The organism is Achromobacter aegrifaciens (genome assembly GCF_902859735.1).
In the GTDB taxonomy this organism is placed as follows: Bacteria; Pseudomonadota; Gammaproteobacteria; order Burkholderiales; family Burkholderiaceae_B; genus Achromobacter; species Achromobacter aegrifaciens.
On sequence record NZ_CADIJY010000004.1, the window covers coordinates 1 to 54572 of the forward strand.

Sequence of the window (54572 nt, forward strand, 5' to 3'; positions counted from 1 at the left end):
CGAACACAAAGGCATCCTGGACGCCACGCTGGCGCGCGATGCGGACCGCGCCTGTGAACTGCTGGCCGCCCACATCCGCCTGACCTACGAGGCCGTGGCGCGCCTGCCGCCAGACCTGTTCACGCCCGATTGAAAACCCGCAGGCCGGGCCGCTACGTCGCGCCAGTTCGGTGCTGCGCCAGCACGTCGTGCATGGCCCGCGCGGCGCGCTCCAGCACCGGCACCGCGCGCAGCAGCTCGTCCAGCATGACGCGCGCCGTCGGCGCATGGCAGGCCACGGCCGCCACCACGCGGTCGTCCGCGTCGCGCACCGGCACTGCCACGGCGCTCATGCCGCGCACGAATTCCTCGTTGTCGATGCCAATGCCGCGCGCAGCCAGCCGTTCGAGTTCTTCTTCCAGCCTGGCCGGGTCTGTCAGCGTGCGCGGCGTGTTGCGCGTGAGCGGCAGGCGCGCCAGCACCCGCCCGCGCTCCAGCCGATTCATGGACGCCAGGAACAACTTGCCGCTGGCGGTGCAGTGCATGGGCACGTGGCTGCCCACCGCGAAGAACAGGCGCAGCGGTTCCTCCGTTTCCACTCGTTCCATGTAGATCACGCGATCGCCGTCGGGTGCGGTCAGGTTGCAGGTTTCGCCCAGGGTGCCGACCAGTTGGGCGAGCACGGCGCGGCAGGCGCGCGTGAAGGCCGAGGCGCGCAGAGTTGCCAGGGCCAGGGTCGCTGCCTGCGGTCCCGGCACGAAGCCGTTCTCGGTGGGCGTGGCGGCCACGAAGCCGGCGCGCTGCATGGCCGCCAGCAGGCGCATCAAGGTGGTCTTGGGCATGTCCAGCCGTTGCGCCAGTTGCGCCAGCGTGGGTGGATGCTGGGCGCGCGCCAGGTGATCCAGCACCACCAGCGCCCGCAGCGAACGCGCGGCCTCTTGATGGGTGGCGGCGTCGTCGGCCTGCTGCGCCGATGCTGCACCGCGATTTTGAAACTGAATCTGCATATTCTGTTCCACTTTTCCGCCCCTGCGCCTGTTGTGCTTTGCTCTGCGCGCGCGCTTCCTAGAATCGCCTCAAATGCCGCAGCGCTCAGGCGCCGGCATCGATCCAGTATATAAGTGCGCCCCACAACGACAAGCAGGGTTAACGCGCCGTAGGCTTGGCGCCGCGCCCTGCTGCAGGGAGAGCTTGCGGACATGTCCGATACCGTGGATTACATCGTGGTTGGCGCCGGCTCGGCCGGATGCGTGATGGCCAACCGGCTGAGCGCCAGCGGCGCGCACAGCGTCTGCCTGCTGGAAGCCGGCCCCAAGGACAGCAACCCGTGGATACACATCCCCATCGGCTACGGCAAGACGATGTTCCACAAGGTCTTGAACTGGGGCTACTACACCGACCCCGATCCCGGCATGCTGGACCGGCGCATCTATTGGCCGCGCGGGCGCACGCTGGGCGGCTCCAGCTCCATCAACGGCCTGATCTACATCCGCGGCCAGCGGCAGGACTACGACGCCTGGGCCGCCGCCGGCAATCCCGGCTGGAGCTGGGACGAATGCCTGCCCTACTTCCGCAAGCTCGAGAACAATGACCTCGGCCCCGGCCCCACGCGCGGCACCGAGGGCATGCTCAACGCCACCTCGATCAAGACGGCGCATCCGCTGGTGGAAGCGTTGATAGGCGCCGCGCAAAAGCTGGGCCTGCCGCATGTGCAGGACTTCAATACCGGCGACCAGGAAGGCGTGGGCTACTACCAGCTCACCACACGCAACGGCCGCCGTTGCTCAACCGCCGTGGCCTACCTGCGTCCCGCGCAGGACCGCAGCAATCTGCGCGTGGAAACCGACGCACACGCCATGGCCGTACTGTTCGAAGGCACGCGCGCCTGCGGCGTGCGCTACCGGCGCGACGGCCAGGTGCATACCGTTCGCGCCCGCCGCGAAGTGGTGCTGTGCGCCGGCGCCCTGCAATCGCCGCAGCTGCTGCAGCTGTCCGGCGTCGGACCCGCAGCCCTGCTGCGCCGGTTCGGCATCGGCGTGGTGCGCGACCTGCCGGGCGTGGGCGAAAACCTGCAGGACCATCTGCAGATCCGCCTGATCTACGAGACCACCCGCCCCATCACCACCAACGACCAGTTGCGCAGCCTGACGGGCCGCGCCCGCATGGGCCTGGAATGGCTGCTGTTCCGCGGCGGGCCGCTGGCGGTCGGCATCAACCAGGGCGGCGTGTTCTGCCGGGTAGACCCGGCCAGCCGCACGCCCGACACGCAGTTCCATTTCGCCACGTTGTCGGCGGACATGGCGGGCGGCAAGGTGCATCCGTTCTCGGGCTGCACCTATTCGGTGTGCCAGCTGCGGCCCACGTCGCGCGGCCGGGTCCAGCTGCGCAGCGCGGATCCCTTCGAGGCGCCGTCCATGCAGCCGAACTACCTGTCCACCGAACTGGACCGCCACATGGCCGTGGCGGCGGTGAAGTATGCGCGCAGGCTCGCCGCCACCGAACCGCTGGCAGGCCTGATGAAGCGCGAGTTCCGCCCCGGGCCGGACGTGCGCACGGACGACGAGATTCTGCACTTCTGCCGTGAATACGGCGCCACGATCTTCCACCCGTCCGGCACCGCCAGGATGGGGCCGTCCAGCGACCCGATGGCCGTGGTGGACGAACGCCTGCGCGTACACGGCGTGGCGGGGCTGCGCGTGGTGGACTGCTCGATCATGCCGACGCTGGTGTCGGGCAACACCAACGTCCCCGTGGTGATGCTGGCCGAACGCGCGGCCGAATTCATGTTGCAGGACCTCAGGCAAGCGCAGCCGCAGGCGCTGCGCGTCGCCGCCTGAATCGGAGATGACGGACCCCGGATAGCAGAACCCCAAGGCGCAGGACAACGCAGATTGCCCCACCGCCCCACCAAAGGAGACTAGACATGGCCAAGCAAAACGAAGCCGCGGTGCGCAAAGTCGTCGCCGCGTCGCTGATCGGCGCCACCATCGAGTGGTACGACTTTTTCCTGTACGGCGTCGTCGCGGGCATCGTGTTCAACAAGCTGTACTTCCCTACCGGCGACCCGCTGGTCTCGACCATGCTGGCCTACACCACCTTTGCCGTCGGCTTCGTCACGCGACCGCTGGGCGGGCTGATCTTCGGCCACTTCGGCGACCGCATCGGCAGAAAGAGCATGCTGGTGATGACGCTGATGATCATGGGGATCGCCACCTTCCTGATCGGCCTGGTGCCCACCTACGACAGCATCGGCATCTGGGCGCCGATCCTGTTGCTTTTGCTGCGGGTGTTCCAGGGCATAGGCCTGGGCGGCGAATGGGGCGGCGCGGTGCTTATGGCCTACGAATACGCGCCGCCGGGCAAAAAAGGCTTTTATGCCTCGCTGCCGCAGATCGGCCTGGCCATCGGCCTGTGCCTGGCCTCGGGCACGGTGGCGCTGCTGTCCACCCTGCTGACGGACGCGCAATTCATGGCCTGGGGCTGGCGCATCGCCTTCCTGGCGTCCGCCGCCATGGTGCTGGTGGGCATGTACATCCGCCTGAACATCAAGGAGACGCCCGAGTTCGCGGCGGTCAAGGCCAACAACGCCGAGAGCCGCATTCCGTTCTTCGACATGCTCAAGCGCTATCCGGGCAATGTCTTCAAGGGCATGGGCGCGCGCTACATCGACGGCGTGTTCTTCAATGTATTCGGCGTGTTCTCGATCTCGTACCTGACGCAGACGGTGCAGATCAGCCGGACCGAAGCGCTGATCGGCGTGATGGCCGCAGCCCTGGTGATGTGCTTTTTCATCCCCTTCTTCGGCCGGCTGTCCGACAAAATCGGCCGCACGCGAGTCTACTTCTGGGGATCGCTGATCACCGCCGCGGCATCCTTCCCCGGCTTCTGGCTGATGCTCAATAGCCAGGGCAGCGTGATGCTGATCTGGTTGGCCATCATCATTCCGTTCGGCATCCTGTACGCCGCCGTGTACGGACCGGAAGCAGCGCTGTTCTGCGAGCTGTTCGATGCCAAGGTGCGCTACACGGGAATTTCCTTCGTCTACCAGTTCTCGGGCATCTTCGCCTCGGGCATCACGCCCATCATTGCGACGGCGCTATTGAAGACGGGCGGCGGCCAGCCCTGGCTGATCTGCCTGTACGTGCTGTTCGCTGGGGTCGTGTCGGCGGTGTGCGCGATGCTGATCGGGCGCGGCGCGCAGCCGGCGGAACTGGAGGCGGCGGCAAATGCCATGCCGCGCGGGGGATTGGGCAAGGCCTGAATGTGAAAGCGCCGGCCATATGGGCCGGCGCGTCCCTACCTGAGTTGTGCCTCAGGCCGCTGCTACCGGGCGGCCGTAGAACGGATAGTTGGGATCGTTGTAGCCGTGGCTCGACGCGTGCCCAGGCGTGACCCAGTCGTTGACGACGGCCTCGTCCTCGGCCGTGATCTTCACGTCCAGCGCCGCGTAGTAGTCCTCCATCTGCGCAAGGGTGCGCGGGCCGGCGATGACGGCGGTGATGACGGGATTGCCCAGCACCCAGGCGGTGGCGAAATGCCCCGCCTGCGTGCCGCGGGCGGCGGCGTGCGCCACCAGCTTCTGCGCGATTTCCAGGGACTCTTCGCGGAATTCGGTCGCCAGGATACGGCGGTCGCCGCGTCCGGCCCGGGTGTCGGCCGCGGGCGCCTGGCCCGGCAGGTACTTGCCGGTGAGCACGCCGCGCGCGATCGGGCTGTAGGGCACGACGCCCAGTCCATAGTGCTTGCACGCCGGCAGGATCTCGACTTCGGGGCCGCGGTTGAGCATGTTGTAGTAAGGCTGGCACACGACGGGTTGCGGCACGCCCATTTTTTCGCACAGGCGCATGACCTCGGCGATGCGCCAGCCACGGAAGTTGGACAGGCCGAAGCTGCGCAGCTTGCCGGCGCGGATCAGGTCGCCCAGCGCCCACAGGGCTTCTTCGAGGTTTTCCTCATGGTAGTCGCGGTGCAGGTAGAGGATGTCCATGAAGTCGGTGCCCAGGCGCGTGAGGCTTTCCTCCACGCCGCGCATGAGCCACTGGCGCGAATAGTGGGCCTGGTTGGGGCCTTCACCGACGGCATTGCCGATCTTGCTGGCAAGCACCCAATCGTGGCGCTGGCCTTTCAGGAGCTTGCCGACCACTTCTTCGGAGCGGCCGCCGTTATAGACGTCGGCGGTGTCGATGAAGTTCAACCCATGGTCACGCGCGGACGCGACGATGCGGGCGGCTTCGTCGTCGGGGGTCTGCTCGCCGAACATCATGGTGCCCAGGCAGAGCGGAGAGACGCGGAGATTGCTGCGGCCGAGGCGGCGGTAGTTCATGGTTGGCTTCCTCTCGTTCACGGAAATGGATTAGGCGGGAGCATGCAACGGCAGGCCCGCGCGAGTCAAATTCGCATCTTGGGCATTCTGGGATGGATTGTTGACGTTTGGTGTTGTGAGGCTGGGGTTCTTGAGTCGCCGGCGTCCGGACTGCGGAATTCCGATGCTCGCCCCGGTGGGGCTGCGCTTCGGATCCCTCCGCCCGGCCACCGGCTCAAAGCATCTGCCCATGAATCGGCCTGAAACCAATGCATAAGGCTGCTGTCAGCCGAGGCAGCCCGGAGCCATCCGAAGCGCAGCCCCATTGGGGCGAGCATCGGAATGGCGCAGGGCCGCCTCGGCGGCTAAAGAACCCTGACGCCCGCAAGCTCGAAGCCCTGCCGCTTCGGTTTTGTGAGACAGGGTTCTTGAGTCGCCGGCGTCCGGACTGCGGGATTCCGATGCTCGCCCCGGTGGGGCTGCGCTTCGGATCCCTCCGCCCGGACACCGGCTCACGGCATCTACCCATGAACGGACCTAAGACCAGTGCATTCAGCTGCTGTCAGCCGAGGCGGCCCGGAGCCATCCGAAGCGCAGCCCCACCGGGGCGAGCATCGGAATGGCGCAGGGCAGCCTCGGCGGTTCAGAACCCCGACATCCGCATACTCGAAGCCGCCTACAGCCGCCACATCAAATACCTAGCCAAAAACGATCTAGACCCCAGCGTCCACCGCCTCCAGGATCTTGCCGAACAGCGCGTCGGCGTGGGCCGAGTTCAGCCAGCGCACAATCACCACCATCTGCCGCTCCGGTTCCACCCACGTAAACGAGCTACCCGCCCCCACGCCAAAGAAGCTGGAAGCCGGCACGCTGGGAAACACGCGGCCTTCATGATTCAGCCAGATCAGATAGCCGTAATACGGCGCAATCGCACATGGCGTGCGCATGTCCCTGATCCACTCGCTGGACAGGATGCGACGGCCGTTGGCCATGCCGTCGTTCAGCAGCATCTGACCGATCAGCGCCTGGTCGCGAGCGCTGATGGACATGCCGCCGCCCCAGTGCGAACCGCCCGGCACCGACGGCATGCGCTGGCCGTCGATCTCGACCCAGGCGTTGTCGTAGCCGACCCACTGCCAGTCTTCGCTGGCGCCGATGGGCCGCGTAACCGCCTCGCGGAAGACCTCGGGCAAGGGTTTGCGGAACAGGTGCAGCAGCGCGTACGACAACTGGTTGATGCGCACGTCGTTGTATTCCCAGTACGTGCCGGGACGCTGCAAGGGCCGCGCTTCGCCCTTCTTGCCGTCCGGCGGCACGCCGAAGGTAACGGCGCGATAGCGATCGGCCTGGTCGGATACGCCAAAGCGTTCGCCTTCCCATTCGCTGGTCTGCTGCAGCAGATGACGCCAGGTGATGTCGGCGTTCTGCCCTTCGTCGAAGCCGATGCCGGGCACGCGCTTGCCCACAGGCTCGTCCACGTCCGGCAGCAGGCCGCGGTCATGGGCCACGCCGGCCAGGATTGCCAGGTACAGCTTGGCCACGCTGAAGGTCAGGTCGGCGCGCTCGGGCTCGCCCCAGGACGCGACGGTCTCGCCGCGCACGGTCACCACGCCCGACACCGGGCCGCGGTCGTGGATGGGGCCCAGCAGGCGGTTCCAGGGCGGCGGATCGTTCAGGTGCACGCCAAAGTTGCCCTTGACGCTGCGGTCCCAGGCGGATTCGTGGTCGTTGGCGAACTGGATCGCCTGCTGCATGAGTGTGTTCATCGTTTCCCTCGTTATGTGTGTGTCTCAGGCCGCTACGCTTGCGCGCGAGCCGGCCAGGAATTCCATTGCCGCCTGCACGCCGCCCGCCCTATACGGCACGGCTGCCGCGGCCAGGCCCATTTCCACGCCGGCCAGCGTGCCGCACAGCGTCAGGTCGTTGAAGTGGCCCAAGTGGCCGATGCGGAACACGCGGTCGGTAAGCTTGCCCAGGCCCTGCCCCAGCGACATGTCGAAACGTTCCAGCACCAGCTTGCGGAAGGCGTCGGCGCCATGGCCTTGGGGCATGACCACCGCAGTGAGCGCCGGGCTGTGCGCGGCCGGATCCAGGCTCAGCAGCTCCAGCCCCCACCCGGCCAGAGCCAGGCGCGTGGCCTGGGCATGGCGCTGGTGGCGCGCGAAGACTTGCGGCAAGCCTTCTTCGCGCAGCATGGCCAGGGCTTCGTGCAGGCCGTAAAGCAGGTTGGTCGAAGGCGTGTACGGAAAGTAGCCGCGAGCGTTGGCGGCGAGCATCTCGCGCCAGTCCCAGTACGAGCGCGGCAGCCGCGCCTCGTCGGCCGCGGCCAGGGCGCGTGCGCTGACGGCGTTGAAGGCCAGGCCGGGCGGCAGCATCAGGCCCTTCTGCGAACCGGCCACGGTCACGTCCACGCCCCATTCGTCGTGGCGGTAGTCGATGGAGCCCAGCGACGAAATCGTGTCCACCATCAGCAGCGCCGGATGCGCGGCGCCGTCGATCGCGGCGCGCACGGCCGGGATGTCGCTGGTCACGCCGGTGGAGGTTTCGTTGTGCACCACGCACACGGCCTTGATCTTGCGCCCCTGGTCTTCGGCGAGGCGGGCGGCGATGGCTGCCGCGTCCACCGGGTGGCGCCAATCGCCTTCCAGGAAGTCCACCTCCAGGCCCAGCCGCCCCGCCAGCTTGCGCCACAGGCTGGCGAAATGGCCGGTCTCGACCATCAGCACGCGGTCGCCGGGCGACAGGGTGTTGACCAGCGCGGCCTCCCAGGCGCCGGTGCCGGACGACGGGAAGATCACCACCGGCGACTGCGTCTGGAACACCTGCTTGACGCCTTCCAGCACCGCCAGGCCCAACGCGCCGAACTCGGGTCCGCGATGGTCGATGGTGGGCTGGTCGATCGCGCGCAGCACGCGATCGGGCACGTTGGTGGGCCCCGGAATCTGCAGGAAATGCCGGCCGGACGGATGACTGTTCAGGGTAAGCATGCGTAGTCCCAAAGTGGAATATTTTTGTATACCAACGAAAGGCGCAGGGCAGACAAGCAGGACTTTCCCCGCGCGCGGACTTGCGGCATGCGTCACTCTATCCCATTGTTTTTGCGTTAATAACCTAGGGTATACACCCATCTGGAGATACGGAAAGACAGGTTTATAGTTTCGCAAAACACGGGGAATTTTTGTATACCAATGAGCAGCGTTTCCAGCCTGATGCCTGATTCCGGCGCCGCCAGCCTGGCCGCCGAAACCGCGCCGCCGCCTGCGGCGCGCGGCATGGGCAACGGCCGCACGCTGCCGGCCACGGTGGCCGGGCAACTGCGCGAACGCATCATCCAGGGCGAATTCCCGCCCGGCTCGCGGCTGAACGAGCGCACCCTGTGCGACCTGCTCGGCGTATCCCGCACCCCCTTGCGCGAAGCCTTCCGCGTGCTGGCCGCCGAAGGCCTGGTGCAGATCGAACCGAACCGCGGGGCGCAGGTAGTGGCGCTGTCGGAAGCGAACATCCGCGAAGCCTTCGAGGTCATCGGCGGGCTGGAGGCCATGTCCTGCCGGCTGGCCTGCGAACGGGCCACGGACCAGGAAATCGCCGAGATCCGCGCGCTGACCTACGAAATGATGGCCAGCCACGCGCGCCACGACCTCCCCACCTATTTCCGCACCAATCGCGAAATCCACGAACGCATCAGCCTGGCCGCGCACAACAGCCTGCTCAAGCAGCTGTATGACGCCCAGAACGCGCGCATCCAGAACCTGCGCTTCGTCTCGAACGAGAACCGCCAGAAATGGGATCTGGCGATGCGCGAGCACATCGAGATGGCCGAGGCCCTGGACGCGCGCGACGCGGACCGGCTGGCCGGCATCATGCGCCAGCACTTGCAGCGCAAGTGCGAGGCCGCGTTGAAGACCCTTACCCAGCCGCCCGCGGCGGCGGCCGATTCCGGCTGACCCGCCGCAGGCAGCACATCGGGCCGCGCCGCCCGCGACAAGATGGCAGATAAGCAGTACGTGCAGTGACTTCCACAGGAGCCTCACCATGACTGATTTCCGCATCACCCCCGCAGCATCCGCGCCGACCTGGCGCAGCCCCCTCCCCCTCAAGGCCCTGGCTGCCGCCCTGTTGGCCTGCGCCACGCTGGCGGCCCAGCCAGCGCTGGCCGGCAAGAAGGACGACACCGTGCGCATGGCCTACGACCAGGCGCCGGAAAGCGTGGATCCCTACTACAACAACGTGCGGATCGGCGTCATCATCGCCGCCAACGTCTGGGACACCCTGCTCTACCGCGACCCGGTCACCAACGAGTACAAGGGGCAGCTCGCCAAGAGCTGGAAGCAGGTCGACGACAAGACCATGGAATTCGAGCTGCGTGAAGGCGTCAAATTCCATAACGGCGAAGAGTTCGACGCGGATTCGGTGGTGTACACGCTGAACTACGTGGCGGACCCGAAGAACAAGGCCGTCACGCAGCAGAACGTGGCCTGGATCGACAAGGTCGAGAAGATCGACAAGTACAAGGTGCGCCTGACCACCAAGGAGCCCTTCCCCGGCGCCAAGGAATACCTGTCCACCACCGCCGCCATACATCCGGCCAAGTACTACCAGGAAGTCGGGCCCAAGGGCATGAACGCCAAGCCGGTGGGCTCCGGTCCCTACAAGGTGGTGGACTACCAGCCCGGCAAGTCCATCACGCTGGAGCGCAACGCCGATTACTTCAAGGATTCGCCCAAGGCACAGCCGAAGATCGGCAAGGTGGTGATCCGCTTCATCCCCGACCGCCAGACGCAGATGGCCGAGGTCATCTCGGGCGGCGAGGACCTGATCATGAGCGTGCCCAAGGACCAGGCCGAGCAGCTGGGCGGCATGCCCTCGCTGCAGATGGTCACGGGCGACACCATGCGCATCGTCTTCATGCAGATGAACATCCAGGAAGGCACGCCCGCGCCGCAGCTCAAGGACGAACGCGTGCGGCGCGCCATCATCCACGCCATCGACCGCGAAGCCATGTTGAAGAACATCGTGGGCGAAGGCGGCGGTCTCATCAACACCATCTGCACGCCTTCGCAGACGGGCTGCACCCAGGAAGGCGCGCCGGTCTACAAGTACGATCCCGCCCAGGCCAAGAAACTGCTGGCGGAAGCGGGCTACCCCAACGGCTTCGACATCGACCTGGTGGCGTATCGCGAGCGCAACCAGACCGAAGCCATCATCAACTACCTGCAGGCGGTGGGCATCCGCGCCAAGCTCAACTTCCTGCAGTACGCCGCCATGCGCGACATGATCCGCGCCAACAAGGCCTCGCTCACGCACCAGACCTGGGCGTCCAATCTGGTCAACGACGTGTCCGCGTCCACGCCTGTGTACTTCGCCTTCGGCAACGACGACATCACCCGTGACCCGCAGGTGCGCGACCTGCTCAACAAGGGCGACCACACCATCGAGAGCGGCGCGCGCAAGGCCGCCTACAAGCAGGCGCTGGACCTGATTGCACAGAAGGCCTATGCGGTGCCGCTGTGGACCCTGCCCGCCTACTACGTGACCACCAAGGACCTGAACTTCAAGCCCTATTCGGATGAACTGGTGCGCTTCTGGGACATGAGCTGGAAGTAAGGCGCGGCCCCGCGCCGGCCTGGCATCGCGCCGGGCCGGCGTGAGTCCAACGAAGAGGAAGCCCTATGCTGTATTTCACGATCAGGCGCCTGGGCCTGGCGGTGCTGGTGGCGCTGACGGTCTCGATCCTGGCGTTCCTGCTGCTGCACCTGTCTGGCGACCCGGCGCTGGCGCTGGCCGGCGAAGGCGCGCGCCAGGCCGACATCGACATGATCCGCAAGACCTACGGCCTGGACCGGCCGCTGGCCGTGCAGTACGCGGACTGGCTCTGGCACATCCTGCAGGGCGATTTCGGCACCTCGGTGTATTTCAAGACCGAGGCGGGACCGCTGATCCTCTCCAAGCTCAAGACCACCCTGCTGCTGGGCCTGGGCGCGCTGGCCTTCGCGCTTCTGATCTCGATTCCGCTGGGCGTGCTGGCCGCGCTGTACAAGGGCAGCCTGATCGACCGCATATGCCTGGCCATCGCCGTGCTGGGGCAGGCGCTGCCCAACTTCTTCTTCGCGCTGATCCTGATCATGCTGTTCTCGATATCGCTGCGCATCCTGCCGGTGTCGGGCAGCGGCAGCTGGCAGCATTTCGTGATGCCGGCGATCGCGCTGGGCTATTACGTGGCCCCCGCCTTCATGCGCCTGATCCGCGCCGGCATGATCGAAGTCCTGGCCGCCGACTACATCCGCACCGCGCGCGCCAAGGGCCTGCCGGCACGCAAGATCGTCTTCAAGCACGCGCTGCGCAACGCCATCGTGCCGGTGGTGGCGCTGGCCGCGGTGCAGCTGGGCTACCTGCTGGGCGGCTCGGTCGTCATCGAAACCATCTTCGCGCTGGACGGCCTGGGCTACCTGGCCTACCAGAGCATCACCTACAAGGACTATCCCGTGATGCAGCTGATCGTGCTGCTGCTGTCGGTGCTCTACGTGCTGCTGACCCTGGCCGCCGACATCGCCAACGCGTGGCTGGACCCGCGCATCCGGGTGTCCTGACATGACCACGCCTATCCTGACCCCGTCCGCTTCCGGCGCCCCGGCGCCACTGGAACTGTCCGCGTCCGCCCTGCGCTGGCGGCGGCTGCGCCGCAACAAGGCGTTGCTGGCCGGCGGCGGCATCCTGCTCCTCATCGTGCTGATCGCGCTGTTCGCGCCCTGGATCTCGCCGCACGACCCTTACTACCAGGACCTGGCCTACCGCACGGCGCCGCCGGTCTGGTACGCCAAGGGCACCTGGCTGCACCCGCTGGGCACCGACCAGCTGGGCCGCGACTACATGTCGCGCCTGTTCTACGGCGCGCGCATCTCGCTTCTGATCGGCATCAGCGTGGCGCTGATCTCGGGGCTGATCGGCACGGCCATGGGCATGGCGGCCGGCTACTTCGGCGGCAAGGTCGACATGGCGGTGTCGTTTCTCATCACCACCCGCTTGTCCATGCCCGTGATCCTGGTGGCGCTGGCCACCGTCGCCATCGTCGGCGGCTCGCTGTGGGTCGTGATCCTGGTGCTGGGGCTGCTCAAGTGGGATCGCTATGCGGTGGTGATGCGCAGCGCCACCCAGCAGGTGCGCTCGCTGGAATACGTGGCCGCGGCGCAGGCCGCGGGCGCGTCCACCTGGCGCATCGTCTGGAGCGAAGTGCTGCCCAATGTGGTGCCGCAACTGATCGTGATCGCCACGCTGGAAGCCGCCAGCGCGATCCTGCTGGAAGCTTCCCTGTCCTTCCTGGGCCTGGGCGTGCAGCCGCCGCTGCCGTCGTGGGGCCTGATGATCTCGGAGGCCAAGGCCTACATGTTCTTCTCGTTCTGGCTGATCGCCATACCGGGGTCGGCGCTGGCGCTGCTGATCTTCGCGATCAACCTGGCCGGCGACGGGCTGCATCAACTCCTGACGCCTGAAGAGAGGGCCTGAGCATGAGCGACACCGACATCGTGCTGGACGTGCAGGGTCTCACCGTCGACATCGCCACGCCGCGCGGCCCGCTGCACGCGGTGCGCGACGTGTCCTTCCAGGTCCGGCGCGGCGAAACGCTGTGCCTGGTGGGGGAATCAGGCTGCGGCAAGTCCATGACCTCCCTGGCCATCATGGGTCTCTTGCCCAAGGCCGCCCGGCGCAGCACGCGGCGGCTGGCGGTGCTGGGCGAAGACCTGTCCGCCGCGCGCGGCGGGCGCATCAACGCGCTGCGCGGCAGCAAGATGGCCATGATCTTCCAGGAGCCGATGACGGCGCTGAACCCCGCCTACGCCATCGGCGAACAGCTGACCGAGCACTACATCCACCATTGCAAGGCCGGCGCGCGGCAGGCCCGCGACCGCGCGGTGGAGCTGCTGGAGAAAGTCGGCATCGCGTCGGCCGGGCAGCGGCTATCCCAATATCCGCACCAGCTTTCCGGCGGCCTGCGTCAGCGCGTGATGATCGCCATGGCGCTGATGTGCGGCCCGGAGCTGCTGATCGCCGACGAGCCCAGCACCGCGCTGGACGTGACCATCCAGGCGCAGATCCTGCGTCTGCTCGCCGACCTGCAGGCCGAGCTGGGCATCGCCATGGTGCTGATCACCCACGACCTGGGCGTGGTCGCGCGCATCGCGCGCCAGGTCGCGGTGATGTACGCGGGCCAGATCGTGGAAGAAGGACCCGTGGCGGAACTGTTCGCTTCGCCGCGCCATCCCTACACTCAGGGGCTCCTGGGCTGTATCCCCGTGCCCGGGCGCACGCCGCCCGGCGAGGCGCTGGGCACCATCCCGGGCGTCGTGCCCGCGCTGGTGGGCGAACTGCAGGGCTGCGCCTTCCGCGACCGCTGCCCGCACGCCCAGCCGCAATGCCGCCATGAGGTACCCGTACACGGCGCCGCATCCGGCCAGCAATGGCGCTGCATCCTCGAATCCGAAGGAGTCCCGGCATGAGCCCATTGCTGCAAGCCGAGGCCGTCAGCAGGCAGTTCTCGATCCGATCCGGCATGTTCCGGCCGCGCAGCACGCTGCACGCCGTCAACGGCGTGGACCTGGCCGTGGAGCGCGGCGCGGTGCTGGGCATCGTGGGCGAATCGGGCTGCGGCAAATCCACGCTTGCCCGCATGCTGCTGGGACTGACGCCGCCCACCGAGGGGGCGATCCGGCTCGACGGCCAGGACATCCGCAACCTGGGCCGGCGTGCGCTCGCCCGCCGCGTCCAGCCCATCTTCCAGGATCCATATTCGTCGCTGAATCCGCGGCGCTCCATCGCCTCCATCGTCTCGCTGCCGCTGGAAGTGCACGGCATTCCCAATCCGAAGCAGCACAAGGCCATCGAGATGCTGGAGCGCGTGGGCCTGCCGCCCCGGCTGGCCCACAACACGCCGGGCCAGCTGTCCGGCGGCCAGCGCCAGCGCGTGGCGATTGCGCGAGCGCTGGTGATGCATCCCGAGATCGTCATCTGCGATGAGCCGACCTCGGCGCTGGACGTGTCGGTGCAGGCGCAGATCATGAACCTGCTGATGGACCTGCGGCGCGAATTCAACCTGACCTATGTCTTTATCAGTCACAACCTGGCGGTGGTGGAGCACATCGCCACCCACGTGGCGGTGATGTACCTGGGCCGGGTGGTGGAATCCGCGGCCACGGCGCAACTGTTCCATGATCCGCGCCATCCCTACACACAGGCGCTGCTGGCCTCGGTGCTGACGCCCGAACCCGGACTGGGCATACCCGACATGGGCCTGGGCCTGTCATTCCCGGATCCGCTGCGTCCGCCCTCGGGTTGCCCCTTCCACCCGCGCTGTCAGCAGGCCATGGCGCAATGCAAGACCGAACGCCCGGCATTGGTCCGGCGCGAGCAATCCGTGGTGGCCTGCCACCTCTATCCCCCTACCTCCAACGGAGTCCAGCCATCATGACCCGCGCACAAGCCATCGCCCAGGCGGAACAGTGTTTTGATTCCGGCGCCTTCCGCGCGCTCTTGGCTCGCCGCCTGGCCCAGCCCACCGAAAGCCAGAACCCGGCGCGCGCGCCCGAACTCGCGGCCTACCTGGAAGTCGAGATCCGGCCCGCCTTCGAAGCGCTGGGCTTCACCTGCCGCACGCTGACGCACCCGAAGGCGCTCGCGCCGTTCCTGTATGCCGAGCGCATCGAGGATCCGGCCCTGCCCACCGTGCTGGGCTACGGCCATGGCGACGTCATCCGCGGCCTGGAAAAGGAATGGAAAGAAGGCCTGTCGCCCTGGGCGCTGACCGAATCCGAGGGCCGCTGGTATGGCCGCGGCATCGCCGACAACAAAGGCCAGCACAGCATCAACATGGAAGCGCTGCGGCTGGTGCTGGAGACGCGCGGCAAGCTGGGCTTCAACGCCAAGTACCTGATCGAGATGGGCGAGGAAACCGGCTCCATGGGCCTGCGCGACCTGTGCGAGGAACACCGGGCGCTGCTGGCGGCGGACCTGCTCATCGCCTCCGACGGCCCGCGCCTGAGCGCGGAACGCCCCACCATCTTCCTGGGCGCGCGCGGCAGCCTGAACTTCGACCTCAGCATTGACGCCCGCGCGGGCGGCCACCACTCGGGCAACTGGGGCGGCCTGATCTCAAATCCCGGCATCCAGCTGGCCCACGCCATCTCAACATTGGTTTCGCCCACCGGCCAGATCCGCATCCCCGAATGGGTGCCGCGCGAACTGCCCGCCGCGGTGCGGCGCGCCCTTGCCGATTGCCAGGTGGACGGTGGCGCCGATGGTCCCGAGATCGAACCCTGGTGGGGCGAGCCGGGGCTGTCGCCGGCAGAGCGCGTGTTCGGCTGGTGCTCGTTCGAGGTGCTGGCCTACAAGACCGGCAATCCCGACACGCCCGTCAACGCCATTCCGCCGCGCGCCTGGGCCCGCTGCCAGCTGCGCTTCGTGGTGGGCGTAGATCCGGACGACCTGGTCCCCGCCCTGCGCCGCCATCTGGACCGCCAGGGCTTCCCCATGGTCCAGATCACGCTGACGCGCGAGAACATGTTCCGCGCCACCCGCATCGACCCTGACGACGCCTGGGTGCGCTGGGCGGTGGATTCGCTGGAACGCACCTCCGGCGCCAAGACCGCCGTGCTGCCCAACCTGGGCGGCTCTCTGCCCAACGACATCTTCACCGACGTGCTGGGCCTGCGCACGATCTGGGTGCCGCACTCCTATCCAGGCTGTTCCCAGCACGCGCCGAACGAACACTTGCCGCCGGCCTTGCTGCGGCAGGCATTGAGCCTGATGACAGGACTGTATTGGGATCTGGGCGCGGGCGGCACGCCGGCATTGGAGCGCTGAGACGCGAGGCCCCAGCATGTTCGCATGCAAAGGACCATGCGCCGCCCCTAAGGCTTGCCGGACGGCCCCAGCCGCTCCCGCAGGAAATCGATGAAGCGCCGGACCTTGGCGCTGACGTGGCGGGTGTCGGGATACACGGCGTAGACCTCCAGGCGCGGCAGCGCATACGAAGGCAGCAGGCGTTGCAATGTGCCGCGCGCCAAAGGCTCTTCCAGCAGCCACTCCGGCAGCGCGGCCACGCCGCATCCGACCTCGGCAAAAGCCAGCAGCGCCGAAGCCGTATCGGCCTGCGCCACCGGCGCCACGCGCAGCTCGTGCTCGCGCCCCTTGCTGTCCGTCAGCCGCCAACGGTCGCTGCGGCCGGGCCGGTTGGCCAGCCAGGGCAGCGCCGCCAGCGCCTGCGGCGTGCGCGGCGCGCCGTGCTGCGCCAACAGGTCCGGACTGCCCACGATCCATAGCCTGAACTGGCCGATGCGCGTGGCCCGGTAGCTGGAATCCTCCAGCGCCCCCACCCGTATGGCCAGGTCCAGCCGTTCGGCGATCAGGTCCGCATGCGCGGACCCGGCGCGGTAGCCCACCCGCAAGGCGGGATGCGCGCGCGCGAATGCCGCCAGCGCCGGCGCCACCACCCGGTTGCCGTAGTCCACCGACGCCGTCACGCGCAGGCTGCCCGACAGCGCCGTCTGGCCGGAACGCGCCTCGTCCACCGCGGCCTCGGCTTCGCGCAGCAGCCGCGCGCAGTGGCCGTAAAAGCCTTCCCCCGCCTCGGTCAGCGCCAGCCGCCGAGTGCTGCGCGTGAGCAGCGCCACGCCCAGCTCCTGTTCCAACTGCTTGATGTTGAAGCTGACCACCGCCTTGGTCGTGCCCAGCGCATCGGCCGCCGCGGTAAAAGAGCCGGCCTCGGCCACCGCCGCATACATCGCCAGACGATTCAGATTGATCATGGAAGGCCTGGATTAATTGTCAAAAAAACACGAACAGTATATCCATCGATAGGTCGTTTTTCGGGAACAACCTGGCTCCTAGAATGGCGCTCCCTTTCCAGGAATCCCACCCATGTCCGACCTTTCATCCCATTGCCTGCGCCTGGCTGTCGACGTCCATTCCCGTATCGAAGGCTGGATAGGCTCGCCCGATGCCCCGGATACACAGCTGACCGCCCTGCTCAAGGATTTTGCGCCCGGCTTCAGCATGATCGCCGCCGACGGTCAGCGTCTGCCCGCGGAGGCTTTGCCGGCCTTGTTCGGCAGATTGCGCGGCGCCCGCCCCGGCTTGAAGATCGACATCGACGAGCTGGCCGTGCTGCACGCCGGCGCGGATTCGGTCTTGCTGAGCTACCGTGAACGCCACGCCTGGACCGCGGGCGCGACCCAGCGCCGGGCGACAGCGCTGTTTGTCGTCCAGCCCGGCGGCCAGCCGCAATGGATGTATCTGCAAGAAACCTGGGCTTGAGCGCCGGACCGCGCGAATGCAATTCAGGCCCGGATTCGGATCCGGATTCCGGCCAAAAAAAAGCCTCCGGCTAGGAGGCTTGTCGGAGCGGTTTTCGTATCCCGTCCAGCAACAGGCTGGTGACGACTTCCGCCAGGGCTTGCTGCCTGGCCGCATCCGGCTCCTGCCGCGTGAACCGTTCGATGATGCCCATCATGGATTGGGCGTACCAGTCGGCCGGAATGTCCTCGCGGAGCAGTCCCACCTTTTGCTCGGCCCTCACGTTGTCGGCGATCATCGCGGCCAGCTCGTTCTTGAGCGCCTCGGCCTCGGCGGCCTGGAAGAAGCCGATGCGCGTCAGGTTCGGATCCTCTTGCAGAATGGCGAGCAGGCCGCTCACGCCCAGGCGGACGCGACTGTCCAATCCGGCGTCTTGCAGGCCGTCCGGCATGCGCGCCTGGCCGATGGCCTGGCGCAAGCGCTGCGCGAACAGGCCCACCAGTTCATCGTAGGCTGCCTGTTTGCCGGCGAAGTATTGATAGAAGACAGGTTGGGTCACGCCGGCGCGGGCGACGATGTCGCTGATCCGGGTATGCTGGAATCCGCGTTCCGCGAATTCCGCTGCCGCGACCTCCAGAAGTTGAGCCCGTGTGCGTTCACCCTTGGTGAGACGCTTGTCTTGCGGTAAAGAAGAAGGTCGTGCCGTAATCATCGCGAGAAAATACTACCCTTCCGCGCTTTTAGCCACTGGTTTTACCCACGGTTCCCACAACGGATACAACCATTGCAATGTCCTTCCCAAAGTGCTTGCCGACCATTGCCCCCCTGGCTCTCGCCAGCCTGCTATCGGGCTGCGTGCCCTACCCCGTGTACAAGACCATGCAGCCTGACGCCCGCGCCACTGTGCTGGACGAGAATTCCCAGCCCCTGGCCGATGCGCGGGTGGTGTTGATCAGCAGCACGTTTCCCTATGGGCGGGAACAATTCCGCAATGAAACCCGCAGCGCGTCCGACGGCAGCGCCGCGTTCGGGGCCCTGAAGGAATGGCGCGCCGAATCGATGATGATCCACGGGGCGCAGGTGTACTTCTGGAACTGGTGCGTGGAGAAAACGGGCTACGAAACCTACATGACGCTGGACCGCGACGCCGCGTATTTCAACGATAAGCCGCAAATCACGTTGCGCCCCGGCGAGTCGCGTTCCTGCAACAACTGGCCCGACCGCCGGGACCCGTCCGCCTCCCGCTGAAATCAGTTGAAATCTCCGTAGCGCTTGAGACACTTTATGGGAGCGGCCAGGCGGTAAAGTGGCAATATCGGTCCGGGTCCCGCGTCACGCTGGGCCCCGGGGCGGATCAGGAGCAAGATCATGAAGCGGTTTTCTGGCCGTATGGCCATCGTCGCGGCGCTGGCGTTGGCCGTGGCAAGCGCGCCTGCCATGGCTGGCGGGCGTGGCGGCGGTTATTGGGGCGGCGGCCACGGCGGCGGATACCACGGTGGCGGATACCACGGCGGGTACCACAATTACCATGGCGGCAGCAGCAGTTCCGACGGTTGGTGGATAGGCGGCGCCTTCGCGCTGGCCACCATAGGCCTGCTGTTGGCGGCTGATTCCGGGCCCTCCTACACCCAGGCGGGCGTCTATTCGTCGGGCGTGGGCTACACCAGCCCGCCGGTCTACGCGGCCCCCGTCTACAACGCGCCAGTGTACGAGGCACAGCCCGTGTACAGCGCGCCCCAGCCTCAGTACGAGCCGGTGCAATACGAGTCCACCGCGCCCGTCAACAGCGCCCAGGCCAGCGCCACCATGGACTGCAAGCGTTGGGCCATGAACCAGAGCGGATACGACCCGGCCACCATCACGCAATGGACCACCCAGGTCATGGTGGACTCCTACAACCGGGCTCTGGATTCCTGCATGACCAGCCGCGGCTACCGCGCGCACTGAAGCGCCATTCCGGGTATTCCCGCTTGCCCTGCCGCGCCGGCCTGCACACACTGCATGCCGGCGCGCCTCTTTGCAGGGCCGTTGCCGCGTCCCGACGGACAGGCCGTCGGGCATAGACAAGGGGAAAGCATGTTGAATTTCAAGCGGATCGCCGGGCTGTGCGCAATCAGCGCAACCTGCGCGTTCTCTGCCGCCGCGCAAGCGCAAGCCGACGCCAAGGCCATGACCATCGTCGTGCCCTATGGTGCGGGCGGCATCGTCGACAACACGGCGCGCGCGTTCGCGCAGAAACTGGCGGCGGAACTGGGCCGGCCCGTTGTGGTCGAGAACCGCGGCGGGGCGGGCGGCATGATTGGCATGAACACGGTGGCGCGGGCTCACGACGAGAACACCCTGGCCTTTACCGCCGTCAGCCCCGTCACGCTATCGCCGCATGTGATGAAGACGCTGTACGACCCCTTGAAGGATCTGGCGCCGGTGGCCTCCGTGATGTATTCGCCGGTGTATCTGGTGGGCGGCCCGAAGTTCACGGGCAAAACCTTCCAGGACATGCTGGCCCAGGCCAAGGCCGATCCCGGCGGCCTGTCGCTGGCGACGGCCGGCGTGGGGTCGCTGGGGCATTTGATGCTGGAGCAGATCAATGGCCAGGCGGACGTGCGCATCACCCACGTGCCGTACAAGGGCATGGCGCAGATGGTGCCCGATGCCCTCGGAGGACAATTTACGCTGATGCTGGTGAATGCCTCCGGTCCGGTCAATGCGCTGATCGACGAAGGCAAGCTCACGCTGCTGGCGGTGGGTTCCCCCGCCCGGCTGCCCGGACGGCCCGGCACGCCCACGCTGGCCGAACTGGGCTATCCCATGGCCAACATGACATCCACTTTCGGGTTTTTCGCTCCCGCCAGCACCAGTCCGGATTTCCGCCAGCGCATGAACGGCCTCATCAACCGCATCGCCGCCATGCCGGACATCAGCAAATCGCTGACGGACGCGCTGAACATCATGTCGCCCGGGACGGTGGAGCAGTTCACGGCCCAGGTGCAGAAGGAATACGCCGATAACGGCCGAATCGTGAAGCAGGCCAACATCCGCAGCGAATGACCGCGTGAGGCAGTAAGCGGCTGGCGGCTCAGCGGCGCCAGCCGCGCCAGCCGCAGAGCAGGCCGACGGCCAGCATGACGCTGGCGGGCAGGATCCAGACAAATCCCGAATCCGTGTAGACCACCTGGTCGACCGGATCGTAGTAACGGCCCAGCTCGTTGAAGTCCCACTTCAGGTATTGCGCGTACCAGGCGTAGAAAAAGAAGCCGGACAGGGCCAGGCAGAGGCCGGCGGCCAGGCGCAGGAGGCCCTTGCTGCGGCCGGTGCGCACTGCGGCCTTCCAGGCCAGGACCGCGCAACCGGCCACTCCCAGCAGCACCAGCAGGTCGCCCACATCAACGCCCATCGGCCGCCTCCAGGCCGGCCAGACAGGCCTGGGCCTCATCCCACTGTTTCTCGCTGAAGACGCGCAGGCCGGCCCGGGCCAGCAGTTCGGCCGTCACGCCCACGCCGGGCTGCTTGCGGCCGGCGAAATGGCCGTCGTACACGTAGCCGCTGCCACAGGAAGGGCTACCCTCCTTCAGCACTGCGATGCCGATGCCGTGCTTGCGCGCGGCTTCCAGCGCTGCTTGCGCGCCATGCACGAAGGGCGCGGTGACATCCTCGCCCGACACCGCCATGACGCGAGCGCGGCCGGCCAGCACGGCGGCGGCGTCCGAGTCCGGCTCGATCTCGGCGGGCGGACGCGGAACCGGCATGCCGCCCGCCATTTCCGGACAGACCGCCACCACCCGGCCTTCGTCCCGCCAGCGCGTCAGCACGGCGTGGTCATGGGAGGCGCCGCGTCCGTCGTAGCGTACGGGGTTGCCCAGCAGACAGGAACTGACCAGAACGTATTGCATGCGTAATCCGAGGCGATGGACCGCAACACGGCGCGCGGCCCTTATTCAAAGCATGCATGATAGAGCACCGGGCTTGGCGCGCGGACGCCTGTGTGGCCAGGGCTCAGCTTGCGGCCGCGCCCATTTCGCGCATCCAGGCGCGCAGCGCGGGATCCCGTACCTGCAGCACGTCGAACAGCCCCAGCGCATTGAGCGCCGGCAAGGCATCCTGGATGTCCGTACGCGCATCGGCCACGGCCTGGGCCGGCGCCTGTGGGTCGAGGCAGACGCGGGCGTTGGCGAGAAACGCCCCCACCGTACCCTTGCGCACCGCCACGCCGTTGAACTCCCCCAGATCCCTGCCGTCGGGCAGGATATCGCTTGCTTTCATGTTGTGCTCCTGTAGCTGCTCAAGACAGGAGTTACGATAGACGGGCCCGCGTGGCAAGTCTGCGCGGTTCTGGCCATTCAATACGGTATTTCTGCCAATGGCACTGCCTGCTCTCACCCCTCCCTTGCTCGATCCTGGACGCGCCCGCGACCGCGGCGGTCCCAGGCTGATCGCCGTACGCAGCCAGGATGGCGCGCTACGCCATACCGCCATGCATCAACATGCGCGGGGGCAGCTATTGGGCGCCTATCAAGGCTTGCTGACGGTCTATGCGGGAGACCATCAATGGGTGGTGGCATCCCGCCAGACGGTGTGGATACCCCCCGACGTGCCGCACGGACTGTACTCGCATGGTCCGTATGCCGGCTATAGCGCGTACTTGAGCCCGGCGGCTTGCGCGGGGCTGCCTGCCGGTCCTTGCGTGCTGCATGCCTCCGATCTGCTGCTGGCCGCCGTGGGCCGCGCCGCGTCCTGGAGGGACGACGCAATCGACCCGGCGCGCAGCTGCCTGATCGAGGTGATCCGGGATGAAATCAGAACCCTGCCGCATGCCGGCCAGCCCCTGCTCCTGCCGCGAGACGCGCGTCTGCAGCGGCTGGCGCTGGCGCTGTCGAACCAGCCCTCGGACACCCGGACACAAGAAGAATGGGCCGCCGCCATCGGCATGTCGCCGCGCACGCTGGCGCGCCGCTACCTGGCGGAAACCGGCCTGACCCTGGGCGCCTGGCGGCAGCGCGCCCGCCTGATGCGGGCGCAGGAAATGCTGGCCGAAGGCGCAGCCGTGACCACAGTGGCCTTGGAGCTGGGCTATGACAACGTCAGCGCCTTCATTGCCATGTTCAAGCGCGAGCTGGGCGCCACGCCGGGCCGCTACGGCGGCCCGGGCGGTTAAGCGCTGTCAGCCCTGAAGCCGGGGCTTCAGGATTCCCCGGCCGTCTTGCTGGCCCGGCGCGCGCGGGGAGCCGCCTTGCTGGCGGTCTTGGCGGCGCTCTTGCGGGCAGGCTTGGCGGGCGCTTCGGATGCCGCCGCAGCCGCTGGCTCGGCCGGCGCCACGGGTGCGGTCTTGGCGGCGGTCTTCTTGGCAGCGGGACGGCTGCGGGTCGCGGCCCGCTTCGCAGCGGGCTTGTCGGCTGCGGGCTCTGCAGCCGCATGCGTGTCCGCCACGGGCTGGACGGCCTTGGCCTCGTCCCTTGCGGCAATCCTGGCCATGCCGCCCTCGAACGGGTCGGACATCTTGGCAGGCGTTTTGCTCGCGGGCTGGCTGCGGCTTTCCGCGGCAGGTTGGGCAAAGGTCCATTCAGCGATGTTCACCGCCGGCAACGGCTGGCGCGCTTGCGGCAGGGGCTTGGGCATGGGCGGCAGACGCGAGGGTTGGACCGGTTTCGATTCCTGCGCTCGAGCCAGGGCGTCGGCCCGCATGGCGTCCAGCTTGGCGGCATCCGCTTGTTCGTCGGCCTGCCTGGCGGCATCGACCTGCGCGGTCGCCGGCGCTATGGCGGCGGATTGCGCGGCTGCCTCAGTCGGGGCCGGCGCCTTGGTTGCGGGTTGGACGGAAGACGCCGCGGACGAAGCTTCGGACGGCGCGGCAGCGCTCTCGCCAGCGGTTTCCTGCTCGGCAGTCTGGTTGGCTCCCCTGCCCTCGCCGCCCGACTTGCGCCCGCCACGCGATTTGCGGCCGGAGCGGGAACGGGATTCTTCCTGAGCCGCGCCGGCGGACGCGTCGCCGGTCTCGGCCGCTGCCGGTTGACGGGCCGAGGCTGAACGGGATCCGCCATCGGCTGCGGCGCGATTCGCGGCTGCAGCCCCGTCCGCGCTGTCGCGGTATACGTAGGTGCCGGCGTTTTCCTCGCGCCCGACTTCCAGCAGGCCGCGCGACTGCGCCTCGTCCAGCAGGTTGCCGAAGGCGCGGAAGCCGTAGTAGGACTCGTTGAAATCCGGCCGGCGGCGCTTGAGCGCATCCTTCAGGGCGGACGCCCAGATCTTGCCGCTGTCGCCGCGTTCGGCCATGAGGGCTTCGAAGGTCTCGGCGACCATTTCCACGGCCTGGGTCTTGCGGGCCTCAAGCTCTTCCTTGCGGCGGCGTTCCTCGTCGGGCGTGCGGCGCTGCTGGCCCGCGGCGGCGCCGCCACGGTTGTCGCGGCGCGCGTCGGCTGCGCGCTGGCCTTCGCGGGCCAGGTCGTCATAGAAGATGAATTCATCGCAGTTGGCGATGAGCAGGTCCGAGGTGGACTGCTTCACGCCCACGCCGATCACTTTCTTGTTGTTCTCGCGCAGCTTGGACACCAGGGGCGAAAAATCGGAATCGCCGCTGATGATCACGAAGGTATTGACGTGGGACTTGGTGTAGCAAAAGTCCAGCGCGTCCACGACCAGCCGGATGTCGGCGGAATTCTTGCCGGACTGGCGCACGTGCGGGATCTCGATCAGTTCGAAATTGGCCTCGTGCATGGGGGCCTTGAATTCCTTGTACCGCTCCCAGTCGCAATAGGCCTTCTTGACCACGATGCTACCCTTGAGCAGCAGCCGTTCCAGCACCGGCCGGATGTCGAACTTCTGGTACTTGGTGTCGCGTACGCCCAGCGCCACGTTCTCGAAATCACAGAAAAGCGCCATGCTGACGTTTTCGTTGGGGGTATTCATGTTTTTGCTCCAATGCTGCCGCGGCGCCGGGCGAGACGCCGCCAGATGACGCTCATGATATACATATCTGCCGCCGGCACGCGGCGCCCGCCCCCAGCAGCCATGCCTGAAGCCCCTTTGTTCCCGCCTCTTGCCACCGACCGCCTGATCCTGCAGCCCTTGGAAATCGGCGACGCCGAAGCGATCCAGCGCCTGTTCCCGCAGTGGGAAGTGGTGCGCTACCTGGTCGACCAGGTGCCATGGCCCTACCCGCCCGACGGGGCGCGCAGCTATCTGGAACAAGTGGCGATCCCTGCGATGCGGCGCGGCAAGGAGTGGCACTGGTCCATCCGCACCCGTCAGGCGCCCGCCAGCCTGATAGGCATCGTCAGCCTGATGGACGACGATTCCTGGAACAACCGCGGTTTCTGGCTGGACCCCGCCCATCACGGCCGGGGCTACATGACCGAGGCCAGCGAAGCCGCCACCGCATACTGGTTCGAGGTCCTGGGCAAGCCTTTGCTGCGGGCGCCCAAGGCCGCCACCAACACCGCCTCGCGCCGGATTTCGGAGCGAGGCGGCATGCGCCTGGTCGCCACCGAGGAGCGCGGCTACGTCAGCGGACGGCTGCCCACGGAAATCTGGGAGATCACGCGCGAGGAATGGTTCGCCCGCCAGGATCGCCAGGGCCGATAGGGCCGACGCGGGATCGACGAGGAGCCGATGCGGGGCTCGCGGCTTGCCGGCATATGCACCGGCCGATCCTGCGTCTTATCCGACCCTTTTATTTCCGGACCGACCTGCGCCCCGCCGACCGCTTCAAGCCGCCGCTTACCGCCCTTTTCGCCCCGTTTTCCGGTCGATTGACTCAGACCTGCCCTGGCTAGAATTCCCCGAAATCCGGCATTCCGCGTACGGGGATGCCTATGTTTATCGGGCAAGATCCATGAATCCGTCTACCGTCATCGGCGCCGCCGTCGGCCTGCTTACCCTGGTTATCGTCGTGGCCCTGGCCGCCACCGACCCCGGCATGTACATCAACCTGCCGGGACTGGCCATCGTGCTGGGTGGCACCGCGGCCGCCGTGTTCATCGCCTACCCGCTGTCGGAAGTGCTGCGCGTCTTCAAGCTGGTGCGCACCGTCTTTCGCAACGACCAGCACGACCAGCAGCGGGACATCGAGGAACTGGTGTCCATGGCCCAGCTGTGGATGAACACCGACGTCCGCAAGGTCGAGCAGGAACTCAAGAAGGTCAGCAACCCCTTCCTGCGCACCGGCGTGCAGCTGATCATCGACAACACGCCCGAAGACCAGATCATCGAACTGCTGCAATGGCGCGTGGCGCGGCTGCGCGCCCGCGAACAGGCCGAGGCCCAGATGTTCCGCGTCATGGCCACCTTTGCCCCGGCCTTCGGCATGCTGGGCACGCTGGTGGGCCTGATCAACCTGATGTCGGTGCTGGGCGACGGCAGCATGCAGATGATCGGCCAGCAGCTGGCAATCGGCCTGATGACCACCTTCTACGGCATCCTGCTGGCCAATCTGGTCTGCAAGCCCATCGCGCTCAAGCTGGAACGCCGTACCGCAAGGCGCGTCGAATCCATGAACATGGTGCTGCAGGGCATCGCCATGATGTGCGAGAAGCGCGGCCCCGCGGTGGTGCGCGAAACGCTGAATTCCTTCGTCATGCACGTTGAAGACGAAATCTACGACGGCGGCGCGGACGCCAAGCCCCAGGCCGCGCAAGCCAAGGCGGAAGGTCAGACCAAACCCGCGGCCAAACCTGGCGCGGCCCAGCCCGTCTCCATCGCCCGTCCTGCCACCGCGCGCCAATGAGCCTGATTTCTCCCACCCTGGCGCAGCGGATCGAGCAGGCCCGCCAGGCCCAGCTACGCGCCGAGAAAGCGGCGGCCAATAGCGGCTGGCGTCCCAGCAAGGGCGACCGCAAGGACCGCTATGCCCGCTGGCACGTCGAGGAAACCGTCGAACAGGACTCCGAGAACTGGCTGCTCAGCTACCTGGACCTGATCACCCTGCTGCTGGCCATGCTGGTCGTGCTGCTGGCGCTCACGCGGCTGCACGGCGGCGCCTTCGGCCAATCGGAACAACCCGTGGAGCTGGTCGGCACACTGGCCGCCAGCGGCCTGCCCGACTACGACGGCGAATACTCCGAATTCGACGCGGTCCAGATTCCGGCAAGCTGGGCGCAGGCCGAAGCCCCGGCCGTTGCCGTGGCCGCAGCCCAGCCTGCCCAGGAAGGCGAGGTCGTCGCCGACGCCGCCCCGCCGCTGCGCGCGCCCTCCAAGGAATCGCTGGGCCTCGCCGACCTGGGCAAATCGGTGGACGTGATCATCAACGAGCAGTCGGTGAGCTTTCGCATCAGCAATGAACTGCTGTTCCCGTCCGGCCAGGCCACCCTCAGCCCCACCGGCCTGGACGTGATCAAGCGCCTGGCCGCCATCCTCAACAAGAACGAATACCAGGTCTCGGTCGAGGGCCACAGCGACCCCGTGCCCATCCAGACCCGGCAATTCGCGTCCAACTGGGAACTGTCCAGCAGCCGCGCCACCAGCGTGCTGCGCGAGCTGGTCCGCGACGGCGTATCGGCCCAGCGCCTGCGCGCCGTCGGCTACGCCGAGACCCGCCCCATCGAGTCCAATGACACCCCGGCAGGCCGCGCGGCCAACCGGCGCGTGGAACTGATCATGGACATCGCGCCCTCGCAGAAGACGGCGCAGGGCGCGACGCCTGGGGCCGCCGCGGCCGCCCCCGCCCCCGCCGCGAAATCCTGATCCGGGCCCAGGTCGCGCGCAGCCGCGCGGCCTGGCTCTCCGCCCGCCTCAGAGCGGCACAGGCCGGTTCCTAAGCACGTTCTTCATCACCAGCGTCGACCGCAATCGCAGCACGCTCGGCAGCGCCGACAGCACGCGGTCATAGAGCGCCTGGAACGCGGGCAGGTCCTGGGTGACGACGTGCAGCATGTAGTCCGGGTCGCCGAACAGCCGCTGGGCCTGCACCACCTCGGGAATATCGGCCAGGGCTGCCTCGAACGCCGACACCCGGTCGCTGCTGCCTTCGCGCATGGTGACGAAGACGATGGCCGAAAAATTCAGCCCGACCGCGGCCAGATTGATGTTTGCGCCGTAGCCGCTGATGACGCCCGCCTCTTCCAGCGCCCGCAGCCGCCGGTGGCACGGAGACAGGCTCAGGCCAACCCGTTCCGCCAGGTCCGTGATGGAAATGCGGCCGTCTTCCTGCAGCTGCGCAAGAATTTTTCTATCTAAGTCATCCATGGGGAAGATTCTACCCATAACTATGTATTTTCAGGTAGATAGCAGGAGCACCTCCCCTTGCTTCGCCGATAACATTCCCCGCCTGAGATTCATTTGGGGTATGCAGTTGGAAACCGGCAATCTGGTGGCGTTTTGGCTTGTTTCGCTTTCTTTGGTTGTCGTCCCGGGCGCGGATTGGGCGTATGCCATATCCGCCGGCTTACGGGACAAGGCCGTCCTTCCCGCCGTCGCGGGCATGTTGACCGGCTATCTGATGATCACCATGGTGGTCGCGGCGGGCATAGGGGCGCTGGTTGCGAGCGAACCCGCCATCCTCACCGTGCTGACGCTGGTCGGCGCGGCGTATCTGCTCTGGCTGGGGGCCAACGTGCTGGCGCATCCGTCGGAGCCCATAGCGGGTGACGCGCGGGCCGCGGGGCATTGGCTGGGCTGGGCCGCAAGAGGTTTCGCCGTCAGCGGCGTGAACCCCAAGGCCATCCTGCTGTTCCTGGCCTTGCTGCCGCAATTCACCAGCCGCGACGGCGCCTGGCCGATTTCCACGCAGATCACGGCGTTGGGAATCCTGCAGATCCTCAATTGCGCCGTCATCTACACCCTGGTGGGCCTGGGGTCGAAGGCGGTGCTGCAATCGCGCCCGGTGGCCGCGCGCAGGGTCAGCCAGTTCTCGGGCCTGGCCATGATCGTCATTGCGCTGATCCTGTTCGGCGAACAGGTCGCCGTGTTGATGGCCTGACCCAGGCGAGGCGGGCCTCAATCTCCAGGATGCCCGCCGCCCCCGCTCTCCAGGTAACTGTCCACCGCGCTGCCCACCGTGGGATGGAAGCGGTCGTCGCCAAAAACCTCGGTCAGTTCGAAGCGCTTGAGCTTGTCGCGCACGGGGTCCTTCATTTCCGCGAAATGCAGCGCCGCGCCTTGCTGGGCCAGGCTGCGGCTGAGTTCGCGCAGCATGTCCGCCGACGTGACGTCCACACTGGTGACCGGCTCGGCAGCCACCACCACCCGGCGCACCGGCGTGGGCGAGGCCTCCACGGCTTCCATCAGGCGTTGCTGGAAGAGTTCGGCATTGGCGAAGAACAGCGGCGCGTCCCAGCGGAACAGCACCAGGCCGTCGATCAGTGCAGCATTCGGATAGCGTTTCAGGTCGTGGTAGCCGCGCAGGTTGGGCACGCGGCCCAGCACGGCGAAGTGCGGACGCCAGCCGTCCCACAGGAATTCGATCACGGCGATCAGCACGGCCAGGCAGATGCCGGGAATGGCGCCGAACACGGCCACGCCGGCAAAGCACGCCATCGACAGCCAGAACTCCCATTGCTGGATACGGTAGATGCGGCGCAGGTCCTTGAATTCAAAGAGGCCGATGGCCGCCGCGATCACCACCGCGGCCAGCGCGCTGTTCGGCAGATAGCGCAGCAGGTTGGGCGCTGCGACCAGCAGCCCCGCGACGGCAAGCGCGCCCACCACGCCCGTGAGCTGCGTGCGCGAACCCGCCGCCTCGGCCACCGGCGTGCGCGAAGCGCTGCTGCTGATCGGAAAGCCCTGGAAGAAGCCGGCCGCCAGGTTGGCCACGCCCAGGCCCACCATTTCCTGGTTCGGATCGACCCGCGTGTTGGTACGCGCGGCGTAGGTGCGCGACAGCACGCTGGTGTCGGCGAAGGCGATCAGCGCCACCGCGCAGCCGCCCAGCGCGATCTTGACCAGGTCCGCGTTGCTGAGCCAGGGCAAGACGAACTTGGGCAGCCCCTGCGGGATTTCGCCCAGCACTTTCACGCCCTGCGAGTCCAGGTGGAACAGGCTGACGGCCAGTGTCGCCAGAATCACCGCGATCAGGATGCCCGGCACGCGCTCGTAGCGTTTGAGCAGCAGGATCACCGCCAAAGTCGCCGCCCCTACCCCGAAGCTGTACCAGTTGGTCTGCCCCTGGTAAACGGCCTGGCCCAGCTGCACCAGTTCGCGCAGCGGGCCGGCGTCTTCGATGGAGATGGCAAACAGCTTGGGCAACTGGCTGACCAGCACCGTCAGCGCAATGCCGTTCATGTAGCCATAGCGGATCGGCTTGGACAGCAGTTCGGTGATGAAACCCAGCCGCAGCAATCCCATCACGATGCAGAACAGCCCGGCGACCAGCGCCATCAGGCTGGCCGCGGCCACCGCGCGCATCGGATCGCCTTCGGAAACGCTGAGCACCACCGCCAGGATGGGCGCTGCCAAAGCGGAGTCCGGTCCCAGCACCAGGATCCGGCTGGGGCCGAACAGCGCATAGGCCAATAGTGGAATGATGGTGGCATAAAGGCCATAAACGCCCGGGACGCCGGACGCTTCGGCATAGGCAATGCCGACCGGCACCAGCATGGTCGTCAGCACCAGGCCGGCGGCCACGTCCTTGGGCAGCCAGGCGGCCTGATACGACCTGAGCATCGCCAATCCGGGCAGCCAGCGCAGCCAGCCGGCGGCGGTCACATCCTTGGAGGCGGAAGTATGGGATGCCATGGGACCTTCGCAGTGTGGACGGGCGTGCCGGCAGAGCATGTCAGGCTGCAAATCCGGTAGCGCCGATTCCGTAGTCTGACGCATTATTCATGCTTGCGGGTAGCCATGACGGCGCATGGCGCGACGCCTATCCTTATACAGACACGGGCAAGAATCCACATGACGCAGATGCGCAATCCCGAAGACATCCCAGGCGCGTTCCAGGCCGCTTGGAACGACCACGACATGCAGGCGCTGGGCGCGCTGTTCCATGAGGACGCGACGTTCGTGAACCGGTTCGGCCACTATGTGCGCGGCGTCGAGGAAATCGTCAAGATGCATGCTCCCATCCACGCCAGCATCTACAGCGATTCCACGCTGGCGAACGAACTCGTTGACGTGACGCCAGTCGGCGCCGACGCAGCGATCGTGCACTTCTGGAGTCGTCTGGCGGCCGGCGCGGCGCATCCAGCGGGCGCCCATGCCGTCGACACCATGATTCTTGCCGTGCTGACGCGGCAGGCCGGCGCCTGGCGTATCCAGGCGCTGGAGAACGTCACGCTGGTGAATCCCCGGACGGGAGTGGCAGTGTTGCGGGACGGTAGCTGAGTCCGCCGCCTACCTCTGCTTACAAAGAACGCCGGGCGACGTATTGCAGGATGGCACCGGCGCAACAAATAGCGGTAATCTGGCGAACCTTATCGGCAGTCCGAACTGGAAGATCCCATGTCCTATCTGCTTTTCATCGTCGAACCGGTGGGCCAGCGCGCCCAGCGCACGCCCGAAGAGGGCCGCGAAGCCTACGCGCAGATGCTGCGCTATGCGGAAGACCTGAGTTCGCGCGGCCTGTTGGCGCGCGCGGAATCCCTGAAGTCCGAATCGGAAGCCGTGCGCCTGCGGATCCGCGACGGCGAACGTTCCCTGGTGGACGGCCCCTATGCCGAGGCCAAGGAAATGATAGGCGGCTTCTTCCTGCTGAACTGCGATACCCGGGAAGAGGCGCTGGCGCTGGCGGCCGAGTGTCCGGCCGCCCAGTGGGCCACGATTGAGGTCCGCGAACTGGGCCCCTGCTTCATGTAGGCACGCGATCCATGCTGGACCTGCGGCTGGCGCGCGCGCCAGCCGCAAGATTCAACAGTTTCCTTTCTTGGCCTGGCCCGGCGGACAGAAACCGCCACGGCCGCCGCCGTCATGAGGATCGACGATGACCGCGCCACTGGGGGTATAGACGGCACAGCCCGTCAGCAAGGAAGCCAGCAAGGCAAGACTGCACAGGATTTTCATATTGGTGTTCAAAGTTGTGGACGCTGCGAGTGTATGGAGGCGCGCTGCAACCAGGGCTGTGCCTTTGTAACGGTGTGCAGGATCAGGCCGGTCCGCCCGCTTTCTTGGTAGTTACCCTAGGTTCATCATTTTTCTGTCGATTCCGCGTCTTGCCGTTCGTCGTGCCAGTACAAGCCCCCCTCGGGCCTTGTAGTCAGAATCGAGGAGTCCCAGGAATGCGATACATGATCATCGTCCGCGCCACGCCGGACAGCGAAGCCGGCGTGATGCCCCAGGAAAGCCTGCTGGCCGCCATGGCGACCTATCACGAGGCGCTGGCCAAGGCCGGCGTGCTGCTGGACGCCAATGGCTTGCACCCCTCTTCCAAGGGCTGGCGGGTGCAGTACGACAAGGACCAGCGCACGGTGGTCGACGGCCCGTTCGCCGAGACCAAGGAGTTGATCGCCGGCTACACCATGATCCAGGTCCGCTCGCGCGAGGAGGCCATGCAATGGGCGCTGCGCTTTCCCCAGCCCTTCCCCGGCCAGTCCTGCGCCGTCGAAGTGCGGCAGGTCTTCGAACTGGACGAATTCGGCCCCAGCGAGGGAGTCGAACGCTACCGGCGGATATCCGGCAATGGCCAATGAGCGGCTGAACCACGCCGCCAAACCGGTGCATCTCTTTTGCAACATGGACAGCATGGTCGGGAAGGATTTCGAAGACGGGCTGGCCAACCTCAGGACCCTGGCGGAAAGGCGCCAGGACACACACTAAAAAGGAAGCGGGAACATCATGCACAACCAGATCTTCGTCAATCTCCCCATCGCTGACATGCAGAAATCGCAGGCTTTCTTCAAGAGCCTGGGCTTCAGCTTCAATCCGCAGTTCACCAACGACCAGGGCGCCTGCATGGTCGTGAGCGACAGCATCTACGTCATGCTGCTGGTGAAGGACTTTTTTCAGACCTTCACCGGCAAGCCGGTAGCCGATGCCACCAAGACCACCGAGGTGCTGATCGCGCTGTCCTGCGACAGCCGCGCCGAAGTGGACGAGCAGGTGAAGCGCGCCCTCGCCGCCGGCGGCACCGCTCCGCGCCAGCCCCAGGACCACGGGTTCATGTACGCGCATGGCTTCGAGGATCTGGACGGCCACGTCTGGGAGCTGGTGTACATGGCCCCTGGCGAAGTGCCCAACGCATGACGCGGGAGGCCGTGCATCGCGCCATCGAGGCGGTCTGGCGGATCGAATCCGCCAGCGTCATCGCCGGCGTCGCGCGCCTGGTGCGCGACGTCGGACTGGCTGAAGAGCTGGCGCAGGATGCCTTGGTCGCCGCCCTGGAACGCTGGCCCGAAACCGGCGTGCCGGACAACCCGGGAGCGTGGCTGATGACTACCGCCAAGAATCGCGCGCGCGACCGCCTGCGGCTGGACGCGCTGCATACGCGCAAGCACGAGCAGATCGGGCACGAGCTGGAGGCCCTGCAGGCCGACGTCGAGCCCGATTTCGTCGACGCGCTGGACGCCGCGCGCCAGGACGACATCGGCGACGACCTGCTGCGGCTGGTGTTCACCGCCTGCCATCCGCTGTTGTCCACCGAGGCGCGCGTGGCGCTCACCCTGCGCCTTTTGGGCGGGCTGACCACCGCCGAGATCGCGCGCGCTTTCCTGGCCTCGGAATCCACCATCGCGCAGCGCATCGTGCGCGCCAAGCGCAGCCTGTCCGCGGCCAACGTGCCGTTTGAAGTCCCCCGGGCCGAGGAGCGCGCGCCGCGCCTGGCGTCGGTACTGGAAGTGATCTACCTGATTTTCAATGAGGGCTATTCCGCGACGTCCGGTGATGACTGGATGCGTCCCGCGCTGTGCGACGAGGCGCTGCGCCTGGGCCGCATCCTGGCCCAGCTGGCGCCGGGCGAAAGCGAGGTCCACGGACTGGCGGCGCTGATGGAATTGCAGGCGTCGCGCCTGCATGCCCGCACCGACGCGCAGGGCCGTCCCGTCCTGCTGATGGAGCAGGACCGCAACCGTTGGGACCCCCTGCTGATCCGCCGCGGATTGGCGGCGCTGGCGCTGTCGGACAGTCTGGGAGCCCCGCGCGGCCCTTACGCCTTGCAGGCCGAACTGGCCGCCTGCCACGCCCGGGCGCGCACGCCCGAGGAAACCGATTGGCCGCGCATCGTGGCGCTGTACGACGCGTTGGCCCAGGCCGCGCCCTCGCCAGTCGTGGAGCTGAACCGCGCCGTCGCCGTCGGCATGGCATTCGGCCCCCAGGCCGGGCTGGACCTGGCCGACCATTTGGCACAGGAACCGGCGCTGGCCAACTACCACTGGCTACCCAGCGTGCGCGCGGACCTGCTGGCCAAGCTGGGGCGCAAGTCTGAGGCCTGCGCCGAGTTCGAACGCGCGGCCGGCATGACGCGCAATGCGCGCGAACGCGAACTGCTGCTGGCGCGGGCGCGCGACATGTCCGGTTCCTGAGCGCGCGGCCCAAGGGGCGCTGCGGCGCTTGCCGGCATGCTTAAATCCAATCATGCGCCCCGCCGACCATGCCCTCTCCGACCTTGCCGCGCCCGTCATGCCGGGCGTGCCGCAGGCGTTCGAGCATCCCGGCGACCGCGCCGAGTTCCGGCAGGCGGCGCACCTGCCCGGCGTGGAGCTGTACCGCGCGCACATCGTCCGCTACGCCTTCGAGCCACATACCCACGAAGCCTACGGGCTGGGCGCGATCGAGTCCGGCGTCGAGCGCTTCCGCTACCGGGGGGCGGAGCATCTGGCGCCCTCGGGCTCGGTGGTGCTGATGAACCCCGACGAATTGCATACCGGCCGCGCCGAAACCGAGGGCGGCTGGCGCTACCGCATGGTCTACCTGGACCCGGACGTGGTGGCCCGCGTCACCGGCGAAAGCGGCTGGTGGTTCGATACGGCGGTCGGCCATGACGCGGCCGGCGCGCAGCGCGTCACCGCGCTGCTGGACACCTTATGGCAGGCGCGCGAACCGCTGGCGTTCGACAGCGCCTTGTACGCGCTGCTGGGCGAGTTTCGCCGCCACGCGCGTGTGCCGCGCACGGCCAGGGACACCGGCGCGCCGCGCTTTGCGCCCGTCATCGATTACCTGCGCGCCAACCTGGCGCGCCGCCTGACGCTGGACGAGCTCGCGGCCGTGGCCGGCCTCAGCCCTTTTCATTTCCTGCGCAGCTTCCAGGCGCAATACCACGCCACGCCGCAGCAGATGCTGATGGCGCTGCGGCTGTTCGAAGCCAAGCGCCGGCTGGCCGCGGGCGAATCGCCTGCCCAGGTGGCGCTGGCCTCGGGACTGACCGACCAGGCGCATCTGACCCGCGCCTTCTCGCGCCGCTACGGCGTCACGCCCGCGCGCTACCAAAAGCAAGTCCGCGCCTGAGCCCCGCACCGCAATCTGGTACAAGACGCGCCGCCCGCCCGCTGGCTAGACTGCCGCCATTCGTGACCTGGAGCGACGTCGTATGTGGGCTGGAACCCTTTATGCCCTGGCCGCCGGCCTGATGTGGGGGCTGGTGTTCGTGGGTCCCCTGCTGCTGCCGGAATACCCTGCCGCGCTGCAATCCGTGGCGCGCTACCTGGCGTTCGGCCTGATCGCCCTGCCGCTGGCCTGGCTGGATCGCCGCGGCCTGCGCGAGTTGCAGCGCGCCGACTGGATCGAGGCGCTGAAGCTCGCCGCCATCGGCAACCTGCTCTACTACCTGTGCCTGGCCAGCGCCATCCAGCGCGCGGGCGGGCCGCTGCCCACCATGATTATCGGTACGCTCCCCGTGGTCATCGCCATCAGCGCCAACCTGCGCAACGCTCGGCGCGACGGCCGGCTGCCCTGGAAGCGGCTGGCGCCCGCGCTGGCGCTGATCGCGTTGGGCATCGCCTGCGTCAATCAGGTGGAATTGCAAGCCTTGCGCCAGGATACCGACGCCGACATGTCGCGCTACGCCATCGGCGCGCTGCTGGCGCTGGGCGCAGTGGCGTGCTGGACCTGGTATCCGCTGCGTAACGCGGACTGGCTGCGCGCCCATCCCGACCGCAGCCCGCGCACCTGGGCCACGGCCCAGGGCGTGGCGACATTGCCGCTGGCGCTGGCGGGCTATCTTGTGCTGTGGGCCGGCATGGCCGCGGCCGGCAGCGACTTTCCCATGCCGGCTGGTCCCAGGCCCGAGGTCTTCCTGGCCTTGATGGCGATCATCGGCCTGTTCGCGTCCTGGCTGGGCACCTTGTGCTGGAACGAAGCCAGCCAGCGCCTGCCCACCGCGCTGGCGGGGCAGTTGATCGTGTTCGAAACGCTGGCAGCGCTGGCCTATGCCTACATCCTGCGCGGGCAGATGCCCCAGCCGCTGACGCTGATCGGCATCGCCTGCCTGATGGTGGGCGTGCTGCGCGCGGTGCGGGTCAAGCCGGAGCCCTTGCCTGCCGCGGCATAGGCGCGCGCGCGTCCTAGTCCAGCAGCAACTCAGGCAAGCGCCGCAAATCGTCGATGACGTCCGATGCGCCTTCGTCCAGCAAGCGCTGGCGCTGGTCCGGCCCGTTATGCGAAGCGCCCACGTAGCCGATGGCGCGCATGCGCGCGGCGCGAGCGGCACGCACGCCGGGCACGCTGTCTTCCACCACCACGCAATCCAGGATTGCGGCGCGCATCTGCCGGGCGGCAAAGAGAAACACGTCCGGCGCCGGCTTGCCGTGCGCCACCTGCGCGGTGCTGAACACATTGGGCGCGAACTGATCCCACAGGCCAACCAGCTTCAAGGCCGCCTCCAGCTTGGGCGGCGTGCTGCTGGAGGCCACGCAGACCTGCAGGCCGCGCTCGCGCAGCATGCGAACCGTCTCCAGCGCGCCCGGCAACGCGCGCAACTCCTGGCGGAAGATGGCTTCCAGCCCGTCCGCGTATTCGCGCGCAAATCCTTCGGGCAGACTGCGGGCGTTTTCCTGTTGCAAGGTCTGCCACATGTCCGCATCGGGGATGCCTGCGAAGCGGCGCGCGGCGTCCTCGGGCGTGATGGCAATGCCATGCGCGGCCAGCGCCCGCGATTGGGCGCGCGCCGCGATGATTTCGCTATCGATCAGGACGCCGTCGCAGTCGAAGATGACCAGGCTGGGGGGAGGCGTGTGCATGGTGGCTCCATTTCAGGACAAGTTCCCATGATATGCCTGGCTCGTGACACCACCGCGCGATCCGGGCGCTCTATAACCCCGGACCTTTGAGGCGCCGCAAGCGCCACGCCAGAAACACCCCGCCCAGCCCGGCGGCCGCGACGATCAGCGATGCCACCGACCAGCCGTAGCGGTCGATCGCGCCGCCCACCGCCACCGGGCCGATCACCTGGCCCAGGCCGCTCCCCTGCATCACCAGCCCCACCGAAGCCGGTGTCAACGCCGGCCGCGGCGCCAGCAGCGGCGCCGTGCCCAGCAGGGTGGCCGGTATCAGTCCGCCCACCGCCGAGAACAGCACACACAGCAGGAAGGTGGGCATGGCCGGCAGCACCGAGCGAAAGATCAACAGCGCCACCGCGCCCATGATCAGGCTGGCGCAGGCGATCAGGGTGGAACGCCGCCAGCCGCGCGCCAGCAACACGCCCGCGCCCAGGTTGCCGACCACGTTGGCGGCGCTGGCGATGGCGCTGTACAGGCCGGCGGTCGCCAGCGGCAGGCCCAGTTGCTCGGTCAGCAGCACGGGCAGGAAGGTGAACAACGCGAAGAACATCAGACTGTAGAGCGTGAACGACAGCGCCAGCAGGCGCGGACCGGGCGCGCCCATGGTATCGACCGTGTCCTGCCGCAAGCCCCGCCACGACAGGCTGGCCCCGCCCGGGTTGGCCGGCGCCAGCGCCGCCACGCATACCATGGCCACCAGCACCGCTGCGCCGGCGCACCACCAATAGGCCTGCCAGCCGCTGAAGGCCTGCGAGGCCAGCATCGCAATCGCCATGCCCGCCGGCATGTAGCAACTCCACAGCGCGAAGGCGAAGTCGCGGGTGGATGCCGACACCATGCGTTGCAGGGCCGCGGGTCCAGCCACGGTAATCATCAGAAAGCCCAGGCCCTCCACCACCCGCGAGACCAGCAGGACGCTGTAGGCGGACGCCATCGCGCCCATCACGGAGCCCACCGCCGTCGCCGCCAGGCCCGCCAGCAGCATGCGCCGCGCGCCATAGCGGTTGATGACGCCGCCCGCGGCAATGCCGCCGACCAGGCCCAGGATCGAAAACACCGCGGCCAGCGCGCCGATGGAGGCCAGATCCAGCCCCATGTCCTTGCGCAGCAAGGGCGCTGCAATGATGACCTTGCCCACTTGCAGCGCCGCAACCACCCCTGCCCCCACGATGGCCAGCACCGCCGACCAGCGCGTTCCTTCCTTGCCCATCCTTGTCTCCCTTGTTTTACGACCCAGCCAGGATGCCAGCGCAAACCGATCCCGGTAAGTGATAATCTTTTGATGGAATTGATCGATTGGATAGATCAGCCGGCAGAATGATAGACGCCCTGACCCTGGACCAGTTGCGCGTATTCGCCGCCGTGGCCGACGCCGGCAGTTTCCGCGCGGCCGCGCGCCGCCTGTCGCGCGTGCAATCGGCCGTCAGCCACGCCATTGCCAACATGGAAGCGCAGCTGGGCGTGACCCTGTTCGACCGCAGCGGCCACCGGCCCGTGATGACGCCGCAAGGCGCGGCCCTGCTGGCCAACGCCCGCGACATCCTGCTCCGCGTGGACGCCATGCGCGCCCGCGCCCAGGGCCTGGGCGAAGGCGTCGAGCTGGAACTGTCGCTGGCGGTGGACACGCTGTTTCCGATCGCCGACGTAGGCGCCGCCCTGAACGCGCTGCGCGCCGTCTATCCGTCCGTCGCCGTGCGCGTATCCGTGCTGCCCCTGGGCGGCCCGGTGGAAGCCCTGCTGACGCGCAGCCATACGCTGGCCATCGTCGCCGGCGACCATTTCCGCAATCCGCGGATCGTGATGCAGGCGCTGTCGTCCGTGCAGATGGTGGCGGTGGTGGGCGCGGGCCACGCCTTGGCGCAGCGCGTCGCGGCCGACATGCCACTGGGTCCGGCCGAACTCGCCGACCACGTGCAGATCGTGCAGACGGATCCCTCCACGCTGACCCAGGGCCGGGACTTCGCAGTGCTGTCGCCGCAGACCTGCCGCGTCAGCGGCCAGGACACCAAGCACGCCCTGATCCTGGCGGGCGTGGGCTGGGGCCGGCTGCCCTACTGGCAGGTGGAACGCGACCTGGCCGAAGGCCGCCTGCTGCGCCTGCCGACCGACAGCCTGGGGCGCGGCAGCCAGGTGGTCAGCGAAACCTATCTGGCGCACCGCATCGACCAGCCGCTGGGACCGGCCGCCCGCGTGCTGGCGGGCGCCTTGCGCGCAGCCGTCCATCAGGGCTTGGACGACGCTGGCGCACGCGCATAGCTCACGCCCATGCCGGCGCGCACGTCGTTCTGGATGCCGTAGGGCGGAATCGGGTAGCGCAGGCCGTTGGCCGACAGCGCCTTCATGCCCTCGATTGCGATGGGCAGGTAGCGCGGCGGCAAGGCCATCAGCATTTCCTCGTCGGGCACGCCGCCGTAGCGGCGCTCGGCGTAACAGGGCAAGGACAGGCTGGGCTCGCCGGTGGCGAGCGCGCGGCCCCAGGAGTCGGCACAGGCCGTTTCGCCCACCACGCTCCAGTCAAAGCGCCGGTAGTTCTTCCATTGCAAGCCATTGATGAGGATGATCATCTGGCCCGGTGTGGCGTAGATCAGGCAGACGTCGGGCGGGTCCAGCCGGCCCGAGGCCAGCGGCGACACCACCAGCCCGCGGTACTTGCCCGCCGGCACACAGGACAGCGCCTCCTGGCGCGCCTGGGCATCTTCCTGGGTGGCGTGCCAGACGCCCACGTAATCCTCGCCGCGCTTCCAGGCCTCATCCTGCGGCCCCAGGCCGACCACGGCGCGGCATTGCGCGCCGACCAGGTCGTCGCCCGTGATTCCTACCGTCCAACCGAGCCGGGCGGCCATGCCCACGATCTGGTCGGTGGTGTGCGTGGCCTGCGGACGCCGCAGGCCCTTGACCGCGGCCATGTCGTCTTCGCGCTCGTAGAGCTTCATGCCGATGACCGTGGTCTTCAGGCGCAGCAATTTGTTCAGATCATCGACCAGCAATGCCCAGTTCAGTGTCGTCTCTTCCATGCCCGTCCCTTGGACTGTTTTGTGCGCGGACTTCGCCGCATTGCCGCAGATTGATCGCGGTCAGCAATGACTATAACGAATCGCCCGCCGGGCCCCTGATTGATCTATCGTGGATAGCGGCAAACCCGCCCGCCGCAAACGCGCAGGACACCCCCCGGCTTCCAAGGAGCCCACCATGAACCGTTTCGAACAGAAGACCGTCCTGATCACCGGCGGCACCAGCGGCATCGGCCTGGCCGCCGCCCAGGCTTTCGCCGCCGAGGGTGCCCGCGTCGTCGTCACCGGGCGCGACGCCGCGGTGCTCAAGCAGGTGCGCGCCAGCCTGGGTTCGCATGCGCTGGCGCTGCGCAACGACGCCGGCGCCCCCGGCGCCCCCGCTGCGCTGGCGGCCGAACTGCGCCAGGCCGGCATCCGTCTGGACGCCGTCTTCATCAACGCCGGCGTGGCCCGCTTTGCGCCGCTGGCCGAAGCCACCGAGGCCCTCTGGGACCAAACCTTCTCGACCAACGTCAAAGGCGCCTTTTTCCAGTTGCAGGCGCTGGACCCGCTGCTCAACCCGGGCGCGTCCATCGTGCTAAATGGTTCGATCAACGCCCGCATCGGCATGCCTGCCTCATCGATCTACGCGGCCAGCAAGGCCGCGCTGATTTCGCTGGCCAAGACCTTGTCGGCCGAGCTGCTGCCGCGTGGCATACGCGTCAACGTCATCAGTCCCGGGCCGGTCGCCACGCCGATCTATGACAAGCTGGGCCTGGATGCCGCGGCGCTGGAAAAGACCGCCGCCAGCATCCGCGCCCAGGTGCCGCTGGGGCGTTTCGGCACGCCGCAGGAAATCGCCTCCACGGTGCTGCACCTGGCCTCGCCCGAATCCGCCTTCATCGTGGGCACGGAAATCATCGCGGATGGGGGCATGAGCCAGTTGTAATCGCTGGCCAGCCGGATGGGCGCAAGCGTATCTGCCCAAACCCGCGGCTAGGCGCCGATGGAACGCAGCGCGCGCTGGCAGATGCGTTGCGTCGCCGCGGCCGGCTTGCCCCGCGACCAGCGCGCGCAGACTTCGCGCACCCAGTCCGGCTGGTCCTTGCTGGCGTCATTCAGCCAGTTCGCCACCGAGTCCTGCACGTAGATGGCCGGATCGGCCCGCAGCGGTTCCAGCAGCGGCAACGCGCGGCCGGGATCAGCCTTCAGGGCCGCAATGTGCGCGCACCATACCCCGCGTGGGCGCAGCGACTCGCTGGCAAAACGACGTACGCGTTCGGACGCGTCCGCGGTCCAGGGCCGCAGCAGTTCCACTGCGGCGTCCAGTTCCGCCGCCAATTGTGGACGCACCGCCAGCCAGGCCCATTCCCGCACGCCGAAATGCCCGTCATCGGCCAGCGGCCGGATCAGCGCCACCCGCTGCTGCAAGCTCAGGTCCGGCATTGCACCGACCATGAAGCAGGCCCAGCCCCGGACGGTATCCGAGCGGTGATCACGCAGTTGCTTGAAGGCGTCCGCGCCCAGGCCGTCCAGCAGCGTCCGCGCCGCCACGTCCATGCGCTTGGAGATGCCCGTCGCAGCCTGCGCGCGCAGAACTGCGATGGCTTCGGCGCCGACCTGGGGCGCGGCTGCCTGCATCAATTCGGCAAAGTCCACGGCCAGGCATTCGGTCAGATTGCGTGCCGGCTCGCCCGCGTTCAGCTGCGCCAGGCGTTCCGCGCCGATGTCCTTCACGCCCCTGCCCGTCGGCGCGGCGGCAGCTTTCTTGTTCATTGCGTGCTCTCCTGTCCCGCGGTCCGGCCCGCGTCGGTTCCCTGCCAGATCTTGCCCAGCAGCGTGCGCAGGCGCGCCCGGTCCGCCGGGCCCAAGCCCGCAAACAGGGAATCTATCCAGTCCGTATGCGTCTTGAACAGCTGCGCGGCCTCGGCCCGCCCCTTGGCGCTCAGCTTCACGATGATCTTGCGCCGGTCTTCCTTGCCCGCGCGGCGCGAGACGAAACCATCGCGCTCCAGGCCGTCCAGCAGGCCCGTGACCGTGGCCCGCGTGACGCCCGCGCCATCGGCCAACTCGTGCGGCGACATGCCGTCGGCCTGCTCATGCAGCAGGAACAGCAGCACGAACTTTCCCTCCGACAACTTGCGCGGCGCCAGCCGGGCAGCGCAATCGCGGTCGATGGCGCTGGCCAGCGACAGCAGCTGAAAGCAAAGGGCTATGCCGTCGGCCGACGGCAGGCCGCGCTTGGCGGCGACGTCGAGCAGCGCCCGGTGTTTGGGTTCAAGCATGTGTTGTGGGTCTTGCATGAGTTATCCAGCCCAGTGATTCTCGATGCCGAAATAATAAGGTGCCTAACCATATTTCCGCAAGACGGGCTGGTGGCTATGAACGGCTATCATCCTGGCTACCCAAGCAGCCAGTGAATGAATCCATGCCCTTGCCTCCCCGCGTGACCCTGCGCCGCATGCAGGAAAATGACATCCCCATGCTGCTGGCCATGGAATCCGATCCCGAGGTCATGCGCTACAGCACCGGCATCAAACCGGCAGACGAGGCACGGCGGCAGGAGCTGCTGGCATGGCTGCGGGAACCGCCGACCCAACTGGGCCACTGGGCGATCACAGTAGACGGCGTCGCAATGGGCTGGGTAAGCCTGGTCCCATTGGCTGGCACGGATAGCATCCAGCTTGCCTATCGGCTGCAGCGCGCGGCTTGGGGAAAGGGATATGCAAGCCAGGCCGCGCAGCAATTGTGCGAGTATGCCTGGCGCGAAACGGAAGTTTCCGAACTCGTCGCGGTTGTCTGGCCCGACAACCAAGCCTCCGTACGCGTCCTGGAAAAACTCGGGTTTACGTTCCGGGCGCGCGAACGCCACTACGACCGCAAGACCATCGTCTATGCACTGCCGCGTCCTGCCGCTGGATCCGACCGGTTCCCGCGGCCTTGATTCCCGCCCTCCTGCGCATCCTGCAAATCTCCGCCATGAACTACCCCGTCCTTCCCGCCGCCGAATTCTCCGCCGCCCGCGTCGTGCCCGAACTGCTGGTGTCCGACATCCGCAAGAGCCTGCATTTCTGGTGCGGGCTTTGCGGGTTCTCGATAGCCTACGACCGCCCGGAAGACCGTTTCGCCTATCTGGACAAGCACGGATCCCAGGTCATGCTGGAGGAATACGGCCACGGCAGGAACTGGATCACCGGCCCGCTGGAAGCGCCCTTGGGGCGCGGGATCAATCTGCAGATCGAGGTGCCCGCGATCACGCCTATCGTCGATGCCCTGCGCGGCGCCGGCTGGCCGCTGTATATGGAGCCCGAGGAAAAGTGGTATCGCGCCGGGACCACGGAGGTGGGCGTGCAGCAGTTCCTGGTGCAGGATCCGGACGGCTATCTCATCCGCTATTCGGCAGCCCTGGGCCGGCGCGGCATTCAGGCAGAGGCCTGAGGCAAGGCGGAACGGGAGGCGGCGCGACCGCCGCCCCCGCCTCTTACCGGTACAGTACCGTCGGCAGCCACATGCCAATGCCCGGGAACACGTACAGCAGGAAGATCGCCACCACCTGGATGCCCATGAACGGCATCATGCCCAGGAAGATCTGGTTCAGCGTCACGTGCGGCGGCGACACGCCCTTCAGGTAGAACGCCGACATGGCGACTGGCGGCGACAGGAAAGCCGTCTGCAGGTTCAGCGCGACCAGCAGGCCGAAGAACAGCGGGTCGATGCCGAAGGTGTTGAGCAGCGGCACGAAGATGGGCATGAAGATCACGATGATCTCGGTCCATTCCAGCGGCCAGCCGAGCAGGAAGATGATGACCTGCGCCAGCAGCAGGAACTGCAACTGCGACAGCCCCAGCGACAGCACCCATTCCTCGATGATGCGCTGTCCTCCCAGCAGCGCGAACGCCGCCGAGAAGATCGATGAACCGACGAACAACCAGCACACCATGGCGCTGGTCTTGGCGGTCAGGAACACGGATTCGCGCAGCACCGGCAGGTTCAGCCGCCGGTATGCCAGGGCCAGCAGCGCGCCGCCCATGGCGCCCATGGCGGCGGCCTCGCTGGGCGTGGCCAGGCCGAAGGCGATGGAGCCCAGCACCGCCGCGATCATCACGGCCAGCGGGAAGAACGAGGCCATGAGCATCTTGAAGATTTCCATGCGCGCCCAGGTCAGCATCGCATAGAACGCCACCAGGATGGCCGCGCATATGGCCGCGAAGATCCAGAAACCCTGGGGCGCGGCGATACTCTCGCCGGCCGATGCCGGCGCCTGCGCGGCGGCGGCGGTCTCGGGCGCGGCCGCTGGCGTGGCGGCGGGCGTGCCAGGCGGTTCGGCCAGGCCGCCGGCCGCGGGCGGATCATTCGCAGGCGGTTCGGCCAACTCGTTCGAAGGCGGCTCCGCCAGCCCATCGTCTGCCGGCGGCTCGCTCAGGCCCGAATCGAATCCCCCCGACCCCAGCTGCAACTCGGCAGGGATCTCGTACACGACCGCCGGCCGCGTCGTCGCCTGGTAGACCACGCCCACCAGCAGCACCGTGACCGCCAGCGGCGCAATCGCCAGCGCCATGTTGCGCATCAGGAAGCCGAACGGCACGTCCTTGTTGCGGCGACCCTTGAACAGGGCCGCCAGCATGCCGGACACGGCGCGCGTGTAGCCGCCGGACGCCAGCGCGGCGGATTCCGGGGACAGCGGCACGCCGCGCTCTTCCTTGGGCAGGGGCGGCGCCATGTCGGGGCGCAGCTTGGCCACGATGATCACATAGACCATGTACAGCACGGCCAGCATGATGCCCGGGAACAGCGCGCCGGCATACAGCTGCACCACCGATACGCCGGTGGTCGCGCCATAGACGATCAGCATCACGGAAGGCGGCAGCAGGATGCCCAGGCAGCCGCCAGCGGTAATCGAACCCGCGGTCAGGCGCACGCTGTAGCCGGCCTTCAGCATGGCGGGCATGGCCAGCAGGCCCATCAACGTGACCACGGCGCCCACGATGCCGGTGGCGGTGGCGAAGATCGCGCAGGTCGCCAGCGTGGCCACCGCCAGCGCGCCCGGCAGGCGCGCCAGCGCCAGGTGCATGGAGCGGAACAGTTTTTCGATCAGGTTGGCGCGTTCGACCAGATAGCCCATGAACACGAACAGCGGGATCGAAATCAACGAGTCGTTGGTCATCGTGGCGTAGGTCCGCTGCACCATCAGGTCCAGCGTCTGCCCGACCGAGCGGCCCGCGTCGGAACTCTGCATGTAGTACGCCAGGAAGGTGAACAACACTCCCATGCCCATCAGTGTGAACGCCGTCGGAAAGCCCAGCATGATGGCCACCACGATGAGCGCCAGCATCAAGAGGCCGATATGCCCCGTGGTCAGATGGTCCCAGGGCGTCAGGAACGCGATCATCAGCAGCACCAGGCCGATGCACGACAGGCCGAACCACAGCGCCTTGTGGATCTTCATGAGCGCGGCTCCCCGGTGGTGACGTAGCGGTCCAGCTTGGCGATGTCCTCGTCCTTTACATGCACCATCTTCTTGAGCTTGTCGACGTCCACTTCCTCAACGTCCTCCTCGCGCGAGGGCCAGGCGCCGCGCTTCAGGCACAGCACGCAGCGCAGCACTTCCGCCACGCCCTGCACCAGCAGCACCGCGCCGGCTATCGGGATGAAGGCCTTGAAGGGATAGATGGGCGGCCCGTTGGCCATGAGCGACGAATGCTCGCGGATGGCGATGGAGTAGCCGGCGTAATACCAGCCCGCCCACACCAGCGCGATCACGCCGGGGAAGAAGAACACGATATACAGGATCAGGTCCAGCGCCGCCTGCACGCGCGGCGGCAGGAAGCCGTACAGGATGTCTCCGCGCACGTGTCCGTTCTTGGCCAGGGTATAGGCCCCCGCCATCATGAACAGGATGCCGTAATACATCATCTGCATGTCGAACGCCCAGGCGCTGGGCTGGTTCCACAGGTAGCGCGCGGCCACCTCCCAGCAGACGTGCAAGGTCAGGACTACGATCAACCAGGCAAAGGTTTGCCCGACAAAAGTGGAGATGCGGTCTATGAAACGTATGATTCGGATCATCTCGCTTCCAGGTCAAGACGCATGGCGTCCCGCCGCGCACCGGTGAATGGCGCGCGGCGCGGGATACAGGTACCGGCCCTTCAAGCCTGTTTGGTGGAGCGCGAGAAGTAGTGGTTGTAGGCCATGCGGAAGTTGACCGAGGTGTCCCCGTGCCAGCGCCCCACCCGCTCGGCGAAGGTCCGTTGCGATTCCAGCACCTTCTTGAACAAGGGGTTTTCGGCCGAGCGCTTGGCGATCATCTCGTCCCAGATCTTCAGCTGCTGCTGCAGGATGGCGTCTGGCGTCTTGTAGAACTTGACGTTGTGGTCCTTCTGCAGCTTGACGTAGTCCTGCGAATAGCGGTTCGCCGCCTTCCAGGACATGTCCGCGCTGGAGGCCTGCGCGGCATAGCTGAGGATGTGCTTCAGGTGTTCCGGCAGCGCGTCGTACTTGGCCTTGTTGAAGAGGATTTCGAACTGCTCCGCGCTTTGGTGGAAGCTCTGCAGCATGCAGATCTTGGAGACGTCCTGGAAGCCCAGGGCCAGGTCCGAGGAAGCGTTGTTGAATTCCGCCCCGTCCAGCAGCCCGCGGTCCAGCGCCGGCACGATTTCCCCGCCGGGCAACGCGTTCACGGCCGCGCCCATGGCGGTATACATGTCGATGGCCAGGCCGACGGTGCGGAACTTGAGGCCCTTGACCTCTTCCATCTTGGTGATCGGACGTTTGAACCATCCGAACGGCTGGGTCGGCATCGGCCCGTACATCAGCGACACCACGTTCACGCCCATGGCCTTCTGGATTTCGACCAGCAGCTCCTTGCCGCCGCCGTATTCGTGCCAGGCCAGCAACATGTTGGCGTCCATGCCGAAGGACGGCCCCGATCCCCACAGCGCCACCGCCGTGTTCTTGCCGTACCAGTAGGCGACCACCCCATGCCCGCCGTCCAGCGTGCCCGCGGACACCGCGTCCAGCAGGTCGAAGGCCTTGACCACGGCGCCAGCCGGCAGGATCTCGATCTTCAACTGGCCGCCGGCCATGTCATTGACCTTCTGCGCATAGTCGCGCGCGAACTCGTGGAAGATGTCGTTGGCGGGCCAGGTGCTCTGAAAGCGCAGGGAAACCGGGGCATTCTGTGCCCGGGCAACTGCCGGAAATCCGAGCGCGGCGGCCCCGGCGACAGCGGCGCCGGAGATGAACTTGCGGCGGGGCTTGGTAACGTGTTGCATGGCGTGTTGTCTCCTGAATTAGGACTACATGGACCAGCTTGTAGTTACTACTCCTGCGTGGGCGCGGGATGGTGAAGCCTGCTGCGGAATCCCGCCGGCGCGATTGCGGACGATGCGCAAAGCGTGAGCCTGATTAAACCTTTCTGACTAATCGCTGACAATCAGCTTCTCGTCAGGAATTACCCTAGAAACCAAGTACTAGTGCTTACGCACGATCTTCCCGGGCAACGCGGAGTGCCCACGCCGCTGCTCCAGTCCATCGAGTATGGCCGCGAGTCCAAACTCGAATGCCGCATCGGGTCCGGCGGCGTCGAGGGCCTGCAAAGCCGCGGTTAGCAATGGCGTCGCCAAGGACGGGGTCTGCTTCGCGCCGGCCTGCCGCTCCTGCTCATCGGCCGCGGCGGCCTGCTGTTCCAGCACGGCGCCGACCGTGAAATAGCTGACAGTCGTCAACGCGTAGGCGGCATCGGCGGGCGCGAAACCCTCCTTGCACAGGAACGCCAACTGCGCCTCCACGGCTTCGAATTGCGGCTCGCTCGGCCGGGTGCCGGCGTGTATGCGTGCGCCGTCACGATAGGCCAGCAAGGCGCGCCGGAAACTGCGCGCATTGCCGTTGAGGAATGAACGCCAGGTGTCGCCGGACCTGGGCATCGAATACGTGTGGCTCTCCGACAGCATCGCCTCGCCCAGGCGGTCCAGCAGTGCGCGCTTGTTCTTGAAATGCCAGTACAGCGCGGGTTGCTGGACCCCCAGGCGTTCGGCCAGCTTGCGCGTCGTCAGCCCATCGGCGCCGACCTCATTCAGCAGGTCCAGGCCGGCGCGGATCACGACATCCGCTTGCAATTTGGTCATGGTGATTCCTCGTTCATCTTGAAATTTTATCGATGATAAATTATCGTAGCGAAAAATTTATCACTGATAAATAACAGATCAAACAACATGCAGTCCATCCACCCGCCACGAGGCCTCGCATGAGAGCCGGCCACGCCCTGGTCATCCTCAGTACCGTCGCCCTGGACGCCGCAGGCATAGGCCTGGTCATGCCCGTCCTGCCCGGCCTGTTGCGCGGCCTGGTGCAATCGGAGGACATAGCGGGCCATTACGGCGCCCTGCTGGCAGCCTATGCCCTGATGCAGTTCTTGTGCGCTCCGGCGCTGGGCGCGCTGTCCGACCGCTACGGCCGGCGGCCCATCCTGCTGCTCTCGCTGGCGGGCGCCGCCATCGACTACCTGATCATGGCGACAGCGCCAACGCTGCCGGTCCTGTACGCGGGACGGCTCGTCGCCGGCATCACCGGCGCCACGGGCGCCGTGGCGGGCGCCTGCATCGCCGATCTTGCGCGGGGCCACGAGCGCGCGCGCTACTTCGGCCTGATGAGCGCCTGCTTCGGCGTCGGCATGATTGCGGGGCCCGTCATCGGCGGCCTGCTGGGCGGCGTCTCGCCGCACACGCCGTTCCTGGCAGCCGCAATCCTGAACGGCGTCAATTTCCTGATGGGTTGTTTCCTGTTGCCCGAATCGCATGCGGGCGAACGGCGGCCGCTATCGCTAAAGGCGCTCATGCCCGCCTCTTCGTTCCTGTGGACGCGCGGCAGAACCGTAGTCATCGCACTGATGGCCGTCTTCTTCCTCATGCAGTTCGTGGGGCAGGTGCCTGCCACCTTGTGGGTCATTTACGGCGAAGACCGCTACCAGTGGGATGCCGCCACGGTCGGCGTCTCGCTCGCCGCATTCGGCGCGCTGCACGCGCTGATACAGGGACTGGCCACCGGGCCCGTCACAGCGCGGCTGGGCGAAAAACGTACGCTGTTGCTGGGCATGGGCGCCGATGCCCTGGGCTACGTCCTGTTGGCGTTTGCGTCGCGGGGATGGATGGCGTTCCCCATCATGCTCCTGCTGGCTTCGGGCGGCATCGGCATGCCCGCATTGCAAGCCATGTTGTCCGCGCAGGTGGAGCAGGAACGCCAGGGCCAGTTGCAGGGCGCGCTGTCCGCGCTGTCCAGCCTGAGCGCGATAGTCGGGCCGTTGGCCATCACGGCGCTCTATGCCGCGACGCTGAACGCGTGGAAAGGATGGGCATGGATCGCGGGCGCCGGGCTGTATTTTGCCTGCCTGCCGGTCTTGCGCCGCGGAACCTCGCAAGGCAAGGTCTGGTAGGACTGCACTGGTCCCGCGCTACTATCGGGGAACCACAATCGGCAAGGAAAGGAATGAACCAGAAGCAGCGCGCCGTCAACCGCCGCCGGATTCCACGCAAGGCCTGGGCCTTGGGCCTGATCATCGCGGGCGCCGCGGGTTTTTATGCATGGTGGCAATCACCCCTGGGTCCGGGCCTGACCGAAGGCAAGATGCGCAAGATCCTGGTCGAGGCCACGGCGCAACCGGAATATGCGCCGGTCGGCGCCTGCGTCAACGTCGTGGGCGTGCGGCCCTTGCCCACTGATGTCTACACCGCTTTCCTGGAAAGCCAGGACAGGATCGTGCAGGGGTTGATCAAGCATCAGCTGGTCACGGTCAAGCGCGTCAGCGCCAACGGCGACGGCGGGCCACCGCAAGCGGACGAGGATCCCGAGGACGCGAGCAGCCGCATGGAGCTGACGGATAAAGGCCGGCCCTACTACACGGATGGCGAGGCCCGCCTCAACTCCAAGCTGGTCTATACCGCGAAGTTCTGCGCCCCCGGCCTGCAGATCGGCAAGATCCTCACCCATACCAAGCCGCTCAAGAATCCATTCGACGACAACCCCAACCTGGTCTCGGCGGTGAAGTTCGAATGGCGGCTGGACCGCAGCACCGCGGACTGGGCGGCGGATCCCGCCTTCCGTCCGTACCTGTCCGGCTTTGCGCCGGAAGACCAGCCGGACGAATGGCAAACCGAGTACATCATGCTGGAACGGAAAGACGGCGTGTGGGAACTGGGAGACAGGCCCTACATCATCCGTTGGTGACCGCCGTATCGTCGGCCTTGGCTGGCGGACGGCGCACCGCCCTCAGCTTGCCGCTGTCGCCGCCGCCGCAGAAAAAGCAGCCGGCGCCATCCGATTCCAGCCCCGACACGCCGATGCCGGCCGGCATCTCCACGCTTTGCAGCACTTCGCCGGTCTTTTCGTCCAGCTGCCGCAGATCGCTGGCGCCGTCCTCCCAGGTGCCGTGCCACAGCTGGCCGTCCACCCAGGTCACGCCGGTGACGTAGCGGTTGGATTCGATAGTGCGCAGCACGCGGCCGGTCTCCGGGTCCACCTGGTAGATCTTGCGCTGGCGGTACTCGGCCACCCACAGGCTGCCCTCGGCCCAGGCCATGCCCGAAGCGCCGCCGCCGCCGGGCGCGGGGATGCGGCTCAGCACCCGCCCGCTCTGCGGTTCCAGCTTGACGATGGTGCCGTCGGAGATCTGATAGAGATGCTTGCCGTCAAAGGCCGTGCCCGCGTCGGCAACAATGTCGATCGAGGCTTGCGTGCTGCCGCTATCCGGGTCCATGGCAATCAGCTTTTCGCCGGCGGCAAACCAGACCTGCCGGCCGTCATAAGTCACACCATGCACGGCCTGCACGCCGGGAAATGGGCCGTACTCGCGAATGATCTGGGCTTGCGTTCGTTTCATGTCGGTTCCTTGAACTGGAGTTCGAGCCTTCATGCTAGTCGGCGGCCAGCGCGGCCGGGAGTAACAAGGTTGTCGTGAATCCCGGTACCTGCGGCGTCATCCAGCGGCGCGCCCGGCCCTGTCCGCAAGCCTGCACCTTGTCTGCCGCCGCCAGCGCGTCCAGCGTGCGCTGCACGGTGCGCTGGCTTGCGCCCAAGGCCAGGGCCAGGGCCGAGCTGGACCAGGCTTCGCCGTCGGCCAGACAGGCCAGCACCGCTCCCTGATCCCTGTCGCCCTCACCGCTTGGCCGGGCCAGCAACGCAACCGGCCTGTCGGCTTCGGGCCTCAGAACGAAACCGCCGCGCGCGGCGCTGATGCCGGCCACGCCGTCCAAGGCCGCGCGCAGGCGTCCTATCTCCACCCGCAAGCGCGCACGGTGCGTTTCATCGAAATAGGCCGTGCGGAAGGCCTGCTCAATAAGCGTTTCCCTGGGCGCGGGCTGCGGCCAGGCTTCGGCCAGGACGCGGGCCAGCGCGAACAGCACCGGCCGGCTCGCCAGCGGAATCTCGCGGCCTGCGCTGCGCACCGCGTGACGGCAACCGTCCACCACCAGCGTGTCGGATGCCAGCAGCGCTTCCACTTCATCCAGCAGAATGGGCCGCTGGACGCCCTGCCCGATCAGGCGCGCGGCCGGCGTATTCAGGACCAGGGTGGCGTGTTCCACCTCGGCCATCAGCGCGGGGATGCCGGCGACGCGGGCCGCAAGCTCGGCCTGGGTCAGCGCGGCGCGCGCGCGCTCGGTGCGCAGGCGCCGCAAGGCGATACCGGCTGCGATCAGTTCGTGAATGGCGCGGGAAGCCGGGGCCAGCGAGGCCGGGTCCAGCATGGCCAGGGCGTCCTCGGCCCGATCGAGCTGGCCAAGCAGCAGTTCACGCCGCGCCTGCAGATGCCTCGCATGCGCGGCGTTGGCCGGATCGCCATGGGCTTCCAGCGCGGCGCGCGCGGCCTCCAGGGCCTTTTCCGGCCAGGCCAGATCGCGCGATACCAGGGCGATCTCGGCCTCGGCTACGACGCATCTGGAGCGGGCCAGCACATTCTTGTGATCGAAGTTCCGGGCCGCGCTGCGCAGCAAGGCGCGGGCGCGGCGGAAATCGCCCAATTGGGCCATGGCGATGCCGCGCAAGGCCAGCGCGGGCGCGTCATCGCGCAAGGCCACGAGGTTCAGGGCGCCCAGCGGATTGCCGGCGGCCAGTGCGCGCGCTGCCGAGGTGATCAGCAAATCCATGGAAATCCCGCCACTGACGCCGCTCCCTCAGTCCGATTGCCGGAAACTAATCTACCACCTGGCGAGGATTTGCTGCGCAGTCAGGCCGGCCGGCATTTCAATCCCCGCCCCGGTCCGGCGGGTTCAAGCGCCCTGCGCGCCTGCTGCGGGAGTTCCCCCGGCTGCAGGCGGGAAAGTCACCGTCAGCGCCACGCCCGCGCCGCGCAGGCCCTCGCCCAGCGTGATCTCGGCTCCATGCTGTTGCGCGATCTGCGCCACCAGCGACAGGCCGATGCCGCTGCCCCCCGCGGCGCTGCCTGGGGCGCGATAGAAGCGGTCGAACACGCGCGAGCGTTCCTGCGGCGCGATGCCCGGTCCGTCGTCGGCCACGCGCAGGCAGGCTCCGCCGTCGGGCGACGGTCCGCAGGAAACCACGATCTGGCCGCCGCTCTGCGTATAGCGCACGGCATTGTCCAGCAGGTTGCGCACCAACACGCCCAGCGCGTCCAGCCGCCCCCTGACGACGCAGGCCTGCACATCCAGCTGGATGCGCAGCTGCTTGCGGGTGGCGTCGGATTCCCAATCGCGCACCAGCATGGCCACCAGCGCGTCCAGTTCGACCAGCTCCGGCTCGTCGGCGCTGGCGCTGAGCGCATCCATGCGGGCCTGGTCCAGCAATTGTTCGGACAGGCGCGAGGTGCGCTGGGCGACCAGCCGCAGTTTCTCGATGGCGGCCGGGGCGTCGCCGGAACCCGCGCTGCGGGCCACCAGTTCGGCATGCGCGCTCAGCGCGGCCAGCGGGGTGCGCAGCTCGTGCGCGGCATCTTCCAGAAAGCGGCGCTCGCGGTCCATGCCACCCTTGACCCGCAGCAACAGCTGGTTGATCGAGCGGATGAAGGGACGCAGTTCGCCCGGCATGCCGGCCATGGGCAGCGGCGCCAGATCGAACGGGCCGCGCCGCGCGATGGCCACGCCGGCGCGGTCCACCTTGCGGAAGGCGCGGCCGACCACCATCCAGCTCACCACGGCCAGCAGCACGAACAGGACAGACACGATAAGCAGTCCGCGCTTCAGGCTGTACAGCGACTGCGCGCGCAATTCGCTCTGCGGCCGCGCCACCTGCACCTGCACCCGCCCCTGCGCGTCGGAGATCGCGTACACGCGCCAGTCCACGCCGTCGGCGCGCACGTCGAAATAGCCGTCCTGGAAGCCGCCGCTCAAGGGTTGCGCGGGCGACTCGGGCGAGCGCAGCAGCAGCCGGCGATCGGCCAGCGACCACAGGTGGAAACGTACCTTGTCGCCGTCGACACGGCTGGATGCGGGCGGAGTGAAACGCTCGGACGGGGCCTCGTTGCCCAGCAGGCTGACCGGCAGCGACGCCAGCATCTGGCTGGCCGCGTCGTGCAGCCATTGATCGCGCGCGCCGGTCTGCGAGCGCGTGGCTTCGTACTGCTGGAAGGCGAACACCGCGATCCATGACAGGGTCATCGTCACCAGCAGCGTCAGCGTGAGCTGCTTGCGCAGCGTCTTCATTCGCCCGCCTCGATGCGGTAGCCCAGGCCGTGGACCGTGGCGATGAGCTTGTCGCCCAGCTTGCGGCGCAACTGATGGATGTAGACGGCCACCGTGTTGCTTTCGATGGCGCCGCTGTCGCCGTAGACGGCGGCCTCCAGTTGTTCGCGGCTGACGGTGTGGCCGATGCGCTCCATGAGGGCGAGCAGCGTTCGGTATTCATGCGCGCTGAGACTGACTTCCACGCCTGCGCGGGTCACCGCCCGCCTGGCCGGCTCCAGCACCACGTCGCGGCAGCGCAGCGCCGAAACCACGGCGTTGCTGCTGCGCCGGACCACGGCGCGCAGCCGCGCCAGCAGTTCGTCCAGTTGGAATGGCTTGACGATGTAGTCATCGGCGCCGGCATCCAGGCCTTGTATCCGCTCGCTCAGCCGGTCGCGGGCGGTCAGGATCAGCACCGGCGTGGCATCGTAGCGCGCACGCAGATGCTTCAGGACCGTCAGCCCGCTGCCATCCGGCAGCCCCAGGTCCAGCAGCACGGCTTGAAAACCATGATCCACCAGGGCCAGCCGCGCCTGCGCAACGTCACGCACCCATTGCACGTCGGCGCCGGACTGCGCCAGGCTGGTGTGCACGGCGTCGCCCAACATGGCGTCGTCTTCAACTAGCAGGACACGCAAGAAAACTCCAGAACCGTCAACCATGCCGCAGCATGCCGGCCGCGGTTTAAGAACTTATTAAGAAGCCATGCCCGCGGCTTGCGGCCAGCCCCTTGCGGAAAGCGCGGAGCGGGCGATGGACCAGAGCGGCGGATTTTAGCAAGCGCCCCCCGTCGACGCTGGCGCAGTCTGGCTACGTCCCTCTTACTGGCTATACCGTCATTAGCATATGCTTGACTGTACTTGTATATACGAGTTAAATAAATCCCGCTGACACCGCATCCCCGGAACGCGCCAAGAGCGCCACCCGCCGCACCGCACCTGGGCGCCACCCTCTCGCCTTCAAGTACGCGCCATCCGTCGGCCCCGGATCCGCCCCTAACTCACGCTGCAGTCCCTCTACTTCCCTCCCTCCCAGGAGCAGTGATGCGTCATCTTCCGGCAGTTGAAGTTCGCGTTTTCAGAGGCTTTACACATAAATGCGCAGGTCCGCTGCTATTGGCACTGGCCACGGCCCTTGCTGCCGCGCCCGCGTGGTCAGCCACAACGGCCGCAGCCGCCGCGCCGGCCACTACCGCCGAAGCGCGCGCCGCGGCCCGCAAGGCGCCCCTGGCGCTGGACGGGCGCTCGCTTACCACCGCGGACGTGGTCGCCGTGGCGCGCGGCGG

Annotated in this window: 57 protein-coding genes (1 of these 57 running past the window's edge); 32 read left to right on the plus strand and 25 right to left on the minus strand. The window is 67.2% G+C overall.

Annotated elements, in window-relative coordinates; all coding sequences use genetic code 11:
• Window positions 1–152 precede the first annotated feature (152 nt).
• Window positions 153–998 carry an IclR family transcriptional regulator gene (locus HV766_RS13020; protein WP_054456468.1) on the minus strand — a complete coding sequence of 282 codons (846 nt, stop codon included), beginning with the start codon at window positions 996–998 and terminating at the stop codon, window positions 153–155.
• Between the two features lie 180 nt (window positions 999–1178).
• Here HV766_RS13020 and HV766_RS13025 point away from each other — a divergent pair, with 180 nt between their 5' ends.
• Together HV766_RS13025 and HV766_RS13030 are read left to right on the plus strand one after the other, a co-directional pair.
• Window positions 1179–2816: a GMC family oxidoreductase gene (locus HV766_RS13025; protein ID WP_175181257.1), complete on the plus strand. Its 1638-nt coding sequence runs from the start codon at window positions 1179–1181 to the stop codon at window positions 2814–2816.
• An 86-nt stretch (window positions 2817–2902) separates the two neighbouring features.
• Window positions 2903–4240, plus strand: coding sequence for an MFS transporter (locus tag HV766_RS13030; protein ID WP_054456466.1), 1338 nt, complete (start codon window positions 2903–2905; stop codon window positions 4238–4240).
• 51 nt (window positions 4241–4291) lie between these two features.
• On the opposite strand, the gene HV766_RS13035 is transcribed toward HV766_RS13030, so the two are convergent.
• The 3 genes from HV766_RS13035 to HV766_RS13045 all read right to left on the minus strand — a co-directional run bounded on the left by HV766_RS13035 (window position 4292) and on the right by HV766_RS13045 (window position 8268).
• Window positions 4292–5302, minus strand: a complete 1011-nt coding sequence (locus HV766_RS13035) for an aldo/keto reductase (RefSeq protein WP_175181258.1) — start codon at window positions 5300–5302, stop codon at window positions 4292–4294.
• Window positions 5303–5994: 692 nt separating this feature from the next.
• Window positions 5995–7047 carry a serine hydrolase domain-containing protein gene (locus HV766_RS13040; RefSeq protein WP_175181259.1) on the minus strand — a complete coding sequence of 351 codons (1053 nt, stop codon included), beginning with the start codon at window positions 7045–7047 and terminating at the stop codon, window positions 5995–5997.
• Window positions 7048–7071: 24 nt separating this feature from the next.
• Complete coding sequence (locus HV766_RS13045) at window positions 7072–8268, minus strand: pyridoxal-phosphate-dependent aminotransferase family protein (RefSeq protein WP_175181260.1); 1197 nt, start codon at window positions 8266–8268, stop codon at window positions 7072–7074.
• Between the two features lie 285 nt (window positions 8269–8553).
• Here HV766_RS13045 and HV766_RS13050 point away from each other — a divergent pair, with 285 nt between their 5' ends.
• The 7 genes from HV766_RS13050 to HV766_RS13080 all read left to right on the plus strand — a co-directional run bounded on the left by HV766_RS13050 (window position 8554) and on the right by HV766_RS13080 (window position 16132).
• Window positions 8554–9225: a GntR family transcriptional regulator gene (locus HV766_RS13050; protein ID WP_225588818.1), complete on the plus strand. Its 672-nt coding sequence runs from the start codon at window positions 8554–8556 to the stop codon at window positions 9223–9225.
• An 88-nt stretch (window positions 9226–9313) separates the two neighbouring features.
• Window positions 9314–10885 carry an ABC transporter substrate-binding protein gene (locus tag HV766_RS13055; protein ID WP_119449429.1) on the plus strand — a complete coding sequence of 524 codons (1572 nt, stop codon included), beginning with the start codon at window positions 9314–9316 and terminating at the stop codon, window positions 10883–10885.
• Window positions 10886–10950: 65 nt separating this feature from the next.
• On the plus strand, window positions 10951–11868 hold the full coding sequence (locus HV766_RS13060; protein ID WP_054456461.1) for an ABC transporter permease: 918 nt from the start codon (window positions 10951–10953) through the stop codon (window positions 11866–11868).
• Window position 11869: 1 nt separating this feature from the next.
• Window positions 11870–12781, plus strand: a complete 912-nt coding sequence (locus HV766_RS13065) for an ABC transporter permease (RefSeq protein ID WP_175181262.1) — start codon at window positions 11870–11872, stop codon at window positions 12779–12781.
• A 2-nt stretch (window positions 12782–12783) separates the two neighbouring features.
• Window positions 12784–13773, plus strand: a complete 990-nt coding sequence (locus HV766_RS13070; protein ID WP_054456460.1) for an ABC transporter ATP-binding protein — start codon at window positions 12784–12786, stop codon at window positions 13771–13773.
• Window positions 13770–14741 carry an ABC transporter ATP-binding protein gene (locus HV766_RS13075; protein ID WP_119449426.1) on the plus strand — a complete coding sequence of 324 codons (972 nt, stop codon included), beginning with the start codon at window positions 13770–13772 and terminating at the stop codon, window positions 14739–14741. The genes HV766_RS13070 and HV766_RS13075 overlap by 4 nt, the downstream gene beginning before the upstream one ends.
• Complete coding sequence (locus HV766_RS13080; protein ID WP_175181263.1) at window positions 14738–16132, plus strand: M20 family metallopeptidase; 1395 nt, start codon at window positions 14738–14740, stop codon at window positions 16130–16132. Before HV766_RS13075 ends, HV766_RS13080 begins: the two co-directional genes overlap by 4 nt.
• A gap of 47 nt (window positions 16133–16179) precedes the next feature.
• Here the strand turns inward: HV766_RS13080 and HV766_RS13085 are convergent, their stop codons facing one another.
• On the minus strand, window positions 16180–17076 hold the full coding sequence (locus tag HV766_RS13085; RefSeq protein WP_054456457.1) for a LysR family transcriptional regulator: 897 nt from the start codon (window positions 17074–17076) through the stop codon (window positions 16180–16182).
• Window positions 17077–17188: 112 nt separating this feature from the next.
• Between HV766_RS13085 and HV766_RS13090 the strand changes: the two genes are divergently transcribed.
• Window positions 17189–17584 (plus strand): hypothetical protein, encoded by a 396-nt coding sequence (locus HV766_RS13090; protein WP_175181264.1) that lies wholly within the window; start codon window positions 17189–17191, stop codon window positions 17582–17584.
• A 70-nt stretch (window positions 17585–17654) separates the two neighbouring features.
• On the opposite strand, the gene HV766_RS13095 is transcribed toward HV766_RS13090, so the two are convergent.
• The gene (locus HV766_RS13095; protein WP_054456455.1) at window positions 17655–18275 is read right to left on the minus strand and encodes a TetR/AcrR family transcriptional regulator; all 621 of its coding nucleotides are present in this window, start codon (window positions 18273–18275) and stop codon (window positions 17655–17657) included.
• Window positions 18276–18352: 77 nt separating this feature from the next.
• Here HV766_RS13095 and HV766_RS13100 point away from each other — a divergent pair, with 77 nt between their 5' ends.
• The 3 genes from HV766_RS13100 to HV766_RS13110 all read left to right on the plus strand — a co-directional run bounded on the left by HV766_RS13100 (window position 18353) and on the right by HV766_RS13110 (window position 20611).
• Entirely contained in the window at window positions 18353–18811 is a 459-nt protein-coding gene (locus HV766_RS13100) for a hypothetical protein (protein ID WP_054456454.1), read from the plus strand.
• A gap of 120 nt (window positions 18812–18931) precedes the next feature.
• Entirely contained in the window at window positions 18932–19510 is a 579-nt protein-coding gene (locus HV766_RS13105; protein WP_175181265.1) for a hypothetical protein, read from the plus strand.
• Window positions 19511–19639: 129 nt separating this feature from the next.
• A complete protein-coding gene (locus HV766_RS13110) occupies window positions 19640–20611 on the plus strand; it encodes a tripartite tricarboxylate transporter substrate binding protein (protein WP_175181266.1) in 972 nt (323 codons plus the stop codon).
• A gap of 28 nt (window positions 20612–20639) precedes the next feature.
• Here the strand turns inward: HV766_RS13110 and HV766_RS13115 are convergent, their stop codons facing one another.
• The 3 genes from HV766_RS13115 to HV766_RS13125 form a co-directional block, all read right to left on the minus strand.
• Window positions 20640–20957: a hypothetical protein gene (locus HV766_RS13115; protein ID WP_119449420.1), complete on the minus strand. Its 318-nt coding sequence runs from the start codon at window positions 20955–20957 to the stop codon at window positions 20640–20642.
• Window positions 20947–21453, minus strand: a complete 507-nt coding sequence (locus HV766_RS13120) for a 2-thiouracil desulfurase family protein (RefSeq protein ID WP_054456450.1) — start codon at window positions 21451–21453, stop codon at window positions 20947–20949. Before HV766_RS13120 ends, HV766_RS13115 begins: the two co-directional genes overlap by 11 nt.
• A gap of 103 nt (window positions 21454–21556) precedes the next feature.
• A complete protein-coding gene (locus HV766_RS13125) occupies window positions 21557–21823 on the minus strand; it encodes a hypothetical protein (protein ID WP_119449419.1) in 267 nt (88 codons plus the stop codon).
• Window positions 21824–21920: 97 nt separating this feature from the next.
• Here HV766_RS13125 and HV766_RS13130 point away from each other — a divergent pair, with 97 nt between their 5' ends.
• Window positions 21921–22715, plus strand: a complete 795-nt coding sequence (locus HV766_RS13130) for an AraC family transcriptional regulator (protein ID WP_175181267.1) — start codon at window positions 21921–21923, stop codon at window positions 22713–22715.
• 26 nt (window positions 22716–22741) lie between these two features.
• Here HV766_RS13130 and HV766_RS13135 read toward each other — a convergent pair whose 3' ends face one another.
• Window positions 22742–24463 carry an NYN domain-containing protein gene (locus HV766_RS13135; protein WP_054456447.1) on the minus strand — a complete coding sequence of 574 codons (1722 nt, stop codon included), beginning with the start codon at window positions 24461–24463 and terminating at the stop codon, window positions 22742–22744.
• Between the two features lie 102 nt (window positions 24464–24565).
• Here HV766_RS13135 and HV766_RS13140 point away from each other — a divergent pair, with 102 nt between their 5' ends.
• The 3 genes from HV766_RS13140 to HV766_RS13150 all read left to right on the plus strand — a co-directional run bounded on the left by HV766_RS13140 (window position 24566) and on the right by HV766_RS13150 (window position 27235).
• Window positions 24566–25138 carry a GNAT family N-acetyltransferase gene (locus HV766_RS13140; RefSeq protein ID WP_125471696.1) on the plus strand — a complete coding sequence of 191 codons (573 nt, stop codon included), beginning with the start codon at window positions 24566–24568 and terminating at the stop codon, window positions 25136–25138.
• 250 nt (window positions 25139–25388) lie between these two features.
• Window positions 25389–26279: a motility protein A gene (locus tag HV766_RS13145; RefSeq protein ID WP_175181268.1), complete on the plus strand. Its 891-nt coding sequence runs from the start codon at window positions 25389–25391 to the stop codon at window positions 26277–26279.
• Window positions 26276–27235, plus strand: coding sequence for an OmpA/MotB family protein (locus HV766_RS13150; protein WP_175181269.1), 960 nt, complete (start codon window positions 26276–26278; stop codon window positions 27233–27235). Before HV766_RS13145 ends, HV766_RS13150 begins: the two co-directional genes overlap by 4 nt.
• 48 nt (window positions 27236–27283) lie before the next feature.
• Here the strand turns inward: HV766_RS13150 and HV766_RS13155 are convergent, their stop codons facing one another.
• A complete protein-coding gene (locus tag HV766_RS13155; protein WP_054456444.1) occupies window positions 27284–27736 on the minus strand; it encodes an Lrp/AsnC family transcriptional regulator in 453 nt (150 codons plus the stop codon).
• 100 nt (window positions 27737–27836) lie between these two features.
• Between HV766_RS13155 and HV766_RS13160 the strand changes: the two genes are divergently transcribed.
• Complete coding sequence (locus HV766_RS13160; protein ID WP_082401164.1) at window positions 27837–28469, plus strand: LysE family translocator; 633 nt, start codon at window positions 27837–27839, stop codon at window positions 28467–28469.
• Between the two features lie 17 nt (window positions 28470–28486).
• On the opposite strand, the gene HV766_RS13165 is transcribed toward HV766_RS13160, so the two are convergent.
• Window positions 28487–30223, minus strand: a complete 1737-nt coding sequence (locus tag HV766_RS13165; RefSeq protein ID WP_175181270.1) for a SulP family inorganic anion transporter — start codon at window positions 30221–30223, stop codon at window positions 28487–28489.
• A 159-nt stretch (window positions 30224–30382) separates the two neighbouring features.
• Here HV766_RS13165 and HV766_RS13170 point away from each other — a divergent pair, with 159 nt between their 5' ends.
• The 7 genes from HV766_RS13170 (at window position 30383) to HV766_RS13200 (ending at window position 35903) form a co-directional block, all read left to right on the plus strand.
• Window positions 30383–30811, plus strand: a complete 429-nt coding sequence (locus HV766_RS13170; RefSeq protein ID WP_175181271.1) for a YybH family protein — start codon at window positions 30383–30385, stop codon at window positions 30809–30811.
• A gap of 117 nt (window positions 30812–30928) precedes the next feature.
• On the plus strand, window positions 30929–31282 hold the full coding sequence (locus HV766_RS13175) for a YciI family protein (protein WP_175181272.1): 354 nt from the start codon (window positions 30929–30931) through the stop codon (window positions 31280–31282).
• A 419-nt stretch (window positions 31283–31701) separates the two neighbouring features.
• Window positions 31702–32112 carry a YciI family protein gene (locus tag HV766_RS13180; protein WP_054456440.1) on the plus strand — a complete coding sequence of 137 codons (411 nt, stop codon included), beginning with the start codon at window positions 31702–31704 and terminating at the stop codon, window positions 32110–32112.
• 145 nt (window positions 32113–32257) lie between these two features.
• A complete protein-coding gene (locus HV766_RS13185; RefSeq protein WP_088140923.1) occupies window positions 32258–32665 on the plus strand; it encodes a VOC family protein in 408 nt (135 codons plus the stop codon).
• Window positions 32662–33939 (plus strand): RNA polymerase sigma factor, encoded by a 1278-nt coding sequence (locus HV766_RS13190; protein WP_175181273.1) that lies wholly within the window; start codon window positions 32662–32664, stop codon window positions 33937–33939. The genes HV766_RS13185 and HV766_RS13190 overlap by 4 nt, the downstream gene beginning before the upstream one ends.
• 97 nt (window positions 33940–34036) lie before the next feature.
• On the plus strand, window positions 34037–34861 hold the full coding sequence (locus HV766_RS13195) for an AraC family transcriptional regulator (RefSeq protein WP_175181486.1): 825 nt from the start codon (window positions 34037–34039) through the stop codon (window positions 34859–34861).
• 82 nt (window positions 34862–34943) lie between these two features.
• On the plus strand, window positions 34944–35903 hold the full coding sequence (locus HV766_RS13200; RefSeq protein ID WP_175181274.1) for a DMT family transporter: 960 nt from the start codon (window positions 34944–34946) through the stop codon (window positions 35901–35903).
• A gap of 13 nt (window positions 35904–35916) precedes the next feature.
• Here HV766_RS13200 and HV766_RS13205 read toward each other — a convergent pair whose 3' ends face one another.
• Complete coding sequence (locus HV766_RS13205; protein WP_119449408.1) at window positions 35917–36591, minus strand: HAD family hydrolase; 675 nt, start codon at window positions 36589–36591, stop codon at window positions 35917–35919.
• A gap of 70 nt (window positions 36592–36661) precedes the next feature.
• The gene (locus tag HV766_RS13210) at window positions 36662–37840 is read right to left on the minus strand and encodes an MFS transporter (protein ID WP_175181275.1); all 1179 of its coding nucleotides are present in this window, start codon (window positions 37838–37840) and stop codon (window positions 36662–36664) included.
• Between the two features lie 107 nt (window positions 37841–37947).
• On the opposite strand from HV766_RS13210, the gene HV766_RS13215 reads away from it, so the two are divergent.
• On the plus strand, window positions 37948–38886 hold the full coding sequence (locus tag HV766_RS13215; protein ID WP_119449407.1) for a LysR family transcriptional regulator: 939 nt from the start codon (window positions 37948–37950) through the stop codon (window positions 38884–38886).
• On the opposite strand, the gene HV766_RS13220 is transcribed toward HV766_RS13215, so the two are convergent.
• Window positions 38853–39644: a DUF169 domain-containing protein gene (locus HV766_RS13220; protein WP_175181276.1), complete on the minus strand. Its 792-nt coding sequence runs from the start codon at window positions 39642–39644 to the stop codon at window positions 38853–38855. The two genes, HV766_RS13215 and HV766_RS13220, sit on opposite strands and share 34 nt — an antisense overlap.
• Window positions 39645–39819: 175 nt before the next feature.
• Between HV766_RS13220 and HV766_RS13225 the strand changes: the two genes are divergently transcribed.
• A complete protein-coding gene (locus HV766_RS13225; RefSeq protein WP_054456432.1) occupies window positions 39820–40569 on the plus strand; it encodes an SDR family oxidoreductase in 750 nt (249 codons plus the stop codon).
• A gap of 47 nt (window positions 40570–40616) precedes the next feature.
• On the opposite strand, the gene HV766_RS13230 is transcribed toward HV766_RS13225, so the two are convergent.
• Window positions 40617–41396, minus strand: a complete 780-nt coding sequence (locus tag HV766_RS13230) for a HEAT repeat domain-containing protein (RefSeq protein WP_175181277.1) — start codon at window positions 41394–41396, stop codon at window positions 40617–40619.
• Window positions 41393–41923, minus strand: a complete 531-nt coding sequence (locus HV766_RS13235; protein WP_225588743.1) for a MarR family winged helix-turn-helix transcriptional regulator — start codon at window positions 41921–41923, stop codon at window positions 41393–41395. Before HV766_RS13235 ends, HV766_RS13230 begins: the two co-directional genes overlap by 4 nt.
• 125 nt (window positions 41924–42048) lie before the next feature.
• On the opposite strand from HV766_RS13235, the gene HV766_RS13240 reads away from it, so the two are divergent.
• Both HV766_RS13240 and HV766_RS13245 read left to right on the plus strand, forming a co-directional pair.
• Window positions 42049–42564 carry a GNAT family N-acetyltransferase gene (locus HV766_RS13240; RefSeq protein WP_175181278.1) on the plus strand — a complete coding sequence of 172 codons (516 nt, stop codon included), beginning with the start codon at window positions 42049–42051 and terminating at the stop codon, window positions 42562–42564.
• Between the two features lie 35 nt (window positions 42565–42599).
• On the plus strand, window positions 42600–43058 hold the full coding sequence (locus HV766_RS13245) for a bleomycin resistance protein (RefSeq protein WP_175181279.1): 459 nt from the start codon (window positions 42600–42602) through the stop codon (window positions 43056–43058).
• A 43-nt stretch (window positions 43059–43101) separates the two neighbouring features.
• On the opposite strand, the gene HV766_RS13250 is transcribed toward HV766_RS13245, so the two are convergent.
• The 4 genes from HV766_RS13250 to tetR form a co-directional block, all read right to left on the minus strand.
• Window positions 43102–45066: a TRAP transporter large permease gene (locus tag HV766_RS13250; protein WP_175181280.1), complete on the minus strand. Its 1965-nt coding sequence runs from the start codon at window positions 45064–45066 to the stop codon at window positions 43102–43104.
• Window positions 45063–45686, minus strand: coding sequence for a TRAP transporter small permease subunit (locus HV766_RS13255; RefSeq protein ID WP_054456427.1), 624 nt, complete (start codon window positions 45684–45686; stop codon window positions 45063–45065). The genes HV766_RS13250 and HV766_RS13255 overlap by 4 nt, the downstream gene beginning before the upstream one ends.
• A gap of 80 nt (window positions 45687–45766) precedes the next feature.
• On the minus strand, window positions 45767–46891 hold the full coding sequence (locus tag HV766_RS13260; protein WP_054456426.1) for a TRAP transporter substrate-binding protein: 1125 nt from the start codon (window positions 46889–46891) through the stop codon (window positions 45767–45769).
• Between the two features lie 198 nt (window positions 46892–47089).
• Window positions 47090–47743, minus strand: coding sequence for a tetracycline resistance transcriptional repressor TetR (gene tetR, locus HV766_RS13265; protein WP_175181281.1), 654 nt, complete (start codon window positions 47741–47743; stop codon window positions 47090–47092).
• 119 nt (window positions 47744–47862) lie between these two features.
• On the opposite strand from tetR, the gene tet reads away from it, so the two are divergent.
• Both tet and HV766_RS13275 read left to right on the plus strand, forming a co-directional pair.
• Window positions 47863–49047, plus strand: coding sequence for a Tet(A)/Tet(B)/Tet(C) family tetracycline efflux MFS transporter (gene tet / locus HV766_RS13270; RefSeq protein WP_175181282.1), 1185 nt, complete (start codon window positions 47863–47865; stop codon window positions 49045–49047).
• 53 nt (window positions 49048–49100) lie between these two features.
• Entirely contained in the window at window positions 49101–49838 is a 738-nt protein-coding gene (locus HV766_RS13275) for a hypothetical protein (RefSeq protein WP_054456423.1), read from the plus strand.
• Here the strand turns inward: HV766_RS13275 and HV766_RS13280 are convergent.
• The 4 genes from HV766_RS13280 to HV766_RS13295 form a co-directional block, all read right to left on the minus strand.
• Window positions 49825–50490 carry a DUF5074 domain-containing protein gene (locus tag HV766_RS13280; protein ID WP_175162910.1) on the minus strand — a complete coding sequence of 222 codons (666 nt, stop codon included), beginning with the start codon at window positions 50488–50490 and terminating at the stop codon, window positions 49825–49827. The genes HV766_RS13275 and HV766_RS13280 overlap by 14 nt on opposite strands.
• A 34-nt stretch (window positions 50491–50524) precedes the next feature.
• A complete protein-coding gene (locus tag HV766_RS13285; RefSeq protein WP_054456421.1) occupies window positions 50525–51754 on the minus strand; it encodes a helix-turn-helix domain-containing protein in 1230 nt (409 codons plus the stop codon).
• A 123-nt stretch (window positions 51755–51877) separates the two neighbouring features.
• The gene (locus HV766_RS13290) at window positions 51878–53266 is read right to left on the minus strand and encodes an ATP-binding protein (protein WP_119449401.1); all 1389 of its coding nucleotides are present in this window, start codon (window positions 53264–53266) and stop codon (window positions 51878–51880) included.
• Complete coding sequence (locus HV766_RS13295; RefSeq protein ID WP_054456419.1) at window positions 53263–53925, minus strand: response regulator transcription factor; 663 nt, start codon at window positions 53923–53925, stop codon at window positions 53263–53265. The genes HV766_RS13290 and HV766_RS13295 overlap by 4 nt, the downstream gene beginning before the upstream one ends.
• Window positions 53926–54402: 477 nt before the next feature.
• Between HV766_RS13295 and HV766_RS13300 the strand changes: the two genes are divergently transcribed.
• Window positions 54403–54572 carry the 5' end (the start) of an HAL/PAL/TAL family ammonia-lyase gene (locus HV766_RS13300; RefSeq protein WP_370540020.1) on the plus strand. The gene runs 1528 nt beyond the window's last position, so the window shows 170 of its 1698 coding nt (coding positions 1–170); its start codon is at window positions 54403–54405; its stop codon lies off the right edge, out of view.

Bases quoted from the DNA above. Each gene is read 5' to 3' on its own strand.
- HV766_RS13025 (WP_175181257.1), top strand. From the start codon at position 1,179: ATGTCCGATACCGTGGATTACATCGTGGTTGGCGCCGGCTCGGCCGGA.
- HV766_RS13030 (WP_054456466.1), top strand. From the start codon at position 2,903: ATGGCCAAGCAAAACGAAGCCGCGGTGCGCAAAGTCGTCGCCGCGTCG.
- HV766_RS13035 (WP_175181258.1), bottom strand. From the start codon at position 5,302: ATGAACTACCGCCGCCTCGGCCGCAGCAATCTCCGCGTCTCTCCGCTC.
- HV766_RS13040 (WP_175181259.1), bottom strand. From the start codon at position 7,047: ATGAACACACTCATGCAGCAGGCGATCCAGTTCGCCAACGACCACGAA.
- HV766_RS13045 (WP_175181260.1), bottom strand. From the start codon at position 8,268: ATGCTTACCCTGAACAGTCATCCGTCCGGCCGGCATTTCCTGCAGATT.
- HV766_RS13050 (WP_225588818.1), top strand. From the start codon at position 8,554: ATGGGCAACGGCCGCACGCTGCCGGCCACGGTGGCCGGGCAACTGCGC.
- HV766_RS13055 (WP_119449429.1), top strand. From the start codon at position 9,314: ATGACTGATTTCCGCATCACCCCCGCAGCATCCGCGCCGACCTGGCGC.
- HV766_RS13060 (WP_054456461.1), top strand. From the start codon at position 10,951: ATGCTGTATTTCACGATCAGGCGCCTGGGCCTGGCGGTGCTGGTGGCG.
- HV766_RS13065 (WP_175181262.1), top strand. From the start codon at position 11,870: ATGACCACGCCTATCCTGACCCCGTCCGCTTCCGGCGCCCCGGCGCCA.
- HV766_RS13070 (WP_054456460.1), top strand. From the start codon at position 12,784: ATGAGCGACACCGACATCGTGCTGGACGTGCAGGGTCTCACCGTCGAC.
- HV766_RS13075 (WP_119449426.1), top strand. From the start codon at position 13,770: ATGAGCCCATTGCTGCAAGCCGAGGCCGTCAGCAGGCAGTTCTCGATC.
- HV766_RS13080 (WP_175181263.1), top strand. From the start codon at position 14,738: ATGACCCGCGCACAAGCCATCGCCCAGGCGGAACAGTGTTTTGATTCC.
- HV766_RS13085 (WP_054456457.1), bottom strand. From the start codon at position 17,076: ATGATCAATCTGAATCGTCTGGCGATGTATGCGGCGGTGGCCGAGGCC.
- HV766_RS13090 (WP_175181264.1), top strand. From the start codon at position 17,189: ATGTCCGACCTTTCATCCCATTGCCTGCGCCTGGCTGTCGACGTCCAT.
- HV766_RS13095 (WP_054456455.1), bottom strand. From the start codon at position 18,275: ATGATTACGGCACGACCTTCTTCTTTACCGCAAGACAAGCGTCTCACC.
- HV766_RS13100 (WP_054456454.1), top strand. From the start codon at position 18,353: ATGTCCTTCCCAAAGTGCTTGCCGACCATTGCCCCCCTGGCTCTCGCC.
- HV766_RS13105 (WP_175181265.1), top strand. From the start codon at position 18,932: ATGAAGCGGTTTTCTGGCCGTATGGCCATCGTCGCGGCGCTGGCGTTG.
- HV766_RS13110 (WP_175181266.1), top strand. From the start codon at position 19,640: ATGTTGAATTTCAAGCGGATCGCCGGGCTGTGCGCAATCAGCGCAACC.
- HV766_RS13115 (WP_119449420.1), bottom strand. From the start codon at position 20,957: ATGGGCGTTGATGTGGGCGACCTGCTGGTGCTGCTGGGAGTGGCCGGT.
- HV766_RS13120 (WP_054456450.1), bottom strand. From the start codon at position 21,453: ATGCAATACGTTCTGGTCAGTTCCTGTCTGCTGGGCAACCCCGTACGC.
- HV766_RS13125 (WP_119449419.1), bottom strand. From the start codon at position 21,823: ATGAAAGCAAGCGATATCCTGCCCGACGGCAGGGATCTGGGGGAGTTC.
- HV766_RS13130 (WP_175181267.1), top strand. From the start codon at position 21,921: ATGGCACTGCCTGCTCTCACCCCTCCCTTGCTCGATCCTGGACGCGCC.
- HV766_RS13135 (WP_054456447.1), bottom strand. From the start codon at position 24,463: ATGAATACCCCCAACGAAAACGTCAGCATGGCGCTTTTCTGTGATTTC.
- HV766_RS13140 (WP_125471696.1), top strand. From the start codon at position 24,566: ATGCCTGAAGCCCCTTTGTTCCCGCCTCTTGCCACCGACCGCCTGATC.
- HV766_RS13145 (WP_175181268.1), top strand. From the start codon at position 25,389: ATGAATCCGTCTACCGTCATCGGCGCCGCCGTCGGCCTGCTTACCCTG.
- HV766_RS13150 (WP_175181269.1), top strand. From the start codon at position 26,276: ATGAGCCTGATTTCTCCCACCCTGGCGCAGCGGATCGAGCAGGCCCGC.
- HV766_RS13155 (WP_054456444.1), bottom strand. From the start codon at position 27,736: ATGGATGACTTAGATAGAAAAATTCTTGCGCAGCTGCAGGAAGACGGC.
- HV766_RS13160 (WP_082401164.1), top strand. From the start codon at position 27,837: ATGCAGTTGGAAACCGGCAATCTGGTGGCGTTTTGGCTTGTTTCGCTT.
- HV766_RS13165 (WP_175181270.1), bottom strand. From the start codon at position 30,223: ATGGCATCCCATACTTCCGCCTCCAAGGATGTGACCGCCGCCGGCTGG.
- HV766_RS13170 (WP_175181271.1), top strand. From the start codon at position 30,383: ATGACGCAGATGCGCAATCCCGAAGACATCCCAGGCGCGTTCCAGGCC.
- HV766_RS13175 (WP_175181272.1), top strand. From the start codon at position 30,929: ATGTCCTATCTGCTTTTCATCGTCGAACCGGTGGGCCAGCGCGCCCAG.
- HV766_RS13180 (WP_054456440.1), top strand. From the start codon at position 31,702: ATGCGATACATGATCATCGTCCGCGCCACGCCGGACAGCGAAGCCGGC.
- HV766_RS13185 (WP_088140923.1), top strand. From the start codon at position 32,258: ATGCACAACCAGATCTTCGTCAATCTCCCCATCGCTGACATGCAGAAA.
- HV766_RS13190 (WP_175181273.1), top strand. From the start codon at position 32,662: ATGACGCGGGAGGCCGTGCATCGCGCCATCGAGGCGGTCTGGCGGATC.
- HV766_RS13195 (WP_175181486.1), top strand. From the start codon at position 34,037: ATGCCGGGCGTGCCGCAGGCGTTCGAGCATCCCGGCGACCGCGCCGAG.
- HV766_RS13200 (WP_175181274.1), top strand. From the start codon at position 34,944: ATGTGGGCTGGAACCCTTTATGCCCTGGCCGCCGGCCTGATGTGGGGG.
- HV766_RS13205 (WP_119449408.1), bottom strand. From the start codon at position 36,591: ATGCACACGCCTCCCCCCAGCCTGGTCATCTTCGACTGCGACGGCGTC.
- HV766_RS13210 (WP_175181275.1), bottom strand. From the start codon at position 37,840: ATGGGCAAGGAAGGAACGCGCTGGTCGGCGGTGCTGGCCATCGTGGGG.
- HV766_RS13215 (WP_119449407.1), top strand. From the start codon at position 37,948: ATGATAGACGCCCTGACCCTGGACCAGTTGCGCGTATTCGCCGCCGTG.
- HV766_RS13220 (WP_175181276.1), bottom strand. From the start codon at position 39,644: ATGGAAGAGACGACACTGAACTGGGCATTGCTGGTCGATGATCTGAAC.
- HV766_RS13225 (WP_054456432.1), top strand. From the start codon at position 39,820: ATGAACCGTTTCGAACAGAAGACCGTCCTGATCACCGGCGGCACCAGC.
- HV766_RS13230 (WP_175181277.1), bottom strand. From the start codon at position 41,396: ATGAACAAGAAAGCTGCCGCCGCGCCGACGGGCAGGGGCGTGAAGGAC.
- HV766_RS13235 (WP_225588743.1), bottom strand. From the start codon at position 41,923: ATGCAAGACCCACAACACATGCTTGAACCCAAACACCGGGCGCTGCTC.
- HV766_RS13240 (WP_175181278.1), top strand. From the start codon at position 42,049: ATGCCCTTGCCTCCCCGCGTGACCCTGCGCCGCATGCAGGAAAATGAC.
- HV766_RS13245 (WP_175181279.1), top strand. From the start codon at position 42,600: ATGAACTACCCCGTCCTTCCCGCCGCCGAATTCTCCGCCGCCCGCGTC.
- HV766_RS13250 (WP_175181280.1), bottom strand. From the start codon at position 45,066: ATGAAGATCCACAAGGCGCTGTGGTTCGGCCTGTCGTGCATCGGCCTG.
- HV766_RS13255 (WP_054456427.1), bottom strand. From the start codon at position 45,686: ATGATCCGAATCATACGTTTCATAGACCGCATCTCCACTTTTGTCGGG.
- HV766_RS13260 (WP_054456426.1), bottom strand. From the start codon at position 46,891: ATGCAACACGTTACCAAGCCCCGCCGCAAGTTCATCTCCGGCGCCGCT.
- tetR (WP_175181281.1), bottom strand. From the start codon at position 47,743: ATGACCAAATTGCAAGCGGATGTCGTGATCCGCGCCGGCCTGGACCTG.
- tet (WP_175181282.1), top strand. From the start codon at position 47,863: ATGAGAGCCGGCCACGCCCTGGTCATCCTCAGTACCGTCGCCCTGGAC.
- HV766_RS13275 (WP_054456423.1), top strand. From the start codon at position 49,101: ATGAACCAGAAGCAGCGCGCCGTCAACCGCCGCCGGATTCCACGCAAG.
- HV766_RS13280 (WP_175162910.1), bottom strand. From the start codon at position 50,490: ATGAAACGAACGCAAGCCCAGATCATTCGCGAGTACGGCCCATTTCCC.
- HV766_RS13285 (WP_054456421.1), bottom strand. From the start codon at position 51,754: ATGGATTTGCTGATCACCTCGGCAGCGCGCGCACTGGCCGCCGGCAAT.
- HV766_RS13290 (WP_119449401.1), bottom strand. From the start codon at position 53,266: ATGAAGACGCTGCGCAAGCAGCTCACGCTGACGCTGCTGGTGACGATG.